Annotated in this window: 36 protein-coding genes and 1 pseudogene; 14 read left to right on the top strand and 23 right to left on the bottom strand. The window is 72.3% G+C overall.

The window, feature by feature from the left end:
- Positions 1 to 672 (top strand): M23 family metallopeptidase (locus tag ABT381_RS17840; RefSeq protein ID WP_351594662.1); only part of this gene is annotated, 672 nt, incomplete at its 5' end.
- A gap of 72 nt (positions 673 to 744) precedes the next feature.
- On the opposite strand, the gene ABT381_RS17835 is transcribed toward ABT381_RS17840, so the two are convergent.
- Entirely contained in the window at positions 745 to 1,653 is a 909-nt protein-coding gene (locus ABT381_RS17835; protein ID WP_467754025.1) for a Cof-type HAD-IIB family hydrolase, read from the bottom strand.
- Between the two features lie 79 nt (positions 1,654 to 1,732).
- On the opposite strand from ABT381_RS17835, the gene ABT381_RS17830 reads away from it, so the two are divergent.
- The 3 genes from ABT381_RS17830 (at position 1,733) to pspAB (ending at position 4,427) form a co-directional block, all read left to right on the top strand.
- Positions 1,733 to 2,638 carry an LLM class flavin-dependent oxidoreductase gene (locus tag ABT381_RS17830; protein ID WP_351594660.1) on the top strand — a complete coding sequence of 302 codons (906 nt, stop codon included), beginning with the start codon at positions 1,733 to 1,735 and terminating at the stop codon, positions 2,636 to 2,638.
- Between the two features lie 187 nt (positions 2,639 to 2,825).
- Positions 2,826 to 3,725 carry a zinc metalloprotease HtpX gene (htpX, locus tag ABT381_RS17825; protein WP_351594658.1) on the top strand — a complete coding sequence of 300 codons (900 nt, stop codon included), beginning with the start codon at positions 2,826 to 2,828 and terminating at the stop codon, positions 3,723 to 3,725.
- 138 nt (positions 3,726 to 3,863) lie between these two features.
- The gene (pspAB, locus tag ABT381_RS17820) at positions 3,864 to 4,427 is read left to right on the top strand and encodes a PspA-associated protein PspAB (protein WP_351594656.1); all 564 of its coding nucleotides are present in this window, start codon (positions 3,864 to 3,866) and stop codon (positions 4,425 to 4,427) included.
- 98 nt (positions 4,428 to 4,525) lie between these two features.
- Here pspAB and ABT381_RS17815 read toward each other — a convergent pair whose 3' ends face one another.
- The 4 genes from ABT381_RS17815 to ABT381_RS17800 all read right to left on the bottom strand — a co-directional run bounded on the left by ABT381_RS17815 (position 4,526) and on the right by ABT381_RS17800 (position 8,934).
- Positions 4,526 to 4,981 (bottom strand): hypothetical protein, encoded by a 456-nt coding sequence (locus ABT381_RS17815; protein WP_351594653.1) that lies wholly within the window; start codon positions 4,979 to 4,981, stop codon positions 4,526 to 4,528.
- 124 nt (positions 4,982 to 5,105) lie between these two features.
- A complete protein-coding gene (locus ABT381_RS17810) occupies positions 5,106 to 6,071 on the bottom strand; it encodes a MerR family transcriptional regulator (RefSeq protein ID WP_351594651.1) in 966 nt (321 codons plus the stop codon).
- Between the two features lie 200 nt (positions 6,072 to 6,271).
- Positions 6,272 to 8,035, bottom strand: coding sequence for an SDR family oxidoreductase (locus ABT381_RS17805; protein ID WP_467754029.1), 1,764 nt, complete (start codon positions 8,033 to 8,035; stop codon positions 6,272 to 6,274).
- A 32-nt stretch (positions 8,036 to 8,067) separates the two neighbouring features.
- On the bottom strand, positions 8,068 to 8,934 hold the full coding sequence (locus ABT381_RS17800; RefSeq protein ID WP_351594648.1) for a M24 family metallopeptidase: 867 nt from the start codon (positions 8,932 to 8,934) through the stop codon (positions 8,068 to 8,070).
- Positions 8,935 to 9,155: 221 nt separating this feature from the next.
- Here ABT381_RS17800 and ABT381_RS17795 point away from each other — a divergent pair, with 221 nt between their 5' ends.
- The 4 genes from ABT381_RS17795 to ABT381_RS17780 are packed head-to-tail and all read left to right on the top strand — an operon-like array spanning position 9,156 to position 12,811.
- Positions 9,156 to 10,223 carry an ABC transporter ATP-binding protein gene (locus ABT381_RS17795; RefSeq protein WP_351594645.1) on the top strand — a complete coding sequence of 356 codons (1,068 nt, stop codon included), beginning with the start codon at positions 9,156 to 9,158 and terminating at the stop codon, positions 10,221 to 10,223.
- On the top strand, positions 10,216 to 11,127 hold the full coding sequence (locus tag ABT381_RS17790; protein ID WP_351594642.1) for an ABC transporter permease: 912 nt from the start codon (positions 10,216 to 10,218) through the stop codon (positions 11,125 to 11,127). The genes ABT381_RS17795 and ABT381_RS17790 overlap by 8 nt, the downstream gene beginning before the upstream one ends.
- Positions 11,124 to 12,035, top strand: a complete 912-nt coding sequence (locus tag ABT381_RS17785; protein ID WP_351594640.1) for an ATP-binding cassette domain-containing protein — start codon at positions 11,124 to 11,126, stop codon at positions 12,033 to 12,035. Before ABT381_RS17790 ends, ABT381_RS17785 begins: the two co-directional genes overlap by 4 nt.
- Before the next feature lie 47 nt (positions 12,036 to 12,082).
- A complete protein-coding gene (locus ABT381_RS17780) occupies positions 12,083 to 12,811 on the top strand; it encodes an ABC transporter permease (RefSeq protein WP_351594637.1) in 729 nt (242 codons plus the stop codon).
- A 66-nt stretch (positions 12,812 to 12,877) separates the two neighbouring features.
- Here ABT381_RS17780 and mltG read toward each other — a convergent pair whose 3' ends face one another.
- A complete protein-coding gene (gene mltG, locus ABT381_RS17775; protein ID WP_351594634.1) occupies positions 12,878 to 13,744 on the bottom strand; it encodes an endolytic transglycosylase MltG in 867 nt (288 codons plus the stop codon).
- A 35-nt stretch (positions 13,745 to 13,779) separates the two neighbouring features.
- Here mltG and ABT381_RS17770 point away from each other — a divergent pair.
- A pseudogene (locus tag ABT381_RS17770) lies at positions 13,780 to 14,499 on the top strand (adenosylcobinamide amidohydrolase); the annotation flags it as partial.
- 23 nt (positions 14,500 to 14,522) lie between these two features.
- On the opposite strand, the gene ABT381_RS17765 reads toward ABT381_RS17770, so the two are convergent.
- The 12 genes from ABT381_RS17765 to ABT381_RS17710 all read right to left on the bottom strand — a co-directional run bounded on the left by ABT381_RS17765 (position 14,523) and on the right by ABT381_RS17710 (position 28,001).
- Positions 14,523 to 15,833 (bottom strand): CynX/NimT family MFS transporter, encoded by a 1,311-nt coding sequence (locus ABT381_RS17765; RefSeq protein WP_351594632.1) that lies wholly within the window; start codon positions 15,831 to 15,833, stop codon positions 14,523 to 14,525.
- Between the two features lie 126 nt (positions 15,834 to 15,959).
- On the bottom strand, positions 15,960 to 16,670 hold the full coding sequence (locus tag ABT381_RS17760) for a FadR/GntR family transcriptional regulator (RefSeq protein WP_351594629.1): 711 nt from the start codon (positions 16,668 to 16,670) through the stop codon (positions 15,960 to 15,962).
- 177 nt (positions 16,671 to 16,847) lie between these two features.
- Positions 16,848 to 17,534, bottom strand: coding sequence for a hypothetical protein (locus ABT381_RS17755; protein ID WP_351594626.1), 687 nt, complete (start codon positions 17,532 to 17,534; stop codon positions 16,848 to 16,850).
- Between the two features lie 217 nt (positions 17,535 to 17,751).
- Positions 17,752 to 18,570: an HAD family hydrolase gene (locus tag ABT381_RS17750; RefSeq protein ID WP_351594624.1), complete on the bottom strand. Its 819-nt coding sequence runs from the start codon at positions 18,568 to 18,570 to the stop codon at positions 17,752 to 17,754.
- Positions 18,567 to 19,856, bottom strand: coding sequence for a serine--tRNA ligase (gene serS / locus ABT381_RS17745; RefSeq protein ID WP_351594622.1), 1,290 nt, complete (start codon positions 19,854 to 19,856; stop codon positions 18,567 to 18,569). Before serS ends, ABT381_RS17750 begins: the two co-directional genes overlap by 4 nt.
- Before the next feature lie 653 nt (positions 19,857 to 20,509).
- Positions 20,510 to 21,436 (bottom strand): prephenate dehydratase, encoded by a 927-nt coding sequence (gene pheA, locus ABT381_RS17740; RefSeq protein ID WP_351594619.1) that lies wholly within the window; start codon positions 21,434 to 21,436, stop codon positions 20,510 to 20,512.
- Positions 21,437 to 21,563: 127 nt separating this feature from the next.
- Entirely contained in the window at positions 21,564 to 22,838 is a 1,275-nt protein-coding gene (gene efeB, locus ABT381_RS17735) for an iron uptake transporter deferrochelatase/peroxidase subunit (protein WP_351594616.1), read from the bottom strand.
- Positions 22,835 to 24,880, bottom strand: coding sequence for a copper resistance CopC/CopD family protein (locus ABT381_RS17730; RefSeq protein ID WP_351594613.1), 2,046 nt, complete (start codon positions 24,878 to 24,880; stop codon positions 22,835 to 22,837). Before ABT381_RS17730 ends, efeB begins: the two co-directional genes overlap by 4 nt.
- A 13-nt stretch (positions 24,881 to 24,893) precedes the next feature.
- Positions 24,894 to 25,352 (bottom strand): copper chaperone PCu(A)C, encoded by a 459-nt coding sequence (locus ABT381_RS17725; RefSeq protein ID WP_351594610.1) that lies wholly within the window; start codon positions 25,350 to 25,352, stop codon positions 24,894 to 24,896.
- A complete protein-coding gene (locus tag ABT381_RS17720; protein ID WP_351594607.1) occupies positions 25,349 to 26,005 on the bottom strand; it encodes an SCO family protein in 657 nt (218 codons plus the stop codon). The genes ABT381_RS17725 and ABT381_RS17720 overlap by 4 nt, the downstream gene beginning before the upstream one ends.
- A gap of 188 nt (positions 26,006 to 26,193) precedes the next feature.
- Complete coding sequence (locus ABT381_RS17715; RefSeq protein WP_351594604.1) at positions 26,194 to 26,982, bottom strand: YcnI family copper-binding membrane protein; 789 nt, start codon at positions 26,980 to 26,982, stop codon at positions 26,194 to 26,196.
- Between the two features lie 131 nt (positions 26,983 to 27,113).
- A complete protein-coding gene (locus ABT381_RS17710) occupies positions 27,114 to 28,001 on the bottom strand; it encodes a hypothetical protein (RefSeq protein WP_351594601.1) in 888 nt (295 codons plus the stop codon).
- A 598-nt stretch (positions 28,002 to 28,599) separates the two neighbouring features.
- Between ABT381_RS17710 and ABT381_RS17705 the strand changes: the two genes are divergently transcribed.
- The 3 genes from ABT381_RS17705 (at position 28,600) to ABT381_RS17695 (ending at position 32,298) form a co-directional block, all read left to right on the top strand.
- Positions 28,600 to 29,085, top strand: coding sequence for an ATP-binding protein (locus ABT381_RS17705; RefSeq protein WP_351594598.1), 486 nt, complete (start codon positions 28,600 to 28,602; stop codon positions 29,083 to 29,085).
- A gap of 250 nt (positions 29,086 to 29,335) precedes the next feature.
- On the top strand, positions 29,336 to 31,462 hold the full coding sequence (locus ABT381_RS17700; protein ID WP_351594665.1) for a tetratricopeptide repeat protein: 2,127 nt from the start codon (positions 29,336 to 29,338) through the stop codon (positions 31,460 to 31,462).
- A 158-nt stretch (positions 31,463 to 31,620) separates the two neighbouring features.
- Positions 31,621 to 32,298 (top strand): TetR/AcrR family transcriptional regulator, encoded by a 678-nt coding sequence (locus tag ABT381_RS17695; RefSeq protein ID WP_351594595.1) that lies wholly within the window; start codon positions 31,621 to 31,623, stop codon positions 32,296 to 32,298.
- Between the two features lie 64 nt (positions 32,299 to 32,362).
- Here the strand turns inward: ABT381_RS17695 and ABT381_RS17690 are convergent, their stop codons facing one another.
- Together ABT381_RS17690 and ABT381_RS17685 are read right to left on the bottom strand one after the other, a co-directional pair.
- The gene (locus ABT381_RS17690) at positions 32,363 to 33,865 is read right to left on the bottom strand and encodes an aminopeptidase P family protein (protein ID WP_351594592.1); all 1,503 of its coding nucleotides are present in this window, start codon (positions 33,863 to 33,865) and stop codon (positions 32,363 to 32,365) included.
- Positions 33,866 to 34,122: 257 nt separating this feature from the next.
- Positions 34,123 to 35,715 (bottom strand): PP2C family protein-serine/threonine phosphatase, encoded by a 1,593-nt coding sequence (locus tag ABT381_RS17685; RefSeq protein WP_351594589.1) that lies wholly within the window; start codon positions 35,713 to 35,715, stop codon positions 34,123 to 34,125.
- Positions 35,716 to 36,352: 637 nt separating this feature from the next.
- Between ABT381_RS17685 and ABT381_RS17680 the strand changes: the two genes are divergently transcribed.
- Both ABT381_RS17680 and ABT381_RS17675 read left to right on the top strand, forming a co-directional pair.
- Positions 36,353 to 37,060 carry a bifunctional DNA primase/polymerase gene (locus ABT381_RS17680; RefSeq protein WP_351594587.1) on the top strand — a complete coding sequence of 236 codons (708 nt, stop codon included), beginning with the start codon at positions 36,353 to 36,355 and terminating at the stop codon, positions 37,058 to 37,060.
- 333 nt (positions 37,061 to 37,393) lie between these two features.
- Positions 37,394 to 38,131, top strand: a complete 738-nt coding sequence (locus ABT381_RS17675) for a hypothetical protein (protein ID WP_351594585.1) — start codon at positions 37,394 to 37,396, stop codon at positions 38,129 to 38,131.
- Between the two features lie 206 nt (positions 38,132 to 38,337).
- Here ABT381_RS17675 and ABT381_RS17670 read toward each other — a convergent pair whose 3' ends face one another.
- The 3 genes from ABT381_RS17670 to ABT381_RS17660 all read right to left on the bottom strand — a co-directional run bounded on the left by ABT381_RS17670 (position 38,338) and on the right by ABT381_RS17660 (position 41,079).
- A complete protein-coding gene (locus tag ABT381_RS17670; protein ID WP_351594582.1) occupies positions 38,338 to 39,306 on the bottom strand; it encodes a DUF5926 family protein in 969 nt (322 codons plus the stop codon).
- Between the two features lie 180 nt (positions 39,307 to 39,486).
- Positions 39,487 to 40,101, bottom strand: a complete 615-nt coding sequence (locus ABT381_RS17665; protein WP_351594579.1) for an ATP-binding protein — start codon at positions 40,099 to 40,101, stop codon at positions 39,487 to 39,489.
- A 111-nt stretch (positions 40,102 to 40,212) separates the two neighbouring features.
- Entirely contained in the window at positions 40,213 to 41,079 is an 867-nt protein-coding gene (locus ABT381_RS17660; protein ID WP_351594576.1) for a glycerophosphodiester phosphodiesterase family protein, read from the bottom strand.
- Positions 41,080 to 41,504 lie beyond the last annotated feature (425 nt).

Here is a 41,504-nt window from a genome sequence, read left to right as displayed (position 1 = left end):
GTGGCGGTCCGGGCGCGTACGGCGCTGCGCGCGAGCCGGAAGCTGGCGGCGGGGAGTGCCGCGGCGGCCGGCCGTACGCAGGCCCTCGACGCCCGGCAGCAGCGGCTGGCCGGTGAGCGCGCGCGCATCGGGCGCAGCCTGGACCGGGCGCGCGGGCGGCTGTGGCGGCTGGTGACCGGGGCGGCCGGGTCGTCCGGCGGCTGTGCCGGGCCGCCGGACCGGGTGGCCTCGGCCGCCCGGCTCCTCGCGCCCGCCGCCGCGCCCGCCCATGGGTGGACCCGGCCGGTGACGAAGTACTCGCTGTCGGCCTCGTTCGGCGGCGCCGGTGCGCACTGGGCGCACCGCCACACGGGGCAGGACTTCGCGGTGCCGGTCGGCACGCCCGTGCGGTCGGTGGGCCGCGGCCGGGTGACGGCGGTGGAGTGCGGGGGCCCGTTCGGGATCAGCGTGCTGGTGCGGCACGGCGCGCACACGTACACGCAGTACGCGCACCTCTCGGCGGTACTGGTGCGCCCGGGGCAGCGGGTGCGTCCCGGGCAGCCGATCGCGCTGTCCGGGAACACCGGGAACTCCACCGGGCCGCACCTGCACTTCGAGGTGCGGCGCGGCCCCGGTACCAATGCGGCGATCGAGCCGCTCCACTGGCTGCGGGGGCGCGGCGTACGAGTGTGAGGTGCTGGCCGGTCAGCGGTATTGGTGTGAGGCGCCGCTGCCCCGGCAGTACGGCCGTGCGGCGCGGGCGGGTCAGCTGCCGGACCGTTCCTTCAGTAGCTGGTCGATCAAACGTTCGATGATGAGAGCGACGCCGTCCTCGTTGTTGGCCGCCGTGCGGTGGGTGGTCGCGGCCAGTACGTCCGGATGGGCGTTGGCCATGGCGTACGCCGTACCGGCCCAGGTCAGCATTTCGAGGTCGTTCGGCATGTCGCCGAACGCCACCACCTCGTGCGGTGCGATGCCGCGTTCGGCGCAGCAGCGGGCGAGCGTGCCGGCCTTGCTGACGCCCGCGCCGCTGATCTCCAGGAGCGCGGTCGGGCTGGACCGGGTGAACGAGGCGAGGTGCCCGGCGGCCTCGCGGGCCAGGGCGAGGAACGCGTCCGGGTCCAGCTCGGAGTGGTGGGCGAGGACCTTCAGTACGGGCTGGCCGGCCTTCTCGAACTCCTCGCCGAGCAGCTTCTCGACGGGCGCGATCAGCGCGGCCGGGTCGAGGTGGAACGGCGGGTACTGCGGCTCGTAGTGGATGCCGCCGGTGCGCTCGACGGCGAACGACGTACCCGGTGCCGCGGCGCGCAGCGCCTCTACGACGCCGACCGCCGCGCTCCGCTCCAGCGCGCGGACCTCGACGATGCGGCGGCCGCGGTGCAGGTCGACGACGGCGGCCCCGTTGGCGCAGATCGCCAGGCCGTGTCCGTGCACGTGGTCGCTGACGACGTCCATCCAGCGGGCCGGCCGGCCGGTGACGAAGAAGACCTCGATGCCGGCCTCCTCGGCGGCGGCGAGTGCGGCGATCGTACGGTCCGAGACGGTCTTGTCGTCGTGCAGCAGGGTGCCGTCGAGGTCCGTGGCGATCAGCCGGGTGCGGCGGCCGGGCAGCGGTGGCTCGGCGGCGGGATCGTCTGTCACAGGGCCATCAGTCACGAGGCCATCTTCCCGCATATGCACGCACAGGCGTGCGCTGGGTCGCGCGCATGAGCTTTACGCGCTTCCGGTCCGCGTCCACCGTAGGCTCGTTGACATGCGACTGAGCACCGTGATCCTCCCCGTCCGCCGCTGGTCCGAAGGTGGTCGGGAGGTGTGGCAGCGCGCCGAGGAGCTGGGCTTCCACGCCGCGTACACCTACGACCACCTCTCCTGGCGGGTGCCCTTCCGGGACGGGCCGTGGTTCGGTGCCGTGCCCACGCTGACCGCGGCCGCCGCCGCGACCTCCCGCATGCGGCTGGGCACCCTCGTGACCTCCCCCAACTTCCGGCACCCGGTCACCCTCGCCAAGGAGCTGATCTCGCTGGACGACATCAGCGACGGCCGGATCACGCTCGGCATCGGCGCGGGCGGCAACGGCTTCGACGCGTACGCCCTGCTCGGCGCCGGCGAGGAGCCGTGGACGCCGCGTGAACGCGCCGATCACTTCGCCGAGTTCGTCGCCCTGCTGGACCGCCTGCTCACCGAGGACGCGGTCACGTACGAGGGCGAGCACTACAGCGCGCACGAGGTACGCAACGTTCCCGGGTGCGTGCAGCGGCCGCGGCTGCCGTTCGCGGTGGCGGCCACCGGGCCGCGCGGGCTGCGGCTGGCGGCGCGGTACGGCCAGGCGTGGGTCACCACGGGCGACCCGAAGGTGTCCGCCGCCGGGACGCCCGAGCAGTCGCACGCCGCGATCGCCGGGCAGATCGAGAAGCTGGGCGCGGCGTGCGAGGCCGCCGGCCGGGACGCCGGGAAGCTGCCCAAGACCCTGCTGACCGGCTTCACGCCGGACCGGCCGCTGGACTCCGTCGACGCGTTCGTGGACTTCGCCGGGCGCCACGGCGAGCTGGGCATCGACGAGATCGTCCTGCACTGGCCGATCGATGACACGATCTTCGCGGCGGACCTGTCGGTGTTCGAGCGGATCGCGGCCGAGGCCCCGGCACAGCTGGCGGCGTAGGGGCCGTAGGGGCGCCGGCGGGCGAAGCCGGCTGGTGCCGGCGCGGGGGCCGGAACACCCGGAGCGGGGGGAATGATCAAGGCCCTTTTACCCCGCCAAGAGGAATCAAAGGGGAATCAAGAGGGAGAATCGGGGCAGAGGCGTCGTCGTACGGGTGGTCGGCTGGACCGTCCGGCTGGAGGTCCTGATGGCACAGACCCGATTCGCCCCGGACCGCGGACTGACCTCGCGCATGGTCATGACGATGTTCTTCATCGGCCTGCTCTACGTTGTGGTCGTCGGCGTGCTGGTGGTGCTGCTCAAGGGCGCGTGGGTGATCGTGCTGGTGATCTCGGGCGCGCTGTTCATCGCGCAGTTCTGGTTCAGCGACCGGATCGCGGCGTTCGGTATGGGCGCGCGTGAGGTCACCCCCGAGCAGGCACCCGAGCTGCACGGCGCCGTGGACCGGCTGTGCGCGCTCGCGGACATGCCCAAGCCGAAGGTCTGCATCGCCGACAGCGACGTGCCGAACGCCTTCGCCACCGGGCGCAACCAGAAGAACTCCCTGGTCTGTGCCACCACCGGGCTGCTGCGGCGGCTGGAGCCCGAGGAGCTGGAGGGGGTGCTCGCGCACGAGCTGTCGCACGTCGCCCACCGGGACGTGGCGGTGATGACCATCGCCTCGTTCCTGGGCGTACTGGCCGGGATCATCACCCGGGCGGCGCTCTGGAGCGGCGTGGGGCGCAGCAACCGGGACAACAACGCCGCCCTCGCCATTCTGATCGTCACGGCCGTCAGCGCGGTGGTCTACGTCATCAGCTTCCTGCTCACCCGGCTGCTGTCCCGCTACCGCGAGCTGTCCGCCGACCGGGCCGCCGCCCTGCTCACCGGGCGGCCGTCCGCGCTGGCCGCCGCGCTCACCAAGGTCACCGGCCAGATGGCGCGGATTCCGACCCGCGACCTGCGCAAGGCCGAGCCGTTCAACGCGTTCTACTTCGCCCCGGCCTTCTCCAAGGAGAACGCCGTCCAGCTGCTGTCCTCGCACCCGACGCTGGAACAGCGCCTGGACCAGCTCGGCCGCATCTCCGCCCAGCTGGGCCGCCCGTGAACGGGACCGGAAACCGTCCCGGGTGCGGCACCGTCCCGGGCGCGGCACTGGCCCGGGTGCGGCACTGGCCCGGGCGCGGCATTGGCCCGGGCGCGGCAATGAGTCCCCTCCTGCCCCTCCGCCCTTGGGAGCCATTCGATGGGTTTTCTGGACGTGATCCTCGGCCGCAGCAAGGCGGTGCGCCCCGACCTCGACCAGCTCTTCGCGCTGCCGTCCGCCGCGATCACCCTGCAGGCCGCGACCGGGTTCACGCCGACCGGCCGGGGGTCGGTCTGCTTCGCGAGCGTCGAGGGCGGGGCGTTCGCCCGCATCCAGGCCGACGTACGGGCGCTGCTCGGCCCGCCGGTGGAGTTCAGCCAGGACCAGTACGGCTATACCTGGATGCTCGCCCGGCACGCCGCCGAGGACACGGCGGGCCTGGTCAACGACCTGCACGCGGTCAACACCGCGCTCCAGGACGAGGGCTTCGGGCCGCAGCTGCTCTGTTCGCTGATCGGCTTCCGGGACGAGCGGGACCGCTCGCTCGCCCTGGTCTACCTCTACAAGCGCGGCACGTTCTATCCCTTCGCGCCGCTCTCCGGCTCCGGTGAGAAGCGCGACAACCCGCTCGAACTCCAAGTACGGTCCCTGCTCGGTGACGACCTGACCGTGGAGAAGGACCTGAGCCGCTGGTTCCCGGTGTGGGGAGCGCCGGGGCTGTAAGGGCCTTCGCGTCGGGGCAGTCGACGGCACAGCGGGTGTTTCACGTGAAACGGACGGTCCCTCTCGTCCGGACGGTCCCTCTCATCCGGACGGTGCCCTCACCGCACGCGCGAGCTGAGCCACGGTGTCAGGCCGGGCCCGGTGACCAGTTCCTTGTACGTCTCGTCGCCGGGGAGCGGCACCACCAGCCACCAACCGGGCGGAAAGAAGCGGCCCTTGACGTGGGCGAGGTCGCCCAGCACGGCGTGCAGAAAGGCCGGGACGGCGTCGCGGGGCAGATCCTGGAAGGGGATGCCCTCGACGGTGACGGTGGCGTCGTCCTCCGAGAACACTTCGACCGCGATGTGCGGTGCCCCACCGGACAGTTCGACGTACGCCTCGTGCGGCAGCGAGCCGTCCGGGTCGGCGACGGCGAACGCACCGGCGGACAGCCGGCGGCCTGAGCGGTCCGCCCCGATGTCGTGGGTCACTTCGATGTCGCGGCCATGCGCACGAGCGGCCTCACGAATGGCGCCGACGACGGCTTCGGTACTGGGCAGATGCGGACGGTCCATGGGGCGATGATCGCACCGGCCGGGCCCACACGGCTCTGAAGCAGGGCTCTACGCGCCCACGCCGAAACCGGCTCAACGCCGCCGGGACCGGGCTCTACGCGCCCACGCCGAAACCGGACATTCCCTAGGCCCCCGCGCCCGCGCCCGTGTCCTCGCCGGCCGTGCCCGGTCCCGACCCGCCGGCGTGCGTGACCATGGCATCCATCCGGCGGGCGCTCACCTCGCGGTCGGTGGCCGCGGCGACGAAGGCCGCGACGCCCGCCGGGCCGACGAGGTCACGGACGGACCGCACCGTGGCGGCCGGCAGCGGTACCTGCTCGGTGGCGGCCTGCCGCTCCGGGGCCTCGCTGTGCAGCTGATGGCGCAGATAGCGGCTCGCCAAGGACCGCATGGCCCGGGCCAGTTCGGCGTCCACGGTCTGCTGGGCCAGTGGCCGCAGCCGGCGGACCAGTCCCGCCGCCTCCTCCGCCTCGGCGTCGCTCGGCGGGTGGTCGAAGTACTGCTGGAAGACGTGCTCGGTGGTGAAGTCCAGGAAACGGGAGGCTATGTGCTCCACCTGCACCCGCAACTCCCTCAGGTGCCCGGAGATGGCGGGCAGTGGCACGCCGGCGGCGTGCAGCTCGGCCGCGACCGCGAGCTCCTGCGGGCTGGGCACCAGGAACTCCTCCGGACTGCCCGGCACCGGCTCCAGCACCCCCAGCTCCACCGCGTCGGCCACCGCCGCCTCGTCGGGGCTGCCGCCGAAGGCCGCGTCCAGCTCCTCGCGGGAGATCCGGCCGCTCTCCTCGTCCGTCCAGGGCCCGTCGATCTCGGCGACCAGGCCCAGCACCCCGCTCAGCCCCCGCCCCGCGTCCCACGCCTCCAGCAGGTCCTTGATGCTGGCCAGGGTGTACCCGCGGTCCAGCAGGTCGGAGATCTGCCGCAGCCGGGCGAGATGCGCGTCGGCGTAGACGTTCGCCCGGCCCCGGCGCTCCGGCTTGGGCAGCAGCCCACGGTCCTGGTACGCGCGGATCGTACGGACCGTGGTGCCGCTCCGGTGCGCCAGCTCCTCGATGCGGTACTCGGCCGGGGGGCTGTGCTGCTCGGTCAATGCGGTGCTCCTCACGAGATGGCCGCGCGCCCACCGTGCCCGCGCCGCCCGGGCGGCCGGGGAGTACGCGAGGTACCGGGCGGCCCTGCGCAGCGACCCTTCCTGCGAGGGATGGTACGACCGCGTGCAGCGGCGCGGTAACGTCCCGGCCGACTCGCGCCACCCCGGCATCGGACCCGTCCGACCCGTCGCGACGCTTCCTACAGCGGCTCGATCCGGGCTATCGCGCGCAGGGCGCGCGGCGCGAAGCGGGACAGGGCGCGGGAGCCGCGCGCCTCGGGGGTGACCGGAACGACCGCCTGGTTGCGGACCACCGCGCGCAGGATGGCGTCGGCGACCTTCTCCGGTGGGTAGTTGCGCAGGCCGTAGAGGCGCGCGGCCTTGGACTGGCGGCGCTGCTCCTCCTCGGCCGAGACCCCGGCGACGTGCGAGGCGCTGGTGATGTTGGTGTTCACCAGGCCGGGGCAGATGGCGCTGACGCCGATGCCCTGCCCGGCCAGCTCGGCGCGCAGGCACTCGCTGAGCATCAGCACCGCCGCCTTGGACGTGCTGTACGCGGACAGCGTCCTGGAGGGCTGGAACGCGGCGGCCGAGGCGGTGTTGACGATGTGGCCGCCCTGGCCGCGCTCGGCCATCTGCCTGCCGAATATCCGGCAGCCGTGGATGACACCCCAGAGGTTGACGTCCAGGACCTTCTTCCAGTCCTCGGAGGTGGTCTCCAGGAACGAGCCGGACAGGCCGATGCCCGCGTTGTTCACCAGGACGTCGACCGTGCCGTATTCGGCGGCGACCTTCTCGGCGAGCTTCTCCATCGCCGCCTCGTCGCTGACGTCCACCGCCTCCGACCAGGCGGCGCCGGCCCCGATCAGCCGCGCGAGGTCCGCCGTACGGGCCGCGCCCTCGGCGTCCCGGTCCACCGCGACCACCCGCGCGCCGGCCTCGGCGAACGCGAACGCCGTGGCCCGCCCGATGCCGCTCGCCGCGCCGGTCACCAGCACCAGACTGCCGCCGAACCGGTCCGCGTACCGCCCGCGCGGCGCTGCCTCCTTGGCCGGATCGCCCTCCTCCTTGGCGGTGACGAACTCCTCGATCCAGCCGGCCAGCTGGTCCGGGCGGGTCCGCGGCACCCAGTGCTTGGCGGGCAGCGTGCGGCGGGTGAGCTGCGGCACCCACTGCTCCAGCTCGTCGTACAGCCGCTCCGACAGGAAGGCGTCACCGGTCGGGGTGATGAGCTGGACCGGGCAGTGCGCGAACGCGTCCGGGCGCGGGCGGCGCAGCCGGGACCGGACGTTGTCCCGGTACAACCAGGCGCCGTGCGCGGCGTCGGTGGGCAGGGACGCGGTCGGGTAGTCCCCGGCCGGTACCTTCTCGACGCGCTCCAGGATCTTCGGCCAGCGCTTGCCCAGCGGGCCCTTCCAGGCCAGCTCGGGCAGCACCGGGGTGTGCAGCATGTAGACGTACCAGGACTTGGCGCCCTGGTTCAGCAGCTGGGCGGCGCGGCGCGGGGTGGGCCGGGCCATCCGCTTCTTGATCCAGTGCCCGAAGTGGTCCAGGGACGGGCCGGACATCGAGGTGAAGGACGCGATCCGGCCCTGGGTGCGCTCGACCGTCGCGAACTCCCAGGACTGCACCGAACCCCAGTCGTGCCCCACCAGGTGGACCGGCCGGTCCGGGCTGACGGCGTCGGCCACCGCCAGGAAGTCGTCGGTCAGCTTCTCCAGGGTGTACCCGCCGCGCAGCGGCTGCGGCGCCGTGGACCGGCCGCAGCCCCGGACGTCGTACAGCACCACATGGAAGCGCTCGGCCAGCAGCGGCGCGACCCGCGACCAGACCTCCTTGCTGTCCGGATAGCCGTGCACCAGCATCACCGTGGGCCGGGACGGATCGCCCAGCTCCGCCACGCACAGCTCCACGCCGCCCGTGCGGACCCGGCGCTCCCGCGCGCCCTCGAGTCCCGTGCTCACGATCGCTTCCCCGCTCTCACCACGTGCCCTGCTCACGCCGCCTTCTCCTCCTGCCAGCGCCGCACATGCGGCAGATCGTCGTCCAGCCAGAAGGCGCTCTCCTCGGGGTCCTGGGAGTCGGTGACGACCAGGATCTCCTCGAACTTCGCGCCGGTGCCCCGGAAACCGAGGTGCGGTTCGACCGCCCACAGCCCGGGCTGCGGCGGATGGTCGGAGAAGCGGTACGGGCTCCACAGCGGGGACCAGCCCTCGCGGTGACCGTGCAGCGCGTCGGACGCCAGGCCCTTGAGCGACTGGGTGCCGAAGCCGAACAGCGTGGGCGACCAGCGGCGTTCGCGTACGCGGTCGACCTTGTGGGCGATCACGCCGAAGGGGTAGGCGCGGTGCCTGTTCGCATACCCCTGGCGGACCATGAGGCGCTCGACGTCCTCGTATATCTCGCGCAGCGGCCGGCGCTCGCGCACCTCGCGCAGGATCAGCTCGCGGTGCGCCTCCAGGTCGGCCAGCAGCCGGTCGTGCAGCGGGCTCAGGCCCAGGCAGCCGGAGTATCCGATGTCCGCGGTGTAGCCGTTGTACACCGGGGCCATGTCGAGGATGAACGGCATGCCCGGCTCCAGCACCCGGTTCGTGGGGAAGAACTGCAGCGGGACGCGGAAGTTCGCGAAGGCCGTGCGGTCGCCGAACCAGGCGAAGGGCAGGTGGAACCAGTCCGTGACGCCCCGCTCGCGCAGCCAGTGGCGCTGCATGCGGGCCGCCTCGCGCTCGGTCACCCCCGGCTTGAGCTGCGCGGCCACCGCCTCGGCGCAGGCATACGCCAGCCGCTGGACCTCCCTGAACCCGCCGAGCTCAGCGGCCAGGCTGCTGCCCGCTGCTGTCGTCACCCTCGCTGCTGTGGTCATCGCCAACCGTTCCGTCGCGGTACGTGCGCGTAACTTGACACTGATGAATGTGACAATGGTCGGCGGCTGCGTCAAGAGCCTGTCGTCGGCTGTGGAAAACTTCCCGCTGAAGCCCTCAGACCCCCGTACGACCCCCTACGGGGCGCTACGCCTGGAGTCGGACGAACATCCAGCCGTCTGGGGTGACGTCTGATGTGGCGCCCACCACTAGCGTCGAACGCGTGACTGTGATCGCGACCGAAAGCCTCAGCAAGCGGTTCCCGCGGGTGACCGCACTGGACCGGCTCTCCGTTGACATCGCCCCCGGCGTGACCGGCCTGGTGGGTGCCAACGGCGCCGGAAAGTCCACCCTGATCAAGATCCTGCTGGGCCTGTCGCCCGCCAGCGAAGGCACCGCCGCGGTCCTCGGCCTGGACGTGGCCACCGAAGGCGGCGCCATCCGCGAGCGGGTCGGCTACATGCCCGAGCACGACTGCCTGCCGCCGGACGTCTCGGCGACCGAGTTCGTCGTCCACATGGCGCGGATGTCCGGACTGCCGCCGACCGCCGCCCGGGAGCGGACCGCCGACACCCTGCGCCACGTCGGCCTCTACGAAGAGCGCTACCGCCCCATCGGGGGCTACTCCACGGGCATGAAGCAGCGCGTCAAGCTGGCCCAGGCGCTCGTCCACGACCCCCAGCTGGTCTTCCTGGACGAGCCCACCAACGGCCTGGACCCGGCGGGGCGCGACGAGATGCTCGGCCTGATCCGCCGCGTCCACCGCGACTTCGGCATCTCCGTACTGGTCACCTCGCACCTCCTCGGGGAGCTGGAGCGCACCTGCGACCACGTCGTCGTCATCGACGGCGGCAAGCTGCTGCGCTCCTCGGCCACGGACGAGTTCACCCAGGCCACCACCTCGCTGGCCATCGAGGTCACCGACTCCGACGCGCACCCGGACGGGCTGCGCGCGCTGCGCGAGGCGCTGACCGCCGCCGGCGCGGTGGCCGCCCCCGCGGCCGGCCCCGGAGAAGGGCACCCGGCCGCGACCGGCCGCCTGCTGTACATCGAGGCCGCCGGCGAGGAGACGTACGACCTGGTACGGGACACCGTCGCGGAGCTCGGCCTCGGCCTGGTCCGCATGGAACAGCGCCGACACCGCATCGCGGAGGTCTTCCGCGACCGCGACCACGAGAGCGACCAGGTGAGCGGTCGCGAGAGCGGCCACGCCGCCGCCCCGGCCCGTACGGACGCCACCGCGCGCACCGCAGCCCCCGAAGCAGCCCCCGCAGGAGCCCCCGATGCCTGAGTCCACCACCGCGCCCACGGGCGGCCCGGGCCCCGCCGCCTCGATCCACAACATCGGGTACCGCCACTACGACGGCGCCCGGCTGGGCCGCGCGTACGCCCGCCGCTCGCTCTTCTCCCAGAGCCTGCGCGGCGCCTACGGGCTGGGCCGCTCGGCGCGCACGAAGGTGCTGCCGATGATCCTGCTGGCGGTGATGTGCGTACCGGCCGCGATCCTCGTGGCGGTCACGGTCTTCACCAAGGCGCACGCCCTGCCGCTGGACTACACCCGTTACGCGGTCTACCTGCAGGCGGTCATCGGCCTCTTCCTGGCCGCGCAGGCACCCCAGTCCGTCTCCCGCGACCTGCGCTTCAAGACCGTGCCGCTGTACTTCTCGCGGCCGATCGAACGCGGCGACTACGTGGCGGCCAAGTACGCCGCGATGAGCGGCGCGCTGTTCCTCCTCACCGCCGTGCCACTGCTGATCCTGTACGTGGGCGCGCTGCTGGCCAAACTCGACTTCGCCGAGCAGACGAAGGGGTTCGCCCAGGGCCTGGTGTCGGTTGCCCTGCTCTCGCTGCTCTTCGCTGCGATCGGGCTGGTCATCGCCGCGCTCACGCCGCGCCGCGGCTTCGGTGTCGCCGCCGTCATCGCCGTACTGACCATCCCGTACGCCGCTGTCAGCGCCATTGAGGGCATCGCCTTCGCCCAGGGGAACATCGATGTCATCGGCTGGCTGGGGCTGTTCTCGCCGATCACCCTCATCGACGGCGTGCAGAGCGCCTTCCTGGGCGCGACCTCCGCGGCCCCCAATGGGATCGGCCCGTCCACGGGCGCGGGGTTCGTGTACCTCCTCGTCGTGCTGGGCCTCATCGCCGGCTCGCTCGCCCTGCTGATGCGCCGCTACCGAAAGGCCGGACTGTGACCACGCTCCATATCGACCGCGTCTCACGCTGGTTCGGAAACGTCGTCGCCGTGAACGACATCACGATGACCATCGCCCCCGGCGTGACCGGCCTGCTCGGCCCCAACGGGGCGGGCAAGTCGACGCTGCTCAACATGATGGGCGGCTTCCTGGCGCCCTCGAGCGGCACCGTCACGCTCGACGACCGCACCGTCTGGCGCAACGAGTCCATCTACCGCGACATCGGCATCGTGCCGGAGCGCGAGGCGATGTACGACTTCCTCACGGGGCGCGACTTCGTGCTCGCCAACGCCGAACTGCACGGCCTGGGCCGCAAGGAGGCGGCCCGCGCGCTGGCCACCGTCGACATGGAGCACGCGCAGGACCGCCGCATCTCCACGTACAGCAAGGGCATGCGGCAGCGCGTGAAGATGGCGTCGGCGCTGGTGCACGAGCCGTCCGTGCTGCTGCTCGACGAGCCGTTCAACGGCATGGACCCGCGCCAGCGCATGCAGCTGATGGAGCTGCTGCGGCGGATGGGCGACGAGGGCCGCACCGTGCTGTTCTCCTCGCACATCCTCGAAGAGGTCGAGCAGCTGGCGTCCCACATCGAGGTCATCGTGGCCGGCCGGCACGCCGCCTCCGGTGACTTCCGCCGGATCCGCCGGCTGATGACGGACCGGCCGCACCGTTACCTCGTACGGTCCGACGACGACCGGGCGCTGGCCGCCGCGCTGATCGCCGACACCTCGACGTCCGGCATCGAGGTCGACCTCGAAGAGGGCGCGCTGCGTATCCAGGCCGTCGACTTCGGCCGCTTCACCACCCTGTTGCCGCGCGTCGCCCGCGACCACGGCATCCGGCTCCTCGCCGTCTCGCCTTCGGACGAGTCGCTGGAATCGGTCTTCTCCTATCTCGTAGCGGCCTGAAGCCGTACCGAAGCGGTCGCATACGACCTGAAAGGAGCCCTGACGCGATGTCATCGCTCGTCCACCCCACCGTCGCCCGGCTGACCTACCGGGCGCTGCTCGGCCGTCGCCGCGCCGCCATCCTCTTCGCGCTGCCCGTCCTGCTGCTCGTCATCGCCGTCGCCGTACGGGCGCTGACCGGCGCCGACGACACCACGGCCAACACCGTCCTGGGCAGCTTCGCGCTGGCCACGATGGTGCCGCTGATCGGCGTGATCGCCGGTACGGGCGCGATCGGCCCGGAGATCGACGACGGCTCGGTGGTGTACCTCCTGGCCAAGCCCGTACGGCGGTCGACGGTCATCGTCACCAAGCTGCTCGTCGCGATCGGCGTGAGCGTCGTCTTCTCCGCCGTGCCCGTACTGATCGCGGGCTTCGTACTGAACGGCAACAGCCAGCAGCTCGCGGTCGCCTACGCGCTCGCCGCGGCGGTGGCCTCCGTCGCCTACAGCGCCCTCTTCCTTTTCCTCGCCACGGTCACCAGGCACGCCGTCGTCATCGGGCTGGTCTACGCGCTGGTCTGGGAGGCGGTCTTCGGCAGCCTCGTCCCCGGGGCGCGCACCCTCAGCGTCCAGCAGTGGGCACTCGCGCTCGCCCAGAAGGCCGGTGCCGAGGGCGCGGTCACCTCGGACGTGGGCCTCGTGCCCGCCGTCGTGCTGCTCGTCGTGGTCACCGGCGCGGCGACCTGGTACGCGGCCCGCCGGCTCAAGTCGCTGACGCTGGCCGGGGAGGAGTAGGCACCAGTAGGAGCGGCGGAGCAAGCACCAGGAGGGGCGACGGCGTGGGCACCCGTAGGGCACCGGCTAGCCGCTCTTCTCTTGCCGCGCGTTGAACTCCCGGACGTTCTTGCGGTGTTCCTCGTAGTCGGCGGTGAAGCGGGTGTCGCCGGGCCGCACCGTGACGAAGTACAGCCAGTCGCCCTTCGGGGGCGAGATCGCGGCCCGCGTCGCGTCCTGCCCCGGATTGCCGATCGGCGTCGGCGGCAGCCCCTCGTGCCGGTAGGTGTTGTACGGGCTGTCCGTACGGGTGTCCGCGTGGCTGGTGCGCAGAGTGGACCGGCCCAGCCCGTAGTTGAGGGTCGAGTCCATCTGGAGCGGCATTCCCTTGGCGAGCCGGTTGCGGATGACCCGGGCGACCTTGCCCATGTCCTGCGGGGTGTCCGCCTCGGCCTGTACGACGGAGGCCACCACGACCGTCTCGTACGCGCTCAGGCCCCCGGGGCGCGCCGACGGCGGCAGGCCGTCCGCCGCGTACTTCTGGCGCGCGGTGTTCACCATGAAGGACAGCAGGCCTGCCGGGGTGGTGTCCTCGTCGACCGGATACGTCGCCGGATAGAGGTACCCCTCGGGGTTGCCCTTCGCCTCGGCCGGCAGGCGCAGCCGCTTCGCCGGGTTCCGGGCCGTGGCGGCCTTCCTGGCGGCCTTCTCGGTGGTCCCCGCGGCGACGTGGAGCGCCTTGTCGACGGCCGCGTACGCCTGGGAGGCCCGCCGGCCCTCCGGGAGGGTGAGCTTCTCCGCCCGCGCCGGCCGCTCGTCCCCGGGCAGGAGCACCAGGAGGAGGACGACGCCGACGACGAGGACGGCGCACCCGGTCAGGAGAAGCCGCGCCCTCCGAGTGAGGCGTGCGCGGCGCCGACCACCGGAGTGCTGCGTATCGTGCACATCGCTCATGAGGGCACGGTAGGCCAGACCGTAGGGTGACGTGGGTGACCCCGCCCATACCGCCGCTCCCGGTGCGCACCGTGCGGCACCTCGACACCACGGACGGCCAGAGCCTCCCCGCCCTCTTGTGGCGCCCGGGCCCGGGCCACCGGATGATCTCCAGCGCGGTGCTCGGCGGCGGCCTCGGCGACCGCTCCTGGGTACTCAACGCCCAGGTCGCGCACGGCTATACGCGCCGCGACCCACAGGCACACCTCGCGGAGATCGCCGCCGCTTCCGGGGCGACGGGGCCTGGCGTCGGCATGATGACGGCCGCGGACATCCTGCGCACCCGCTCGTCGGCGTACGACGGGGGCGCACAGGCGCTCGTCACGGCGGGAACAGGCGTGCACGGCTGGGCCGCGGCACTGGACGCCGCGGCACCGGACGCCGTGGCGCCGGACGCCGCGCCATCGGACGCCGCGGCATCCGCGTACCACCCCGGCACGATCAACATCCTCGTCACGCTGCCCGTGGCGCTCAGCGACGCCGCGTTGGTCAACTCCGTGATGACGGCGACCGAGGCGAAGGTCCAGGCCCTCCTCCACCACGGCCTGGACGCTTCGGGCACGCCCACGGACGCGGTGTGCGTCGCCGCGCGCGTACCGGCACCGGGGGAGCCCGCCGAGGACTTCGCCGGGCCGCGCTCCCTCTGGGGCGCCCGCCTGGCGCGCGCGGTGTACGGGGCGACGCTGCGCGCGCTGGAGCAGGAACGCGGCAATACGCACCAGGACGGGCGTACGGAAGCTCAGGCGCCGATGCGGCGGTCCCGCCCGGCACCGAGCCCCAGCAGTACCAGCGCGGCGCAGACCACGAGCAGCAGCGCGAGCGGCAGCGTCCAGCCGCCCGTCGCCTGGTGCACCGCGCCCAGCGCCAACGGGCCGACGGCGGCCAGCAGATAGCCCCACGTCTGCGCCATGCCGGACAGTCGTGCGGCGGTGTGCGGATCGCCGGCCCGCAGCACCATCATCGTCAGCGCGAGGCCCAGCGCCCCGCCCTGCCCGACGCCGAGCAGCGCGGCCCACACCCACGCCCCGGCCACCGGGGCGACGAGCAGACCCGTGCAGGCGAGCGCCATCAGCAGCGCGACGCACGCCGCCAGCAGCCGCTGCCGCCGCATCCGCCCGGCCAGTACCGGCACCACGAACGAACCGGCCATCTGCACCAGCGTGCTGAACGCGAAGACCAGCCCGGCCCGGGCCTTGTCCATCCCGTGGTCGGTGAGGACCGTCGGCAGCCAGGCGATCGCCACGTACGCGATCAGCGACTGCGACCCCATGAAGAGCGTCACCTGCCAGGCCAGCGGCGAGCGGCCGAGCTTCGGGCCGGTCCCGGCGGCGGGCTTCGGGGCCGCGGCGGCCTGCCCGTGCCGCGCACCGCGCCGCGCGATGACCACCTGCGGGATCCAGACGAGCGCGGCCACCGCGGCGAGCAGCCCCCAGGAGACCAGCGAGCCCTGCCAGCTGCCGAGCGCGTTCTCCAGGGGCACGGAGGTGGCCGCCGAAACGGTTGCGCCGAGGATCATCGCCGTCGAGTACAGCGCGGTCATGGGTGCGGCCCGGTCGGGGAAGTCCCGCTTGATCAGGCCGGGCATCAGCACGTTGAGCAGGGCTATGGACCCGCCGACCAGCGCACAGCCCGCGAACAGCGCCACCAGCGGCGGCGCGACCCGGACGACGATGCCGGCGCAGAGCAGTACCAGTGCGCTGAACAGGACGGTCTCGGTACCCCAGCGCCCGGCCAGCTTCGGCGCCACGTAGGAGCCGAGTCCCATGAAGACCAGCGGGATCACGGTCACCAGGCTGCCGGCGGTCGCGTTCAGCCCGAAGTGCTCGCCGATCTCGCCGAGCAGCGGCGATACGCCCGCGAGCGCGGCCCGCATATTGAGGGACGCGAGCACGATGCCGAGGAGCAGCAACGCGGGATGCGTACGCAGCCGGCGCCGGGCGGCGGCGAGCGGGGGTGCGGGGGCGAGGTCTTCTTCGGCGTCGATCAGAGGTACCTCGCTGCGCAACGTGGTGGCGTCGGTCGGCGGGGCATCGGGGCTGGGGGCGGGCATGGGTGGGTGAATCTCCTGTCGGTGGAAGGGCGGGATGCGCGTAGGGCTGCTCTGTGGCTCTGACCTGCGAAACATTCAACGTGAATGTTTCAACCGGGAGTTATCCACAGGTCGCATGCACTGTCCTCAGCCGTCGGCGAGCAGTGCCTCCACCGCACGCTTCGGCCGGTCCAGCAGCGTGCGGGCGGCCGCCTCCGCGGCGTCCGGGTCGCCCGAGGCGATCGCCTCCAGGACGGCGCGGTGATCGCCGTGCAGGATCTGCGGCATGTCCCGGTCGCCGAGCCCCGAGACGAGCGCCTCGCGCACGGAACTGCTGAACCATTCGTACGTGGCGCTCAGCGCGGCGTTGTGCGCGGCGGCGACGACGGCTCGGTGGAACGCGACGTCGTGGTCGGCGTACAACTCCAGGCTGTCGGCCACGGGTTGGCCCGCGGCGTCCTCCAGCTCCCGCTGTGCGTCCAGCGCGGCCTGCATCCGGTCCAGGTCCGCCGGCTCGTGCCGCAGGGCCGCGAGCCGGGCGGCCTCCGCCTCCAGCGCGATCCGTACTTCGAGGACGTCCCGTACGCCGGACCGCTGCACCCCGCGCATGACCGCGGCCGGGTCGGCGGCCGAGACAACGAAGGTGCCCTCGCCCTGGCGCGACCGCAGCATCCCGGCGTGCACGAGTACGCGTACGGCCTCGCGCACGGTGTTCCGCCCCACCTGCAGTTGCTCGGCGAGGGCGTGCTCCGTGGGAATGCGGTCGCCGACCTTCCACTCCCCGGCGCTCAGCTGCGCGCGGAGCGTGTCGACGACGATGTCCACGAGCGACTGCCGTCCTGCGGCCTGCAGGGTCATGCGTTGCCTCTCGTGGCCTGGTACCTCTGGGGCGATCGGTTGCCCGGTCATCCTACAAGTGGTCGCCGTGGACGGTGCACGAGATGTCTGGCGGACACCCCGTGCACCGGCGCAGCTACCCTGTGGATAACTGCTCCGTCTTTAAGCTTCAACTTGAAGCTTAAAGACCTTCGCAGGTCAGCGGCGTCGCCGTCGCAGCTCCGACTTCACGTCCCGCATGTCGTCGCGTAGATCGTGTACCTCTTCACCGAGGTTGTGCACACGCACGCTGAGTGCCGCGACGATGTGGTTGGTGGCGTCGAGACGCCGGTCCATGTGGTCCAGGCGGTGATCGACACGGTCCAGCCGGGCCGAGATTCTGCCGATCACGGGGCCCAGCTCCTGCAGCGCCCGACCGAGGTCGACGAAGCCGGACGAGCTGGTGGTGGATACCGTCGGCCGGGGCTGGGGCTCCCGAGATGCCGCCTCGACGTCCAGCAGGTACATCCGGACCCGGCGCGCGACGTCGCTGTCCCGCAGCAGCATCGCGATGTTCAGGACCGTACGGCGGCTGTACACAGAGAGTTGTGCACGGCCCTGTGGATAACTCTTGTTTGAAGTAGGCAAGTTGCCTACTTCAAACTCTTGCAGGTCAGAGCCTCGCAGCAGGCGCAAGCCGTTCTCCGACAGCTCCGGGCGATGACGCTTCACGACGCTGTGGATGATGCGCTCACCCACCCCGAAATACTCCGCCACCATCCGCGTAGTGACATGCAGCCCATCGGGCAGCATCACCAACGCCTTGACCTTGTCCAGGACTTCTATTCGTCCGACGACGCTGTCGCGCATCGTGCGCGACTCCAGCAGGACTGTTTCCGATGGCATGACAATGCCTTCTCTCGAACCGGAACGGTTGGGGTGTTGCCCGTGTCCAGGGCTCAGGAGCGAAGGCTGCTCACGGATGCCACGTACTCATTGACCGATTCTCAGGACCGGCCGGCCTCAACTTCACGCACTCTCGTCGTCACGTACTCACTGTGCCTTCGCGCAATGTGTACAACGACCGGACAAGCGTACGGTTACGCGGCGTAGTCGCGCCGCATCACAGGGCGACGAAGCGCTCCAGTACCGCCGCGATGCCGTCGTCCTCGTTCGAGGTGGTGATCTCGTCGGCGACGGCCTTCAGGTCGTCGTGCGCGTTGGCCATGGCCACGCCGTGTGCGGCCCAGGCGAACATCGGGATGTCGTTCGGCATGTCGCCGAAGGCGATGGTGTCGGCGGCCTTGGCGCCCAGCCTGCGGGCCGCGAGGGAGAGGCCGGTGGCCTTGCTCAGGCCGAGCGGCAGCAGTTCGACTATCCCGGGGCCCGCCATGGTCACGCCGACCAGGTCGCCGGCCACCTCGCGGGCGGTCGCCGCGAGCGCGTCGTCCGAGAGCTCGGGGTGCTGGATGTAGACCTTGTTGATCGGGTCCGCCCACAGGTCGGCCAGGTTGTCGATCATGACGTTCGGCAGCGGGCCCTCGTGGACCCGGTAGCCCGGCGCGACTACGACGGCGCCGTCCAGCCCGTCCCGGCTCGCCGCCAGGTACAGCGGGCCGACCTCCGCCTCGATCTTGGCGACCGCCAGCCCGGCCAGTTGGCGGTCCAGCGTCACCGACGTCAGCAGCCGGTTCTCGCCCGCGTGGTAGACCTGCGCCCCCTGCCCGCACACCGCGAGGCCCCGGTAGTCCAGGTCGGCCAGGATGTGCCGGGTCCAGGGCACCGCGCGGCCGGTGACGACGATGTGCGCCGCGCCCGCCGCGGTGACCGCGGCGAGCGCCTCGCGGGTGCGCGCCGAGACGGTGTCGTCGGGACGCAGCAGCGTGCCGTCGAGGTCCGTCGCGACGAGCTTGTACGGGAAGGAGGGGGCGGGCAGGGTCACTTGGCGACGGGCTCCAGGATCTCCCGGCCGCCCAGGTACGGACGCAGCATCTCGGGGACGCGCACCGAGCCGTCCGCGAGCTGGTGGTTCTCGAAGATCGCCACGATCGTGCGCGGTACGGCGCAGAGCGTGCCGTTCAGCGTGGCCAGCGGCTGCACCTTCTGCTTGCCGTCGACGGTGTCGCGCATCCGGACGGACAGCCGGCGCGCCTGGAACTCGTCGCAGTTCGACGCCGAGGTCAGCTCGCGGTACTTGCCCTGGGTCGGGATCCACGCCTCGCAGTCGAACTTGCGGGAGGCGGAGGAGCCCAGGTCACCCGTGGCGACGTCGATCACCTGGAAGGGCAGCTCCAGGCCGGTCAGCCACTGCTTCTCCCAGTCCAGGAGCCGCTTGTGCTCGTTCTCCGCGTCGTCCGGCGCGACGTACGAGAACATCTCGACCTTGTCGAACTGGTGCACCCGGAAGATGCCGCGGGTGTCCTTGCCGTACGTGCCGGCCTCGCGGCGGAAGCACGGCGAGAAGCCGGCGTAGCGCAGCGGCAGCTTGGCCGCGTCGACGATCTCGTCCATGTGGTACGCGGCGAGCGGGACCTCGGAGGTGCCGACCAGGTAGTAGTCGTCCTTCTCCAGGTGGTACACGTTCTCCGCGGCCTGGCCGAGGAAGCCGGTGCCCTCCATGGCGCGCGGGCGGACCAGCGCCGGGGTCAGCATCGGTACGAAGCCGGCCTCGGTGGCCTGCGCGATGGCGGCGTTGACCAGCGCGAGCTCCAGCAGCGCGCCGACGCCCGTCAGGTAGTAGAAGCGCGAGCCGGACACCTTGGCGCCGCGCTCGACGTCGATCGCGCCGAGCAGTTCGCCGATCTCCAGGTGGTCCTTGGGCTCGAAGCCCTCGGCGCCGAAGTCGCGGATCGTGCCGTGCGTCTCCAGGACCGTGAAGTCCTCCTCGCCGCCGACGGGGACGTCGGGGTGGACGAGGTTGCCCAGCTTCAGGAGCAGCGCCTGGGTCTCTTCCTTGGCCTCGTCCTGGGCGGCGTCGGCGGCCTTGACGGCGGCGGAGAGCTCGCCGGCCTTCTTCAGCAGCTCGGCCTTCTCGTCGCCGGTGGCCTTGGGGATGAGCTTGCCGAGCGACTTCTGCTCGGCACGCAGCTCGTCGAAGCGGACGCTGGAGGTCCTGCGCCGCTCGTCGGCGGAGAGGAGTGCGTCGACGAGCTCGACGTCCTCTCCACGGGCGCGCTGGGACGCGCGCACACGGTCGGGGTCCTCACGGAGCAGGCGAAGGTCAATCACCCCACCAGGCTACCGGGGCCGGACCGGGGCGCTCGACGCGATATTCCGCTGCGGGGCAATTTGTCCGCTTTAGAGTTGTTTATGTGGTGTTCTGGGAAGGCGGGGAATTGCGGGAAAGAATTCCTGCGGAGTGCCGCTCGTGAGTGCTGTTCGTTGCTGTCGGAAGAGTGGCGCAGAGGTGTTCCGGGGGTGTTCCGGCAGTGTTCCAGGGGTGTCCGCGACGCGTCGGGCAGGTGTCCCGGAGCGGTGACCGACCCTGCGTGAGCGGGGAGTTGGCGGACTGTGCACAGGTACTTGTCCACAGCTACGGGCGGCTCCCAAAAGTTATCCACAGGCTGTGCGTTGTCGCTGTGGAAGTAGGAAAGCGTGGCCCCGTTTCCTGAATCCCGGGCGAAGAAATCCTTGCTGAAACCCCGTTCGGGTACTCTTTCGTGTGGGATTTCCTCGCCCTAAAGGATTGTTCCTGGGAATTATGCTGACGGGCCCCGCAGTGGGCGGCTGTGAGTGCCTGTGGACGGGTGTGGGGTCGGTAGGGCGATTTGTCGACTGTGCGACGCCCCGGAATCGACTTGTCCCCAGGTCGAGAACGGGGCCTGTGGATAACTCTGTGGACAGGGTTGTGGGAAACCTGTGGACCACTGCGACGGGCCGGGTCAGGCCCGCCCGTCCAGGCACCGGGTCAGCCAGTCGGACGCCTCCAGGAAGGCGTCGTCGGCGGTCTCCGGACGGACCTCGGGGACGACCTCGTCCGCGCGCGGGTACGAGCCGAGGAAGCGCACGTCCCGGCAGATCCGCTTCAGCCCCATCAGCACCTCGCCCACCCGGCGGTCGGTGATGTGCCCCTCGCAGTCCACGGAGAAGCAGTACTGACCGATGCCGTCGCCGGTCGGCCGGGACTCGATCCGCATCATGCTGACGCCCCGGCCGGCGAACTCCTGGAGCAGCTCCAGCAGCGCACCGGGGTGGTTCTCGCGCAGCCACAGCACGACCGAGGTCTTGTCGGCGCCCGTACGGGCCGCCGGCCGCGCGGGCCTGCCCGCCAGGACGAACCGGGTCGCCGCGTTCTGCGCGTCGTGGATGTCGGTGACCAGCGGCTCCAGGCCGTACGTGGCGGCCGCGAACTCGCCGGCGAACGCCGCGTCGTACCGGCCCTCCTGCACCAGCCGCGCGCCGTCCGCGTTGGACGCCGCCGACTCCCACGCCGCCTCCGGCAGATGCGTGCCGAGCCACTTGCGCACCTGCGCCTGGGCCGCGGGGTGGCCGGTCACCGTCTTCACGTCCGAGAGCTTCGTACCGGGCCGGGCCAGCAGCGCGAAGGCGATCGGCAGCAGCACCTCGCGGTAGATCATCAGGTGCTCGCCGGCGGCCAGTTCGTCGAGGGTGGTGGTGATGCCGCCCTCGACGGAGTTCTCGATCGGCACCAGCGCGCCGGCCGCCTCGCCCGCGCGGACGGCGTCCAGCGCGGTGGGCACGGACACCATCGGCACCAGCTCGCGCGTCGCCGCCTCGGGCAGTGTGCGCAGGGCGGCCTCCGTGAAGGTGCCCGCGGGTCCGAGGTACGTGTAGCGGCTGGCCGACATCCGGTCACTCCTTCTCCGGGCTTCGCTGCTGTCCCGGGGGCTGGGGAACCTTTACCGTACTCGCCCGCGCGAGGCCGCCCGCCCGCACCGATGCGCCGCCCGCCACCCACAGCGACCGATCGAGCTCTCACCCCTCCAGCAGCGCCTGCCCCGCGTACCCCGACGGCTCCAGCGCCGGTACCGCGTACAGCCCGCTCGCCTCGTGCCGGAGGAACGGCGAGAGCGCGTCCCCCCTGTCCAGCTTCCGCTGGATCTGGGTGAAGGCGCGCAGCGGGTCGGCCTGCCAGCAGATGAAGAGCAGCCCGGCGTCCGGGGCGCCGTCGTCGCGGAAGCCGTCGTGGTACGAGAACGGGCGGCGCAGCAGCGCGGCCCCCTGGTTGGACTCGGGCGCGGCGATGCGGGCGTGCGCGTCGGCCGGGATGACGGGGAGGCCGTCGGGCCCGGTCCTGGTCAGATTCATCGGGGTGTGCTCGTCGCCGCCGGTCAGCGGCGCGCCGTCGGACTTGCGGCGGCCGATGACCTTCTCCTGCTCGGCCCGGGACTTCTTCTCCCAGTCGTCCAGCAGCATCCGGATGCGGCGCACGACCACGTACGAACCGCCGCGCATCCACTGCTGGTCCGTGTCGCGCCCCACGAAGATCCGCTCGTCGAAGTCCTGGTCCGACGGCTTGGGGTTGTTCGTGCCGTCGACCTGGCCCATGAGGTTGCGCGTGGTCATCGGGTGCGCCGTGGCGCCGGGGCTGCGGTTGAAGCCGTTCATCTGCCAGCGCAGCCGCACGGTGTCGCCGGCCTCCTTCTGGAGCGTACGCAGCGCGTGGAAGGCGACCAGTGCGTCGTTGGCGCCGATCTGGACCCACAGGTCGCCGTTGCTGCGCTTCGGGTCGATCGCGTCGGCCGAGAAGTGCGGCAGCGGGTCGAGCTGGAGCGGGCGGCGGGCGCTCAGCCCGGTACGGCCGAAGAAGCTGTGGCCGAAGCCGAAGGTGACGCTGAGGGAGGCGGGGCCCGCGTCCAGCGCCACGCCGGTGTCGTCGGCGGGCACCTTCCCGGCCATCAGCTGCTCGGCCAGCGCCGACCAGCGGCGCATCAGGGCGGCCGCGGCCTTGCGCCCGGCGCCGGGCGCGAGGTCGAAGGCGACGAGGTGGCCACTGGCCTGCACCGGGGTGGTGATGCCGGCCTGGGGCGTACGGCGGTCGGTGCGGAAGGCGACCTCGGTGGCGCCGAGCGTACTGAGCGCGGGCGCGTCGTCCTGGGCCGCGGAGACGCCGAACGCGCCGCCCGCGCCGCCGACGACGAGCCCGGCCGCGCCGGCCGCCCCGACGGTGCCGAGGAGCCGGCGGCGGGAGAGCGCGACGTTCGGCTCGGCCTCGGCGTCCTTGAGTTCCTTGGTGGTGTTCTCGGTCATCGGCTGATCTTCACGTTCCTGGTCTCGGTCACCTGATCGATGTCGGAGGTGCGGACTACAAGGGAGAGCTGCCAGGTGCCGGCCGCCGGCAGCTGGACACCCTCTGCGGTCCAGTGTCCGGTGCCGGTGCGCTTCAGTGCGGCAGGGAGCGGGCCGAGGTCCTTGGCCTTGGAGGTGAAGGACACCCGTACCTCGGGGACGTCCCGCGCGGCGCCGTCCGGACCGGAGATCCGCAGGTGCAGATCGTTGGGCTGGCCGCTGCGCGCCGGGTCGAGGTCGAGCCGCGCGGTGCCCTTGCCCTTCGGGCCCAGCGTGTCGAACGGGATGGTCACGGAGACGGGCCGGGCGGCCTCGGCGAACTGGCCCGAGTCCTGCACCGCCTGCTCCGTACGGGCCGGTTCCGTGGTGGTCAGGACGGTGGTCACGGCCAGCAGGACGACGGCGACACAGCTCTCGGCGAGGACGGAGCGGCGCAGCCCGTACCGCACCGGATCGGCGTCCCGGACACGCTTGCGCCGCGCGTCGGCGACGGCGGCCCGCTGCCGGGCGAGCTGCGCGGCGCGCTCGGGGGAGCGCGCCGCGTCGGCCGTTCCCTCCGTGGCCGCGTCGGCCGTTCCCTCGGTGGCCGTGTCGGCCGTCTCCTCGACGGCCGCCGACGCCACCGGTACGGGTTCGGGCTCGGGCGCGCCCTCCTGGGCGTTCCCCTGGGCGTCCCCCTGGGCCGGGAGCGCGGCAGCGGCCGGCTCGCCCAGCCGCCCCGTCCACCGCCGCGACACCCACGCGATCCCGACGAGCACGGCGACCAGGCCGACCTTGAGCAGCAGCAACTGCCCGTACGAGGTGTCGGTGAGGGCACGCCAGGACCCGACCTGCCGCCAGGACTGATAGACGCCGGTGGCGACCAGGACGAGTACGGACCCGAAGGCGAGGCGGGAGAAGCGGCGGACGGCCGCACCGTCGACGGCGGCCGGGTCGCGGTAGAGGGAGACCAGCAGGGCGGCCAGGCCGCCGAGCCAGCCGGCCACGGCCAGCAGATGCACGACGTCGACGGGCATCGCGACGGCCGTCTGCAGGCCGGTGGAGGCGTGTTCGGCCATCGCCCAGGTCGCGGCGAGCCCCGCCGCGACGACCGTGCCGCCGACCCCGAGCCCGAAGGCGAGGTCCTTGCGGCGCTTGTCGTCGCCCTCCTCGCCGGCCCGGGCGTACGCGCCGAAGAGCACGGCCATGAAGAGGGCGGCAGCGGCGAGCAGCAGCAGCCGGGAGACCAGCGCCGCGCCGGGCTTGGTTCCCAGTACCGCCTTGAGGCCGCCGAGGTCGAAGGCGTCGGTGAGGTCGCCGGACCCGGTGTACGGGGTGCGCAGCAGGAGCAGCACGATCGTGGCGGCGGTGAGCGTCGCCCAGCCGAGGACGACCAGCCGCTGCACGGGGCGGCTGCGCGCCGCCTCGGGCCGGCAGGCCAGTACGAAGCACGCACCGCCCACGAGCAGCGCGAACGCCGCGTACGCCAGGTACCGCACGATGCCGTACAGCGCGCCGACCAGCCCGCCGCCGGCCTCCTGCTGGGGCAGCACGGCGGCGGACTTGGAGGGCGCGCCGACGGAGAAGGTGAACGCGCCGGAGACCGGGTGGCTGTCGGCGGAGACGGCCTGCCAGGCGACGGTGTAGGTGCCGTCGGGGAGGCCGGGCGGCAGCCCCGTGCCGTACTTGACGGTGGAGCCGCTGCACAGGTCGAGCAGCTTGCCGCGGTCGACGCGCTTGCCCTTGGGGTCCAGTACGCGGATGGAGTCGTCGCCCATCGCGACGCCTTCGGAGAAGGAGAGCGTGACCTGCGTGGGCGCCTGCTGCACCACCGCTCCCTGCGCCGGGGAGCTGCCGGTCAGCGCGGCGTGCGCGGAGGCCGGCGCGGCGCCGCCCAGGAGCACGCCGAGCAGCGCGGCGGCGAGGACCAGCAGGCGCAGGACGGCGGTCCGGGCCGGGGGCGCGGCGCGGCGGCCGCGGTACGGCACGGCGGGCCGGCCGGCGCGGGGAACGGTGAGCGGCATGGCGGTTCTCCCCCTACTGGTGCCCGGCGTGCTGCGGGTCGTAGTTGGTGGCCTTGACGGGCAGTACGGCCTTGATCGGCTTCGCCTTGCCGAAGTGCAGCTCGACGGAGACCTTGTCGCCGTTCTCGGGCTTCTTCTTCAGTGCCATGAACATCAGGTGGTTGCCGCCGCGGGAGAGCTTCAGCTCGCCGTGCGCGGGGATGGCCAGGGAGTCGACCTGCTCCATCTTGGCGCCTGCGGTGCGGTGCAGGGTCACTTCGTCGGACAGGTCGCTGGTGACGGAGGTCAGCTTGTCGGCGGTGTCCCCGGAGTTCTTGATGACGAGGAAGCCGCCGGCCATGTCGTTCATGACGGGCTGCGGCATGTACGCGCCGGAGACCTTCAGCCGGGGCGCGCTGTCCCCGCCGCATCCGGCGAGGGCGAGGCCGGCGGTGGCGACGAGCGCGGCGGCGAGTGCGGTACGGCGGTTCACGGGTTCTGCCCCTTGATGATCTTGGGAAGGGCGTGCGCGTAGTCCTCGGCGCCCGCGTCCTTCATGCCCAGCCAGTGGATCCTGTCGTCCTTCGGGGACGCCAGCAGGACCTGCAGCCCGTGGTCGACGAGAATGTCGCCGTTCTTCTTCTTTTCCGGCTTGGAGATGCCGACGTTGACGGACGAGGCGGCGCCCTGGATGGTGGCGAAGTCGCCGGTCAGGCCGACGATGTCGGCACCGAAGCCGTTCAGCCAGGACTTCAGCCGCTCCGGGGTGTCCCGCTTCGGGTCGGTCGTGACGAAGACGATCCGCAGCTTCTTCTGCTCCGCCTCGGGCAGCTGCTTGCGCGCCACGTCGATGTTGCCCATGACGGCCGGGCAGGCGTCGGGGCAGTGGGTGTAGCCGAAGTAGATCAGCGTCGGCCGCCCCTTGGTCTCCTTGATCAGGTCGTACTTCTTGCCGTCGGTGTCCGTGAGGACGAGGTCCGGCTTCTCCATCGCGTCGTCGAGCGTGACGATCGGCTTCGACTGGGCGCCGGAGACGCTGGCGGCGGGGGCGCCTTCGTCACCGCCGCTGTCGCTGCCGCAGGCCGTGAGGGTGAGGGCCGCGACCGCCACGAGGGCGGCGGCGGCGAGCTTGGGTGTTCTGCGCATTGCTCAGTGATATCCCGTATGTCCGTGGTGGGTGCCGACCGGGGCGCACCGCCCGGGGTGCTCCGGGCTCGCCGGGGCGTACCCGGGCTCGCCGGTGCGGGCGGTGCGCCGTGCGTCAGGTGGTGCGGCGCCGGCCGTTCAGGTACGGCCGGTTCAGGTGGTGCGGCCGGTCAGGTGCTGCGGCCGGTTCAGGCGGTGCGGCGGCGGCCGGCGAAGATGCCGAAGCCGACACCGATGACGCCGACCACGATGCCGATCACGCCCAGCACGCGGGCGGTGTTGTCGGTGCCGCCGGCGGCGGCGGTCGTGCTGCTCTTCCCGGCGTCCGCGCCGTTCTTGGCGTCCTTGCCGTCCTTGGCGCCCGCGGTGTCCGTACCGCCACCCTGCTCGGCGGCGCCCGCGTCGACGAGCTTCAGGACCGGCGCGGGGTTCTCGGGCTCCGGCGCGCCCTCCTTCGCGGGCTCGATCCAGCGCACGACCTCCTTGTCGTCGTACGTCTGCAGCGCCTTGAAGACGAGCTGGTCGGCGTCCTCGGGGAGGGCGCCGACGGAGACCGGGAACTGCTGGAACTGGCCGGGCTCGATCTTGCCGCCGGTCCAGGTGATCTTGGTGACGGCCTCCGTGAGCTTCTCGCCGTGCGTCTCGATCGGCTTGTCGAGCTTGGTCTTGGTGACCTTCACGTCCCAGCCGGGCACCGGCTGCGGCATCGCGGACGCCAGCGGGTGGTCGGCGGGCAGGTCGACCTCCAGCTTCACGGTCGAGGCGTCGTCCTTCTCATTGGGGACCTTGAAGTTCACGGTCGCGTAGTCGCCCTTGGCGGCCTGTCCCGGCTGGATGGTGACGTGCGCGAACGCGGGGCCGGCGACCAGCAGGACAGCGCCCGCGGCGGCACCGCCCACGAGGGGGAGGCGGTGCAGCACGGTACGTCGGCGGGAGGGCGCGGCAGGCGCGTTGTCGGGCACGGTGGTGTTCGACATGGTGAGGGAGCTCCTCAAGGCAGGAGGTACAAGGGTTGACGGTCGGCGCGCATGCGGCGACGGCACGTCAGCCCGCCCCGGAACGCGTCCGGAGCCCCGTCCTGCGGGGTGTACGAGAGCTGCGCGTGTCGTCAGGCCGCGAGGGCGAAGTGGGGCGGTCCCCGCCTGACGACACTGTGCTGGAGCGCGAGCTCTTCGGGTCCGGCTTTGTCATGCCCGTACGAAGCGGAAGCGCGCGGCGTAGGGTTCGCGGCGCCCAGCAGCCCGGCGCACAGCGCGCGCACGAGGCGCAGCGCGGTACGCAGCGCGCCCAGCAACGCGGCCGTCGCGGCCTCCCGCGCGGCAGGCGCGGACAGCCGTACCAGCCGCCACAGCGCGGCCTCGCCGCGGCGCAGCAGCCAGCCGGCGGCCAGCGCCGCGAGCAGGTGCCCGAGCAGCATGGGCAGCGAGGGCAGCAGCCCGGCGAGGGAACCGAAGTCGAAGTGGTGCACGGCGGCGGACAGTCCGGAGTGGGCACCGGAGCCGGCGCCGCTAGCCGTAGCACCGTGCCCGGCCATGTCATGTCCGGCCGCGGCGTGCGCCGCGTGGGTGGCCGCGGCGGGGCCGATCCCGGCCCCGGCGAGCATCTGCCGCGCCTGCGCGGCGTCCAGCCGCCCGGTGCCGAACCCGCAGGTCATCTGGCGGGCGAGCCCGATCGCCGCGTGGTCGCTCAGGCCGCGTACGCCGTCGGCCGGCAGCTGTACGGCCATGCCGCGCTGTCCGGCCATGAAGAGCGCGTGCAGCGCGAGCTGTCCGAAGGCGAGGGCGACGGCGATGCCCGGCAGCGTGCGTTCGCGGCCGGCGAGGGGGGCTGCGACGGCCAGTACACCGACGCAGCCCGCGCCCAGCGTCCACAGCGGGACGGTGGCGCAGGAGCCGATCATGTGTCCCGCGGCGGCCAGCGCGACGCAGGCCGCGGTGAACACCGCGGCCCTGAGCAACCGCAGATCGGCCGCGGCGCGCCCCTCGGGAGTATGCATGGCGTCCGCCATCATCCCACTGCGCGTACCGGACGCCTACGGCAGGGCGGGCGGTCCCGGACAGCAGATACCGGGCGGGGTATGAGGGATCAGGTACCCGGCGGGGTATAGGGAAAGAGAGGCAAAGAGAGCGCGCGCGGCCGTCCAGAGGCCGTAGCCGCTTCCGGACATTCCGGCGGCCCGCCGGGTGGACGATCCGGCGGTGGCTACGGGCATCCAGACGGCGATGCCGCCCACGTATTCGAGCGGGTGTTCCCGACCGGCCACCCGCCGACAATCAGTAGAAAGTTGCAAACGGTCGTAGACGGACAGTAAGCGGTTTCAAACGGTCATCCGATGCGGGGTGCACATGCCCCGTGACCAGGGCGGTCGGCACGGCGGCGGCCCGTGTGCCCGGAGAACCCGCGGGAGATCGGCTGGAGTCCGGCTACCGCAATTGCAGGGGCGCGCGCAGGGGCGCGCCCACGGGCCTTTTACACCGGTACGCTCAATGGCCGCGTCCGCCGAATGGGCGGAGTCACGTCAAACCCACGCTTACCGACCATGGAGCGCGGCAATACGTATCGATATGTCGAGCCGCGGCCAGGAGGCTGGAGCGATGAGCATCTGGTGGTCCCTCCATCTTCGGCGGGAGGCAGCGAGCGTGCCGCTCGCGCGCCGGCTGCTGCTGGGGACGATGGAGACCGCGGGCGTCGACCCGGACGTCTGTTACGACCTTTCGCTCGCCCTCTCCGAAGCCTGCGCGAACGCGGTCGAGCACGGGGACGGCGCCGCCGAGGAGTACCGCGTCACGGCCTTCATCGACGGCGACACATGCCGCATCGAGGTGACGGACTCCGGCCCGGGATTCCAGGACCGGCCCACGGGCCCCGGGCCCCGCGACCGTTCGCCGCGGACGGAGCCCGCAGTGACCCGCCGCCACACCCCCGCCCCCGCCCAGGCCGAGCACGGACGGGGGCTCTTCTTGATCGAGGCCCTCACCGACCAGGTCCGGTACCGCAACCGGACGGGGCGCCGGGGCGCGGTGGTCAGCTTCGACAAGATCCTGAAGTGGCGCGAGGGCGCGCTGCTGCAGATGCCGTGACGTTTCGCCGGGCGCGGTGACGGCAGCCGCACGCGGCTTGCCGTAAAGCCCGTGAAGCCCTGACCAGGCATCCCGCAGTGATCTACGCTGAACTCCCGGGTACGGGGCGGGGGATGAACTCCCGCGTACGGGGCGGGGGGATGAACTCCCGCGTACACAACGGGAGCCGAACTCCCGTTCCGTGCAAGGCGGGAGGGGGAAACGGGTGAACGGCGAGCATCCCGTGGGCGGCGGCAACGACGTCCGGGCCATGGGCCAGGGCCGGGTCTACCAGGCGTCCGGCGACCAGCACATCATCGAGCACCACCACCATGGCTCCGAGGGCGGCGGTCCCGGCGGCGGGGGTGCGTGGTCCGGTCTGGACTCGGTCCGCTGGCCCTCCGTGGGCCGCGCGCCCACCGTGCTGCGCGACCGCACCGAACTGATGGACCGCCTGCGGTCCGCGGTCGGCTCCGACGCGGGTGGCCAGGTCTATGTCCTGCACGGCCTCGGCGGCTGCGGCAAGACGGCCGTCGCGTACACCCTCTTCCAGTACGCGACGTCCGAGGCGGGCCGCGTCGGCCTCTGGGTGAACGCCTCCGACACGGCGTCCCTCCGCGCGGGCATGCTCGCGGTGGCCGCGGACCGCGGCGCGGGCGACGGCGAACTGACGGCGGCCCGCAGCGGTCTGCGCGCGGCAGCCGACCTGGTCTGGGACCACCTCGACCGCTCCGACCGCCCATGGCTCCTGGTCCTCGACAACGCGGACGACCCCGCGGTCCTCCGCGACGGCGGCTGGCTCCGCACAAGCCCCCGCGGCACGGTCCTGGTCACCACCCGCCAGGCGGCCCGCCACTGGTGGCCGGGCGCGGAGCTGCTGCAACTGGGCGTACTGCCACGGGAGGACGCGGCACGGGTCCTGTGCGATCTGGCACCGGAGGCGGGCACGCTGGAAGAGGCCGAGGCCGTCGCCGAACGCCTCGGCCGGCTCCCTCTGGCCCTCACCCTGGCAGGCGGCTTCCTCGCCCACCAGGTCATCGACCCCTGGACGATGGCCCAGTACGGCCGCAATCTGGACGGCGGCGAGGGCGTGGACCCGATAGAGCTGCTGGACCAGGGGGCCGAGGCCGGGGGCGGTGACTCGCGTCATCTGGTGAGCAGCACCTGGCAGTTCTCCCTCAACGCCCTGGTGAGACAGGGTCTCCCCGAAGCCGTCACCCTGCTCCGGCTCCTGTCGTGCTGGGCGGGCGACCCGCTGCCCCTGTCCCTGCTGTCCGGGATCGACATGGGGGACGAACTCCCGGCGCGCCGCGTCGAGCTTGCCCTTCGGGGGCTGCTCGATCAGTCGCTGTCGGAGCTCGTTCCCGGGACGCTGCGCTGTCTTCGTAGCCATGGGGTGCTGCTCGACAGTGTGTGGCGGGACACGGCTCCCGGGCAGCGAGAAGAGCTGGCCGTAGCGGCAGCCCGGCAGCTGCTCGCGGTGCTTCCGGAGGCACCGCAGCGCGGCGATGTCGATCCCCGTACGAGCCTGCTCGCACCGCATGCGCTGGGATTGCTCCGACGGGTCGTCGGACAGCCCGGTGTGGGGCGCTCGACCGTGCAGACGGTCGCCGAGTCGTTGTTGCGCCTGGTGGTGGCCTTGCACCGGGCCGGCGACTACGCCCCCGCGCTGACCGTGGCGCAGACCGCGGTAGAGCTGGGGGCACTGCGGCTGGGCAGGGACGACCCCGCGGTCCTGCGGCTCCGGCAGCGCGTGGGGCGGGCCTTGTTCCGGCTCGGCAGGTTCGAAGAGGCGGAAACGGTGCACCGCGAGGCACTGGCGGATTGCGAGCGCCAAGGGCTCGATGCGGAGGTCTGGGAAAGCTGTCTCGGACTGTCGCGAGTCCTGTGCCAGAAGGGCGAACTGTCCGAGGGGGACGCATTGGTGCGGCGCGCCGTGGAGGGCCGTACAGCAGCACTCGGCCCGGACCACGCCTTGACACTCCGGGCAAGAACGGACCTGATCGAGATCCACGACGACACGCGGCTGGAGCAGGACACGAGAGCAGGAGCGGAACTGGTCGTGGACTGTGAACGAGCCTTCGGGCCACGTCACCAGATCACCCTGTTCGCGAAGCAGAGTTACGCACTCGTCCTGTTCTTCGCTGGGAGGGCGGCCGATGCCCTCCCGCTCGCCCGTGAGGTGTTCGCCGCGTACGAGAGCTCCTTCGAGCCGACGTACCAGATCACGCTGTCGGCCAGGACCCTCCTGGCCAGGGTCCTCGCCGCGCTCGGCGAACGAGCCGAGGCGATCGAGCAGGCGCAGGCGGTGGTCGAGGGACAGGCACGCTCGCTCGGTCCTCTGCACCCCTGGACGTTGGAGTCGGGCGAGCGGCTTGCGCAGTTCAGGACCATGTAACGCGCAAGCGCCCCAGGCGCGCCCCCATGCCGAGTCCCCCGTGCTCGGCGTCCCCCGGTGGGCGCGCCTCAGGGCGCAGCCGCTAACGCGAGGTGACTCGCGTTAGAGGTCTGGACAATACTTGTTGTGATCGATCGCTGGCAATCCGGAGTGCCTTCATGAGCACAGCGCAGCACCCCCCGGGCCGGTCCCGCCCCGGGGGCCGCACCGCACGTACGCGTACCGCCGTGCTCGCCGCCGTCTTCGACGAGCTGGGGGACAAGGGGTTCGCCGCGCTGTCGATGGAGCGCGTCGCGCAGCGGTCGGGCGTGCACCAGGCGACGATCTACCGGCGCTGGCGCACCGTGGAGGGCCTGGTCTGCGCGCTGCTGACCGAGCGCAGCGGGAGCAACCCGGTGCCCGACACCGGCTCGCTCTGCGGCGACCTGCGCGCGCTGGCCCGCGGCATCGCCGAGTTCTACGAGGACGCGCGCAACCGGGCGATGATCGAAGCGGTGGTCTCCGCCGCGGCCCGCGACCCGCGGGCGGAGGAAACGCTGCGGAAGTTCTTCGACGACCGGCTGGGCGTGGCGGGCGTCCTGGCGCGGCGCGCGGTGGACCGCGGTGAGCTGCCGCCCGGTACGGACGCGGAGGCGGTCGTCGGCGCCCTCGGCGCGCCGTTCTACTACCGGATGCTGATCGTGCGCCGGCCGGTGGACCTGGAGCTCGTGGAGTCGGCCACGCTCGCGACATACGCGGCGGCCAAGGCGGGCGCGTACGTCCGTACCGGAGAAGCGCAGGCCCGGGCGCAAGTACAAGCACAACGGGTGGGCGTTCCTGGGAACGCCCACCCGTAAGTGCGTCAGCCGACTGCCTGCCGGCCGTCGGCGCGGATCAGCCCTTCACGCGCGCCACCGAAGGTCAGCCCTTCACGCGCGCCATCCACGCCTCGACCTCGTCCGAGCGGCGCGGGAGGGCCGCCGAAAGGTTTCGGTTGCCGTCCGCGGTGACGAGGATGTCGTCCTCGATGCGGATGCCGATACCGCGGTACTCCTCCGGCACGGTCAGGTCGTCGGCCTGGAAGTACAGCCCCGGCTCGACGGTCAGGACCATGCCCGGCTCCAGCGTGCCGTTCACGTACGCCTCGGTGCGCGCTGCCGCGCAGTCGTGGACGTCCAGGCCGAGCATGTGGCCCGTGCCGTGCAGGGTCCAGCGGCGCTGCAGGCCCAGCTCCAGTACGCGCTCGACCGGGCCCTCGACCAGGCCCCACGCCACGAGGTGCTCGGTGAGCACGCGCTGCGCGGCGTCGTGGAAGTCGCGGAAGCCCGCGCCCGGCTTCACCGCCGCGATGCCCGCCTCCTGCGCCGCGTACACCGCGTCGTAGATCTTGCGCTGGAGGTCCGAGTAACGGCCGTTGATCGGCAGCGTGCGGGTGACGTCCGCGGTGTAGAGGGACGTCGTCTCCACACCGGCGTCGAGCAGGAGCAGGTCGCCGGAGCGGACCTCGCCGTTGTTGCGTACCCAGTGCAGGGTGCAGGCGTGCGGGCCCGCGGCGCAGATCGAGCCGTAGCCGACGTCGTTGCCCTCGACGCGGGCGCGGAGGAAGAACGTTCCCTCGATGTAGCGTTCGCTGGTCGCCTCGGCCTTGTCCAGGACCTTCACGACGTCCTCGAAGCCGCGGACCGTGGAGTCGACGGCCTTCTGCAGCTCGCCGATCTCGAAGTCGTCCTTGATCACGCGGGCTTCGGAGAGGTACACGCGCAGCTCTTCGTCGCGCTCGGCGGTGACCTTGTCGGTCAGCGCCGCCTCGATGCCGGCGTCGTGACCGCGCACGACGCGGACCGGACCGGTGGCCTCCTTGAGCGCGTCGGCCAGCTCCCGCACGTCCTTGCAGGGCATGCCGTACAGCAGCTCGGCCTCGGTGAGGCTGTGCCGGCGGCCGACCCACAGCTCGCCCATGCCGTTCAGCCAGAACTCGCCGTTCTCGCGGTCGGAGCGGGGCAGGCGGTACAGCGTCGCGTCGTGCCCGTCCGCTCCGTCCGCTCCGTCCGCGCCGTCGGCTGCGTCCGCTCCGTCCGTACGCGGCTCCAGGACGAGGACGCTGTCGTCGGTCTGGTCACCGGTGAGGTAGACGTACTCGGTCGCGGCACGGAAGTCGTACTCGGTGTCGTTGGAGCGCGTCTTGAGATTGCCCGCGGGGATCACCAGGCGCTCGCCGGGGAACCGGCGGGAGAGCGCGGCGCGCCGCTCGGCGGCGTTCGCGGCCTGCTCGATGGGCTTGAGGTCGCGCAGTTCCGTGTCGGCCCAGCCGGACTTCATGTTCTCGGCGAGCTCGTCGGAAACGCCCGGGTAAAGGCCGTTCTTGCGCTGCTTGATCGGCTGCTCGTCCTCGTCCGGGGTTTCCGGAGTGAGCTCGTCGGCCACGGTGCCTCCTCGTCATTATGGGACGCATTCCATCGTATGTGCGGAAGGAAGGCGGTCCAGAGGCGGGAAGCTGTGACCTGTCAGGCACTCCGGCCCGGGGCCGGGTGACCTCCGGCCCGGCGCGTGCCTACGGGGGCGGGGCCTCGGCCCGGCGCGTGCCTGCCTACGGGGCCAGGCCTCGGTCCGGCGGCGCGCCCACAGGGGCCGGCAGCGCGCCCACAGGGCCCGGACCTCGCCCCGCCCACCTGCCCACCGGCTCACCCCTCGAAGCGGACCGCCAGCAGTACCACGTCCTCCGGCGAGCTCTCGTCCGTCAGCCCCTGGGGCAGCAGCGCGCGGACGAGGTGGTCGACGAGGGCCTCCGGGTCCTGGCGTACGGATTTGGGCAGGGCGGCCGCCGCGGCGTGCAGCCGGGAGAAGGCGCGGTCCACCGGCTCCCCGGTGCGGTGCAGCAGCCCGTCGCTGTACAGGAGAAGGGTTTCTCCGGGGAGCGGTTCGAACTCCACGCTCGGCGCCTCCCAGCACGCGAGCATGCCCAGCGGCGCGGACAGCGAGGTCTCCACGAACTCCGTGCGGTGCTCGCCGATGATCAGCGGCGGGCAGTGGCCCGCCCCGGCCAGCACGATCTTGTGGGCCGGCGGCCCGCCGAGCGGGTCGGCCACCGGCGGCTCGGCGAACGCGAACAGCGCCGTCGCGCTGCGCGCCGGCTCGGTCAGCCGCAGCAGCAGTTCGAGGTCGGAGAGGACCGCGACCGGGTCCTCGCCCTCCATGACCGCGTACGCGCGCAGCGAGGCCCGCAGCCGCCCCATGGCGGCGACCGCGCTCGGCCCGGAGCCGGTGACGGAGCCGACGGACAGGCTCAGCGCGCCGTCCGGGAGCGGCAGCGCGTCGTACCAGTCGCCGCCGCCGTACGGCCCGGCGGCGTGCCGTACGGCGAGCCGCACGCCGGGCGCCCGCGGCAGCCGGGCGGGCAGCAGCTCGGCGCGCAGGGTCTGCTCGGCGTGGCGCCGGCGGTGCAGTTCGATGAGGCGGGAGACGTGCCGGGTGGCGTAGGCGCGGTACAGGCCGAGCAGGCGGCGCCCGCGCTCGCTGGGCTCGGCGGGCTCGTCGTAGAGCCAGACCACGGCCCCGAGGGGACGGCCGGCTCGCTCGGTCCCTTGGGGGCCGTCGGCCGGCGGGTCGGTGATCAGCGGTACCGCGTAGCTCGCCGCATACCCGAGGCGGGCGGCGACCTCGCGCAACCGGGGGTCGAGGCCGGGCTCGCCGGCGAGGTCGGGCTGCGCGAGCTCGGCGGGGACACCGGTACTCCCACCGGTACTCCCACCGGGCGGCGGCTGCCCGGCGACGTCCGCGCCCGCTTCCGCGCCCGCGCCCGGACCCGCTTCCGTGCCCGCGCACGCGCCCGCTTCCGCGCCCCCACTCCCGTCCCTGCCTCCGCCCCCCTCCGGAGCCGTCCGCAGCCCGTCCAGGATGCGGCCCAGCGGCATCGCGCGGCGCGGGACGGTCTCGAGGTGGCCGATGTCCGCGGGGCCGAGGCCCAGGCCGACGGTGGTCTCGGGGCCGAGGCCGTCGGGCGGTTCGAGGGTGACCAGGCCGCGGCGGGCGCCGACGAGGGCGGCACCGGCCCGCAGCAGTTCGTGGAGCGCCGCCTCCAGGGTGTCCGTACGGGCCAGCCGACCGGTGAGGTCGTGGAGGGCGGTGAGGTCGGAGGCACGGGCGGCCAGCCGCTCATGGGCGGCGGCGAGTTGAGCGAACGGACGGGTCTCCGGGGTGGCGGGGGCCGCAGTGTGCGCCGGGGCCGGAAGAGTGGGTTCGATTCCGGCCACTTTCGGGACGTGGGGGGTTGTCATGGCCGGCGGCTTACGTCGACCCGGACGTCATCCGAGGTGGAGGCGTCGTCCGGGGAGGTTCGCGGTGGTTTTGTGCGAGCAATTGTCTGATTTGCCCGCCAGATGTTTACGCTCAATAGCATCGCAAACCCCCATGTCATGCTGCTCCGCTATCAATGGGATCCACATGTACACGCACCGTTGTTGCGTGTCCAGCATTGCCCTGGTGAGGATTATGGTGTCAGTGTGGCGAACAGGTTGGCCGAAAAATAGCCCCTGGAAGGTCAATTTGCGGTCGACTGACGGCGATCAACAGCGCGTCATCTCCACCATGGGGGTACGTACTCGGATAGGTGCGGGGCCAGTTGGGGCCGTGCCGGAACTCTCCGAAGGGCGCGGGCGTCTTACGCGGTGACGACCGGGCCGCACCCCCACGTGGCGGGATTGCACCACAGGACAGCAAGCGCCATGCGCGCGCCACCCCCCGCCATGTTCCACGCTCGGCGTACGGCGTGATGCGCTGTCTTGTACGCGCAGTGACGACTGATCCACGTGGTGTGATCCGCGCCCGACGCGGCGGCGCACCGTACAGCGGCATGAACCGGCATGTAGTGCGATGGACATGGCCCTCGGCGTTTACGGAAAGGAACGAGCGCTCATGCGCGAGATCCTCGGAAGGCGACGCAAGTTCCAGTTCCGGCGCGGCGGACGGTCGGCACTGCTCGGCGCGGCGCTCCAGTGCGCCACCGAGTGGGGCTGGCCCGTGCTCCCCGGCGTCGGACTGCGTTCGGGCGGCAAGGCCGCCCGCGGTGCACAGCAGCAGCGGCCCTGCGGCTGCCCCGACCCGGACTGTGCGGTGCCCGGAGCACATCCCTTCGACCCCGGCCTGCTGGCCGCCACGACCGACGCGCGAATGGTGCGCTGGTGGTGGACGAACCGCCCGGACGCGCCGGTCGTACTGGCCACGGGCGGCAAGGCGCCGTGCGCCGTGAGCCTGCCGGCCGTGGCGGGCGCGCGGGCGCTCGCCGAGCTGGACCGTACGGGCGTGGCGGTCGGCCCGGTCGTGGCGACCCCGACCCGCTGGACGCTCCTGGTCGCGCCGTACTCCCTGCCCGAGCTGGGCGAATTGCTGTACGCGCAGGACCTGGTGCCCAGCTCGCTGCGTTTCCACGGAGAGGGCGGCTACATCGTCCTGCCGCCGTCGCAGACCGGCGCGGGCAAGGTGCGCTGGGAGCGCCCGCCGGCCGCGCGTGCCTCGGCAGCGCGCTCCGGCGCACCCTGGCTCCCGGACGTCGCCACGGTGGTGGACGCGCTGGTGGAGGCGAGCGCCGGCGCGCCGGGCGGCGGCAGCAGGCTCGCGTACTGACCGCACTCCCGCTCCCACACCCACACCCCCCACAGAACCGTTTCAGTCGCCCCGGCATCGCCCCCTCGTACCCCGCACGGATGTCACGGCGCGCGGAAGATTCACTCGTACGGGTGTGAGCGAGGCGTCCATTCTCGGGAAACGGGTGCGAGGCCCCCGAGAGGGCGCCCCGTCCTCGATATGTTCGGCCCACCGTCCAGCCGTTCGGGGTGCCCGGCGGCCCTCCACGTGCGTGGCGGAGGCCCACCGGACCTCCCGGAGGCGTATCCAGAGCCCGTGCGCGGTCCCCGGTCACCGGGGCGGCCCGCGCGCTCTCAACCGCAGGTGGGTCCCATGGTTCGCGAGTCGAACGTCCGCATGATCGCGCTCGCGAGCACCATCGCGCTCGCCCTCACCCTGCCGCTGGCCGCCGCCATCGCCGGCCCCTCGGGGCCCGGCGAACCGGCGCCCGGGGCGAAGCCGTCCGCGTCGTCGCAATCCGGCGGCGAGACCGCCGGCCGGCCTGCCGGGCAGGCCACCGCCGGGCGGGCCGCTGAACTGCCGCCGGGCACTCCCCGGGGCTCGGCGCAGGACGCCCCGCTGCCCGGCCGTCACGGGCCCGCGCAGGACGGCGCCCGGCACAGCGCCATGGCGGGGAACGCCGCGGCGCGGGCCGGCGACAAGCCCGATGCCCTGCTGAGGGACCTCGGGCTCGGATTCGGCGGGGGCGCGGGCGACGGCCGCACGGCCCGCTGCGGCCCCGAACTCTCCTCGCCGCACGGCATCCGTGCGCAGACCTGTGTGGTGGCCGAGGACGGCCGCACGAGGGGCGTCCTGTACTACCGCAACACCTCGGGCGTCCCGCTGCGCGCGGTGCTGACCCTGATGCGGCCGGACGGCCGGACCGTACAGACGCACTGCGCGCTGCCGGCGGCGGACGAGCCCGGTACGTGCGCGACGCCGTCCGGGGCGACGGTACGGGGGAGCGCGCCGTACGCGGCGGTCGCGGAGGTCGCGGACGTACAAAGTGATCGGCTGCTGCTGCGGGCGGGGAGCAACTCCGCGCCGCCCGAGGCGGATTCGGCCCGCTGAGCGAGTCCGGTCCGAAGCCGGACCGGGTCCGGACATGGAAGCGCCCGGTCGCTGGCGACGGGGGATGCACCAGCGACCGGGCTCCTAGAACGGTAACAAGAGATCGGCCGTTCGCAAATTCGATCGCGGAATTCCGGACGCTGTTTTACCGGCGGGTACGGCCGGTGTGACCGGAGTCACCGCAAACGTTTCAGGCGCGGTTACTGTCAGCTCAGCGTCACCTGACGGTTGGTGAGCCCGCCGCGCGCCCGGCGCTCGGCCGGCGTGAGGGGCGCGTCCGTGGCGAGCGCCTCCGCCAGCCGCTCGCCGAACTCCGTGGCCGGCTTGGTGATCTCCTCGGCGGTCAGGTCCGTCGGCAGGTCCCAGACCGGTACGACCAGGCCGTGCGCCCGGAACGAACCGACCAGCCGGGTGCCCTCGCCCAGCGAGGAGGCGTCCGCGGCGTGCAGCCGGGCGAGCGCGTCCAGCAGCTGCTCCTCGGGGTGGTCCATCACCCAGCGCAGGTGGTTCTTCTCGCCCGCGTCGCACCAGTACGCGCCCGTGAGGCCGGCCAGGCGGGCGGTGGGGAGGGCGGCCGCGTTGGCCCGCTCCAGGGAAGCGGCGACCTCGCCCGTGGCGTTCTCGGCGTTCTCGATCCAGAACTCGAAGCCGCTGTGCACGGTGGGCTCGAAGGCCGCGTCCCGGTCCAGCAGGTCCTGCAGGCGCGGGCCGTCGGCGGGGGCCCGGCCCGCCGCGACCGGGGTGCCCGGCTCGGCGGCCAGCGCGCGCTGGAGGGTGTCGGCGAGGTCGCGGCTGAGGTCGCCGGACGCGGTGTCGTTCTGCAGGCCGAGCAGTACCGAACCGTCGTCGCGGCGCAGCGCGGGCCAGGCCATCGGCAGTACGGTCGCCAGCGTCACCGAGGGAACGCCCTCGGGCAGGCCGTCCTTCAGGGCCAGCTCGGCGGTGGCGGCCGGCACGAGCTCGCGCAGCGCCACCCAGTCGCACTCGCCCGGCAGGCCCTCGAAGGGGCGCTGCACCAGCTCGGTCACCGCGTGCGCCGCGGCCCGTCCGTGGCATGCCTTGTAACGGCGGCCGGACCCGCAGGGGCAGGGCTCGCGGGCGCCGACGACCGGCACCTCGCCGTCCGTGATCTGCGGGGTGACGGCCTTGGTCTGGGGACGGCGCTTCTTGCCCATGGCGAGGGGTTCTCCTGGTCGTTCCGACGCGTGTCGGCGCGAGCCTAGGGCATGTGCCGCGTCCTGGCCCGGCCTTGGTGTCGGCGCCGACCCGGCCCCGGGACCCGGCGTCGGCCATGGCCCCAGCGTGCCGCGCACGCGCCGCGCGCACGGCGCGCCAAGCGCCGCTCATGCGCGGCGCTACGCCGGCTCGTCCAGATCCGCCAGGGCCTTCGTCAGCTCGGCCGGGAGGCCTGCCGCGAGATCCATACGGGTCGCGAAGGCGTCGTGCAGCGACAGCGTCGCCCACACCGTGACCTCGCCGTGCCCGTCCCGTACGCCCCAGTCCTTGGCGAGCGAGCGGATGATGGCCAGTCCCCGGCCGCCGCGCGCGGTGACCGAGGGAGTGGCTGGAAGTGGTCGGGTCGGGCCACCGCCGTCGGTGACCGAAACGGTCAACTGGCCTCGCGCGTCGATGCGCCAGGCGGCCCGCACCGCATTGCCTTCGCCATCCGGTGAGCCGTCCGCGCATATCGGACGCGCGTGTCTGCAGGAATTGCTGAGCAGTTCGGAAAGAATGAGTACGGCGTCGTCGACGACCGTGTCCTGAACTCCACTTGTCAGCAGCTCATCGCGCATACGCCGCCTGGCCGAGCCCACGCCCGCAGGACCATGGGGTACGGCCATGGTCGACGACGTCGGCACCTCCTGTGCCACCACCAACGCCACCCCCGAGACCTCCTTTGCCCCACGCCACGGGATGAATGCCCCATTGGGATGGACCGGAAACCGGCCAATCCGTGTCCGGTGACGCACTCGGGACGATCAGCCACGGTCTGAATGCGCCGGTGCACTCCCTGTGAACAATGAGCGGCCGACGTGTCCGCTCAGGGATTTCCCGGACCGCCGTTTATCAGTTGTCGTCCCTTACGTCAGATACAGCAGATTCCTCACCTGCTTGGGGCGATTCGTAATGATTGCGTCCACTCCCAGCTCGCGGCAGAGGGCGACATCCGCCTCCTCGTTCACGGTCCACACATGCACCTCGTGCCCCGCGTGGTGCGCCTTGGCCACGTAATCGGGGTGCGCGCGCAGTATCCGGATGCTGGGCCCGGCGATCCGCACCCCCGGAGGCAGCCGTCCTTCCCGGTGCCGGGGGGTGATGAACTGCATGAGGTACACGGCGGGCACGGCCGGGGCCGCGGCCCGTACGCGCTGCAGGGAGCGGGCCGAGAAGCTCATGACGCGGACGGCCGACGGCGTGCCGGACGGCGGCTTGGTGTGCCCGAACCGCTCCAGCAGCTCGACCAGCCGCTCCTCGACCTGGCCGGCCCAGCGCGTCGGGTGCTTGGTCTCGATGGCCAGCTCCACCCGGCGGTCGGCGTCGGCGACCAGCTCCAGCAGCCGCTCCAGGGTCAGTACGGACGTACGCTCGGTATCGCCCGCGGCTTCGTGGTCGCTGCCCTGCTCCGGGTGGCGGCCGTCGGGCGCCTCGCCGGCCGCGTCGTCCTTCCAGGAGCCGAAGTCCAGCGCGGCCAGATCGGACAGCTCCAGGGCGGAGACGGCGCCGCGTCCGTTGGAGGTGCGGTTGATCCGGCGGTCGTGCACGCACACGAGGTGGCCGTCGGCGGTCAGCCGGACGTCGCACTCCAGGGCGTCAGCGCCGTCCTCGATGGCTTTGCGGTACGCGGCCAGCGTGTGTTCCGGGGCGTCCTCGGAGGCCCCGCGGTGTGCGACGACGGAAATGGCGGGCGAGTCGGGGTGGACACCTTGTACCGAGCGCGCAGTGGTCACCGAGTTATCGTGCCATCGCGCGGTGACGGGCCGTCGGGTCGGCACCTGAAGCATTGCCAGGAGATGCGCTGAGCATTACCAGGAGGTGCGCCGCAAATGTCCGGGATAAAGGATGAAGGCAAGGACACAGCCTCGGCTTACGGTGCCCTGACGCCCCGTGGGAAAGGCTTGAACCGGACACTCCCGTATAACGTCACGCCGACATGTCACCGTCAAGCCGATACGCCACGCATCGCTCGAACATGCCGGCCCCGTCATCGGGCCGGAATGGTCAGGAAGCTGAGGAGAGAGCTGTGAGCACCGAGAACGAGGGCGCCGCCGTCCCGCCGGAGGCGGAGCCGCAGGCACCCGCCGGGGCCCAGGGGTCGGCCGCGCCTGCGTCCGGCGCGCAGGCTCCGCACACGCCCCAGGAGTCGGCCGCGCCT

Origin of the sequence: Streptomyces sp. NPDC000151, assembly GCF_040301705.1 — a bacterium.
Lineage (GTDB): Bacteria > Actinomycetota > Actinomycetes > Streptomycetales > Streptomycetaceae > Streptomyces.
The sequence above is the reverse complement of the archived record's forward strand: the minus strand, read 5'-3'. Positions and strand labels throughout refer to the sequence as shown.

What these genes read in the sequence shown, in the direction of transcription:
- ABT381_RS17835 (WP_467754025.1), bottom strand. Translation starts at nt 1,653, where the DNA reads ATGCGGGAAGATGGCCTCGTGACTGATGGCCCTGTGACAGACGATCCC.
- ABT381_RS17830 (WP_351594660.1), top strand. Translation starts at nt 1,733, where the DNA reads ATGCGACTGAGCACCGTGATCCTCCCCGTCCGCCGCTGGTCCGAAGGT.
- htpX (WP_351594658.1), top strand. Translation starts at nt 2,826, where the DNA reads ATGGCACAGACCCGATTCGCCCCGGACCGCGGACTGACCTCGCGCATG.
- pspAB (WP_351594656.1), top strand. Translation starts at nt 3,864, where the DNA reads ATGGGTTTTCTGGACGTGATCCTCGGCCGCAGCAAGGCGGTGCGCCCC.
- ABT381_RS17815 (WP_351594653.1), bottom strand. Translation starts at nt 4,981, where the DNA reads ATGGACCGTCCGCATCTGCCCAGTACCGAAGCCGTCGTCGGCGCCATT.
- ABT381_RS17800 (WP_351594648.1), bottom strand. Translation starts at nt 8,934, where the DNA reads ATGACCACAGCAGCGAGGGTGACGACAGCAGCGGGCAGCAGCCTGGCC.
- ABT381_RS17790 (WP_351594642.1), top strand. Translation starts at nt 10,216, where the DNA reads ATGCCTGAGTCCACCACCGCGCCCACGGGCGGCCCGGGCCCCGCCGCC.
- ABT381_RS17780 (WP_351594637.1), top strand. Translation starts at nt 12,083, where the DNA reads ATGTCATCGCTCGTCCACCCCACCGTCGCCCGGCTGACCTACCGGGCG.
- mltG (WP_351594634.1), bottom strand. Translation starts at nt 13,744, where the DNA reads ATGAGCGATGTGCACGATACGCAGCACTCCGGTGGTCGGCGCCGCGCA.
- ABT381_RS17765 (WP_351594632.1), bottom strand. Translation starts at nt 15,833, where the DNA reads ATGCCCGCCCCCAGCCCCGATGCCCCGCCGACCGACGCCACCACGTTG.
- ABT381_RS17760 (WP_351594629.1), bottom strand. Translation starts at nt 16,670, where the DNA reads ATGACCCTGCAGGCCGCAGGACGGCAGTCGCTCGTGGACATCGTCGTC.
- ABT381_RS17755 (WP_351594626.1), bottom strand. Translation starts at nt 17,534, where the DNA reads ATGCCATCGGAAACAGTCCTGCTGGAGTCGCGCACGATGCGCGACAGC.
- pheA (WP_351594619.1), bottom strand. Translation starts at nt 21,436, where the DNA reads ATGTCGGCCAGCCGCTACACGTACCTCGGACCCGCGGGCACCTTCACG.
- efeB (WP_351594616.1), bottom strand. Translation starts at nt 22,838, where the DNA reads ATGACCGAGAACACCACCAAGGAACTCAAGGACGCCGAGGCCGAGCCG.
- ABT381_RS17730 (WP_351594613.1), bottom strand. Translation starts at nt 24,880, where the DNA reads ATGCCGCTCACCGTTCCCCGCGCCGGCCGGCCCGCCGTGCCGTACCGC.
- ABT381_RS17720 (WP_351594607.1), bottom strand. Translation starts at nt 26,005, where the DNA reads ATGCGCAGAACACCCAAGCTCGCCGCCGCCGCCCTCGTGGCGGTCGCG.
- ABT381_RS17715 (WP_351594604.1), bottom strand. Translation starts at nt 26,982, where the DNA reads ATGTCGAACACCACCGTGCCCGACAACGCGCCTGCCGCGCCCTCCCGC.
- ABT381_RS17710 (WP_351594601.1), bottom strand. Translation starts at nt 28,001, where the DNA reads ATGCATACTCCCGAGGGGCGCGCCGCGGCCGATCTGCGGTTGCTCAGG.
- ABT381_RS17705 (WP_351594598.1), top strand. Translation starts at nt 28,600, where the DNA reads ATGAGCATCTGGTGGTCCCTCCATCTTCGGCGGGAGGCAGCGAGCGTG.
- ABT381_RS17700 (WP_351594665.1), top strand. Translation starts at nt 29,336, where the DNA reads ATGGGCCAGGGCCGGGTCTACCAGGCGTCCGGCGACCAGCACATCATC.
- ABT381_RS17695 (WP_351594595.1), top strand. Translation starts at nt 31,621, where the DNA reads ATGAGCACAGCGCAGCACCCCCCGGGCCGGTCCCGCCCCGGGGGCCGC.
- ABT381_RS17685 (WP_351594589.1), bottom strand. Translation starts at nt 35,715, where the DNA reads ATGACAACCCCCCACGTCCCGAAAGTGGCCGGAATCGAACCCACTCTT.
- ABT381_RS17680 (WP_351594587.1), top strand. Translation starts at nt 36,353, where the DNA reads ATGCGCGAGATCCTCGGAAGGCGACGCAAGTTCCAGTTCCGGCGCGGC.
- ABT381_RS17675 (WP_351594585.1), top strand. Translation starts at nt 37,394, where the DNA reads ATGGTTCGCGAGTCGAACGTCCGCATGATCGCGCTCGCGAGCACCATC.
- ABT381_RS17670 (WP_351594582.1), bottom strand. Translation starts at nt 39,306, where the DNA reads ATGGGCAAGAAGCGCCGTCCCCAGACCAAGGCCGTCACCCCGCAGATC.